This is a genomic window from Pseudomonas sp. CGJS7, from assembly GCF_036961695.1.
Window position 1 is genome coordinate 115344 of the sequence record NZ_JBAMDI010000008.1, and the last position, 45033, is coordinate 160376.

General features: G+C 63.3%; 37 protein-coding genes and 1 pseudogene (1 of these 38 cut by a window edge). 14 read left to right on the forward strand and 24 right to left on the reverse strand.

The genetic code is table 11. The annotated features are described in order from the left end of the window. The 3 genes in view from V7787_RS07715 to cobA are tightly spaced (at most 27 nt apart) and all read left to right on the forward strand, a layout consistent with a single transcriptional unit that may run on beyond the window. Window positions 1–478 carry the end of a nitrate/nitrite transporter gene (locus V7787_RS07715; RefSeq protein WP_012053187.1) on the forward strand. It extends 734 nt beyond the left edge of the window, so 478 of the gene's 1212 nt are visible here — the last part of the coding sequence; its start codon lies beyond the left edge, outside the window; the stop codon is at window positions 476–478. Window positions 479–487: 9 nt separating this feature from the next. Beyond that, window positions 488–2158: a bifunctional protein-serine/threonine kinase/phosphatase gene (locus V7787_RS07720; RefSeq protein ID WP_064491089.1), complete on the forward strand. Its 1671-nt coding sequence runs from the start codon at window positions 488–490 to the stop codon at window positions 2156–2158. Between the two features lie 27 nt (window positions 2159–2185). Then, window positions 2186–2926 (forward strand): uroporphyrinogen-III C-methyltransferase, encoded by a 741-nt coding sequence (gene cobA, locus V7787_RS07725; protein WP_064491088.1) that lies wholly within the window; start codon window positions 2186–2188, stop codon window positions 2924–2926. A gap of 85 nt (window positions 2927–3011) precedes the next feature. Here the strand turns inward: cobA and V7787_RS07730 are convergent, their stop codons facing one another. The 7 genes from V7787_RS07730 to V7787_RS07760 all read right to left on the reverse strand — a co-directional run bounded on the left by V7787_RS07730 (window position 3012) and on the right by V7787_RS07760 (window position 8945). Next, window positions 3012–4046, reverse strand: coding sequence for an OmpA family protein (locus V7787_RS07730; RefSeq protein ID WP_010953090.1), 1035 nt, complete (start codon window positions 4044–4046; stop codon window positions 3012–3014). A 111-nt stretch (window positions 4047–4157) separates the two neighbouring features. After that, a complete protein-coding gene (gene sigX / locus V7787_RS07735; RefSeq protein ID WP_003248665.1) occupies window positions 4158–4724 on the reverse strand; it encodes an RNA polymerase sigma factor SigX in 567 nt (188 codons plus the stop codon). 113 nt (window positions 4725–4837) lie between these two features. Continuing rightward, window positions 4838–5662, reverse strand: a complete 825-nt coding sequence (locus V7787_RS07740; RefSeq protein WP_010953088.1) for a mechanosensitive ion channel family protein — start codon at window positions 5660–5662, stop codon at window positions 4838–4840. A 2-nt stretch (window positions 5663–5664) separates the two neighbouring features. Next, window positions 5665–5937, reverse strand: a complete 273-nt coding sequence (locus tag V7787_RS07745) for a hypothetical protein (protein WP_014591816.1) — start codon at window positions 5935–5937, stop codon at window positions 5665–5667. Window positions 5938–6024: 87 nt separating this feature from the next. Beyond that, window positions 6025–7020, reverse strand: a complete 996-nt coding sequence (locus V7787_RS07750; RefSeq protein WP_003248655.1) for a zinc transporter ZntB — start codon at window positions 7018–7020, stop codon at window positions 6025–6027. A 27-nt stretch (window positions 7021–7047) separates the two neighbouring features. After that, the gene (gene rraA, locus V7787_RS07755) at window positions 7048–7539 is read right to left on the reverse strand and encodes a ribonuclease E activity regulator RraA (protein WP_010953085.1); all 492 of its coding nucleotides are present in this window, start codon (window positions 7537–7539) and stop codon (window positions 7048–7050) included. Window positions 7540–8168: 629 nt separating this feature from the next. Beyond that, window positions 8169–8945, reverse strand: coding sequence for a ferredoxin--NADP reductase (locus tag V7787_RS07760; protein ID WP_014592355.1), 777 nt, complete (start codon window positions 8943–8945; stop codon window positions 8169–8171). 215 nt (window positions 8946–9160) lie between these two features. Between V7787_RS07760 and V7787_RS07765 the strand changes: the two genes are divergently transcribed. Further along, window positions 9161–9868, forward strand: a complete 708-nt coding sequence (locus tag V7787_RS07765; protein WP_064491001.1) for an autoinducer binding domain-containing protein — start codon at window positions 9161–9163, stop codon at window positions 9866–9868. 96 nt (window positions 9869–9964) lie between these two features. After that, window positions 9965–11089, forward strand: coding sequence for a methyltransferase (locus tag V7787_RS07770; RefSeq protein WP_336086970.1), 1125 nt, complete (start codon window positions 9965–9967; stop codon window positions 11087–11089). A 105-nt stretch (window positions 11090–11194) separates the two neighbouring features. Here the strand turns inward: V7787_RS07770 and V7787_RS07775 are convergent, their stop codons facing one another. The 3 genes from V7787_RS07775 to V7787_RS07785 are packed head-to-tail and all read right to left on the reverse strand — an operon-like array spanning window position 11195 to window position 13807. Continuing rightward, window positions 11195–11350 (reverse strand): DUF2474 domain-containing protein, encoded by a 156-nt coding sequence (locus V7787_RS07775; protein ID WP_003251614.1) that lies wholly within the window; start codon window positions 11348–11350, stop codon window positions 11195–11197. Window positions 11351–11359: 9 nt separating this feature from the next. Next, window positions 11360–12367 carry a cytochrome d ubiquinol oxidase subunit II gene (cydB, locus tag V7787_RS07780; RefSeq protein ID WP_010955308.1) on the reverse strand — a complete coding sequence of 336 codons (1008 nt, stop codon included), beginning with the start codon at window positions 12365–12367 and terminating at the stop codon, window positions 11360–11362. A gap of 3 nt (window positions 12368–12370) precedes the next feature. Beyond that, window positions 12371–13807, reverse strand: a complete 1437-nt coding sequence (locus V7787_RS07785) for a cytochrome ubiquinol oxidase subunit I (RefSeq protein ID WP_010955309.1) — start codon at window positions 13805–13807, stop codon at window positions 12371–12373. A 343-nt stretch (window positions 13808–14150) separates the two neighbouring features. On the opposite strand from V7787_RS07785, the gene V7787_RS07790 reads away from it, so the two are divergent. From V7787_RS07790 to trmA, 3 genes are all read left to right on the forward strand, one after another. After that, window positions 14151–15371: an MFS transporter gene (locus V7787_RS07790; protein WP_010955310.1), complete on the forward strand. Its 1221-nt coding sequence runs from the start codon at window positions 14151–14153 to the stop codon at window positions 15369–15371. Window positions 15372–15600: 229 nt separating this feature from the next. Then, window positions 15601–16896, forward strand: a complete 1296-nt coding sequence (locus tag V7787_RS07795) for an NCS2 family permease (RefSeq protein ID WP_010955311.1) — start codon at window positions 15601–15603, stop codon at window positions 16894–16896. Then, window positions 16893–17978 (forward strand): tRNA (uridine(54)-C5)-methyltransferase TrmA, encoded by a 1086-nt coding sequence (gene trmA, locus V7787_RS07800; RefSeq protein WP_004575991.1) that lies wholly within the window; start codon window positions 16893–16895, stop codon window positions 17976–17978. Before V7787_RS07795 ends, trmA begins: the two co-directional genes overlap by 4 nt. 137 nt (window positions 17979–18115) lie before the next feature. Here the strand turns inward: trmA and pcaG are convergent, their stop codons facing one another. Further along, window positions 18116–18721, reverse strand: a complete 606-nt coding sequence (gene pcaG, locus V7787_RS07805) for a protocatechuate 3,4-dioxygenase subunit alpha (protein ID WP_010955312.1) — start codon at window positions 18719–18721, stop codon at window positions 18116–18118. Window positions 18722–18731: 10 nt separating this feature from the next. Then, the gene (gene pcaH / locus V7787_RS07810; protein ID WP_009682255.1) at window positions 18732–19451 is read right to left on the reverse strand and encodes a protocatechuate 3,4-dioxygenase subunit beta; all 720 of its coding nucleotides are present in this window, start codon (window positions 19449–19451) and stop codon (window positions 18732–18734) included. Window positions 19452–19651: 200 nt separating this feature from the next. On the opposite strand from pcaH, the gene ypfJ reads away from it, so the two are divergent. Beyond that, window positions 19652–20536 carry a KPN_02809 family neutral zinc metallopeptidase gene (ypfJ, locus tag V7787_RS07815; RefSeq protein ID WP_020193242.1) on the forward strand — a complete coding sequence of 295 codons (885 nt, stop codon included), beginning with the start codon at window positions 19652–19654 and terminating at the stop codon, window positions 20534–20536. Window positions 20537–20707: 171 nt separating this feature from the next. Continuing rightward, on the forward strand, window positions 20708–22627 hold the full coding sequence (locus V7787_RS07820; protein ID WP_064491004.1) for a methyl-accepting chemotaxis protein: 1920 nt from the start codon (window positions 20708–20710) through the stop codon (window positions 22625–22627). A 121-nt stretch (window positions 22628–22748) separates the two neighbouring features. Here V7787_RS07820 and ggt read toward each other — a convergent pair whose 3' ends face one another. The 3 genes from ggt to V7787_RS07835 form a co-directional block, all read right to left on the reverse strand. Then, complete coding sequence (gene ggt, locus V7787_RS07825) at window positions 22749–24416, reverse strand: gamma-glutamyltransferase (RefSeq protein ID WP_198748358.1); 1668 nt, start codon at window positions 24414–24416, stop codon at window positions 22749–22751. A gap of 117 nt (window positions 24417–24533) precedes the next feature. Continuing rightward, complete coding sequence (locus tag V7787_RS07830) at window positions 24534–25430, reverse strand: LysR family transcriptional regulator (RefSeq protein WP_010955316.1); 897 nt, start codon at window positions 25428–25430, stop codon at window positions 24534–24536. A 183-nt stretch (window positions 25431–25613) separates the two neighbouring features. Continuing rightward, on the reverse strand, window positions 25614–26204 hold the full coding sequence (locus V7787_RS07835) for an NAD(P)H-dependent oxidoreductase (RefSeq protein WP_049587100.1): 591 nt from the start codon (window positions 26202–26204) through the stop codon (window positions 25614–25616). Window positions 26205–26367: 163 nt separating this feature from the next. Here V7787_RS07835 and V7787_RS07840 point away from each other — a divergent pair, with 163 nt between their 5' ends. Next, complete coding sequence (locus V7787_RS07840; protein ID WP_198748357.1) at window positions 26368–26682, forward strand: putative quinol monooxygenase; 315 nt, start codon at window positions 26368–26370, stop codon at window positions 26680–26682. Here V7787_RS07840 and V7787_RS07845 read toward each other — a convergent pair. Further along, the gene (locus V7787_RS07845; RefSeq protein ID WP_104887055.1) at window positions 26672–27436 is read right to left on the reverse strand and encodes a sulfite exporter TauE/SafE family protein; all 765 of its coding nucleotides are present in this window, start codon (window positions 27434–27436) and stop codon (window positions 26672–26674) included. The genes V7787_RS07840 and V7787_RS07845 overlap by 11 nt on opposite strands. A 77-nt stretch (window positions 27437–27513) precedes the next feature. Here V7787_RS07845 and V7787_RS07850 point away from each other — a divergent pair. Both V7787_RS07850 and V7787_RS07855 read left to right on the forward strand, forming a co-directional pair. Beyond that, window positions 27514–28395: pseudogene (locus tag V7787_RS07850) on the forward strand (LysR substrate-binding domain-containing protein). 140 nt (window positions 28396–28535) lie between these two features. After that, on the forward strand, window positions 28536–28880 hold the full coding sequence (locus tag V7787_RS07855) for a cupin domain-containing protein (protein WP_003251579.1): 345 nt from the start codon (window positions 28536–28538) through the stop codon (window positions 28878–28880). Window positions 28881–29072: 192 nt separating this feature from the next. On the opposite strand, the gene mmsB is transcribed toward V7787_RS07855, so the two are convergent. Together mmsB and V7787_RS07865 are read right to left on the reverse strand one after the other, a co-directional pair. Continuing rightward, window positions 29073–29960 (reverse strand): 3-hydroxyisobutyrate dehydrogenase, encoded by an 888-nt coding sequence (mmsB, locus tag V7787_RS07860; RefSeq protein WP_010955321.1) that lies wholly within the window; start codon window positions 29958–29960, stop codon window positions 29073–29075. A 10-nt stretch (window positions 29961–29970) separates the two neighbouring features. Next, complete coding sequence (locus tag V7787_RS07865) at window positions 29971–31497, reverse strand: CoA-acylating methylmalonate-semialdehyde dehydrogenase (protein WP_003251574.1); 1527 nt, start codon at window positions 31495–31497, stop codon at window positions 29971–29973. A 132-nt stretch (window positions 31498–31629) separates the two neighbouring features. On the opposite strand from V7787_RS07865, the gene V7787_RS07870 reads away from it, so the two are divergent. Next, window positions 31630–32580, forward strand: coding sequence for a LysR family transcriptional regulator (locus V7787_RS07870; RefSeq protein ID WP_064491009.1), 951 nt, complete (start codon window positions 31630–31632; stop codon window positions 32578–32580). 664 nt (window positions 32581–33244) lie between these two features. Here V7787_RS07870 and V7787_RS07875 read toward each other — a convergent pair. The 6 genes from V7787_RS07875 to recC all read right to left on the reverse strand — a co-directional run bounded on the left by V7787_RS07875 (window position 33245) and on the right by recC (window position 44901). Beyond that, on the reverse strand, window positions 33245–33736 hold the full coding sequence (locus V7787_RS07875; protein ID WP_049587103.1) for an OmpA family protein: 492 nt from the start codon (window positions 33734–33736) through the stop codon (window positions 33245–33247). A gap of 4 nt (window positions 33737–33740) precedes the next feature. Next, entirely contained in the window at window positions 33741–35012 is a 1272-nt protein-coding gene (locus tag V7787_RS07880; RefSeq protein WP_198748355.1) for a diguanylate cyclase domain-containing protein, read from the reverse strand. Then, window positions 35009–35575, reverse strand: a complete 567-nt coding sequence (locus V7787_RS07885; RefSeq protein WP_064491011.1) for a YfiR family protein — start codon at window positions 35573–35575, stop codon at window positions 35009–35011. The genes V7787_RS07880 and V7787_RS07885 overlap by 4 nt, the downstream gene beginning before the upstream one ends. 100 nt (window positions 35576–35675) lie before the next feature. Continuing rightward, on the reverse strand, window positions 35676–37751 hold the full coding sequence (gene recD / locus V7787_RS07890; RefSeq protein ID WP_336086974.1) for an exodeoxyribonuclease V subunit alpha: 2076 nt from the start codon (window positions 37749–37751) through the stop codon (window positions 35676–35678). Further along, on the reverse strand, window positions 37748–41422 hold the full coding sequence (recB, locus tag V7787_RS07895; protein ID WP_198748444.1) for an exodeoxyribonuclease V subunit beta: 3675 nt from the start codon (window positions 41420–41422) through the stop codon (window positions 37748–37750). The genes recD and recB overlap by 4 nt, the downstream gene beginning before the upstream one ends. Then, window positions 41419–44901 carry an exodeoxyribonuclease V subunit gamma gene (gene recC / locus V7787_RS07900; RefSeq protein WP_198748443.1) on the reverse strand — a complete coding sequence of 1161 codons (3483 nt, stop codon included), beginning with the start codon at window positions 44899–44901 and terminating at the stop codon, window positions 41419–41421. The genes recB and recC overlap by 4 nt, the downstream gene beginning before the upstream one ends. Window positions 44902–45033 lie beyond the last annotated feature (132 nt).

The following is a 45033-nucleotide window of genomic DNA, read 5'->3' on the forward strand; positions in this document are numbered from 1 at the left end:
CACCGCCGGCTACTACACCGCCGCTTGCGTGTTCGCCGGCAGCCTGATGCGCCCGCTCGGCGGCGCCCTGGCTGACCGTTTTGGCGGCATCCGCACCCTGCTGGGCATGTACGGCGTGGCCGCCATCTGCATTGCCGCAGTCGGCTTCAACCTGCCCTCTGCCGCGGCCGCACTGGCGCTGTTCGTCAGCGCCATGCTCGGCCTGGGTGCCGGCAATGGCGCAGTGTTCCAACTGGTGCCACAACGCTTCCGCCAAGAGATCGGGGTAATGACCGGCCTGATCGGCATGGCCGGGGGCATCGGCGGCTTCCTGCTGGCGGCCGGGCTTGGCACCATCAAGCAGCACACTGGCGATTACCAACTGGGGCTGTGGCTGTTCGCCAGCCTGGGCCTGCTGGCCTGGTTCGGCCTGCACGGGGTGAAACAGCGCTGGCGCACCACCTGGGGCTCGGCTGCAGTCACTGCAGCACGGGTCTGAGGCACGCCGATGAGCCTGCAACTGAGCTTTGCCCAGGCCAGCGCCACCGGGCCGCGCGCGGAAAACCAGGACGCCCTGCGCCTGGTCACGCCGGCACCAGAACTGGCCGCCAGCAAAGGCTACCTGTTCGCCCTGGCCGACGGCGTCAGCCAATGTGCCGACGGCGGCCTGGCGGCGCGCGCCAGCCTGCAGGCACTGGCCCTGGATTACTACGCCACGCCGGCCACCTGGAGCGTGGCCCAGGCCCTCGACCGCCTGCTGCTGGCGCAAAACCGCTGGTTGCGCGCCCAGGGCAGTGGCCAGCCGTTGCTGACCACGCTTAGCGCGCTGGTGTTGCGCGGCCGGCGCTTTACCTTGGCCCATGTAGGCGACTGCCGGGTGTACCGCTGGCACGAGGGGAACCTGCAATGCCTGAGCGAAGACCATGTCTGGGACCAACCGGGCATGCAGCATGTACTGAAACGGGCGCTGGGCCTGGACCAGCACCTGCTGGTGGATTACCTGGAAGGCGAGCTGCAACCGGGCGAATGTTTTCTGCTGCTCAGCGACGGGGTCTGGGCCAGCCTGGGCGAACAGCACATCCAGGCCGTGCTGCGCGAGCAAACTGACCTGCAACTGGCCGCCGACACCCTGGTGGCCAGTGCCCACCTCAACGGCAGCAAGGACAACGCCAGCGCCTTGCTCGTGCAAGTCGAACAACTGGGCACGGCCACCCTGGGCGATACCCTGGCGCAACTGCAACAATGGCCAGTGCCCGGCCCGCTGCGCGAAGGCCAGGTGATCGACGGCTGGCAGGTCGAAACACTGCATGCGCACAGCCGCCAGTCCTTGCTGTACAAAGTGCGCGATAGCCAGAACCAGCCTTGGCTGCTCAAGACCCTGCCCACTGCACGCGAACAGGAACCGGGGGCGGCGCAAGGGCTGCTGCTGGAAGAGTGGTTTCTGCGCCGCATCGCCGGCCGGCACTTCCCCGAGCTACACGCCGCCAGTCAGCGCCAGCACCTGTACTACGTGATGCGCGAATATCCCGGCCAGAACCTGGCGGCGTTGCTGGCCGAACAGGGCCCGCTGCCCCTGCCGCAATGGCTGGAAGTCGCCCGGCAACTGCTGCAGGCAGTCGGTGTGCTGCATCGGCGCAACTTGCTGCACCGCGATATCAAGCCAGACAACCTGCACCTGGGCCGCGATGGCCAGCTGCGCCTGCTGGACTTCGGCCTGGCTTATTGCCCGGGCCTGTCCGAAGACCCGCTGCACGAACTGCCCGGCACACCCTCGTACATCGCCCCGGAAGCATTCGACGGCCACCCACCCAGCCCGCGTCAGGACTTGTATGCAGTGGGCGTGACCCTGTACCACCTGCTGACCGGACACTACCCGTACGGCGAGGTAGAGGCCTTCCAGCGCCCGCGCTTCGGCCAGCCGGTCAACGCCGCGCGCTACCGACCCGACCTGCCGGAATGGCTGCAGCACAACCTGCTGCAGGCCGTGGCGAGCGACCCGGCGCAGCGCTTCGAAACCGCCGAACACTGGTTGCTGCTGCTCGAGCGCGGCGACCGCCAGGAACTGCCCAGCCGACCCCGGCCGCTGCTGGAACGCGAGCCGCTGAAGGTGTGGCGCACCCTGGCCCTGTTGTCGTTGCTGATCAATCTGATACTGCTGTTCACCCTGCTCAAGGGCTGAACGCACCTTGCCGATGAGGAAACGTTGATGAATGCAAAAGTATGGCTGGTCGGTGCCGGCCCTGGTGACCCTGAACTGCTCACCCTCAAGGCAGTGCGTGCGTTGCAGCAAGCCGCCGTGGTCATGGTCGACGACCTCGTCAACCCGGCAGTGCTCGAGCATTGCCCGCAGGCCCGGATAATGACCGTGGGCAAGCGCGGCGGCTGCCGCTCTACACCGCAAGCGTTCATTCAGCGCCTGATGCTGCGCCACGCGCGACAGGGCCGTTGCGTGGTGCGGCTCAAGGGCGGCGACCCTTGCATCTTCGGCCGTGGCGGTGAGGAGGCACTGTGGCTGCAGGGCCATGGCATCGAAGTGGAGGTGATCAATGGCATCACCGCCGGCCTGGCCGGGGCCACCCAATGCGGGATTCCCCTGACTTCACGGGGCGTGAGCCGAGGGGTGACGCTGGTGACGGCGCACACCCAGGACGATAGCGAGCTGAACTGGGCGGCCTTGGCTCAGGGCGGGACAACGCTGGTGGTCTACATGGGGGTGGCGCGGCTGGAACAAGTGCGCCAGGGATTGCTGGCGGGGGGCATGGCGCCGGGAATGCCGGTGGCGATGATCGAAAATGCCTCGTTGCCGCAGCAGCGGGAGTGCAGAAGCGATGTGCAGGGAATGGTGGAAGCTGCGCGGGCGTTTGGCCTGCGTAGCCCGGCAATCCTGGTGATTGGGGAGGTGGTTGGGGAGCAGCAGGCTGTGGGGCGGATCGCAATCGCAGGCTGACTGCAGGAGCGGCCTTCGAGGCCGGTTAAACCCAGGCAAAGAAAAACCCGGCCGAGGCCGGGTTTTTCATGAAGCTTCAAACCAATTACTTGGCCTGGGCTTCTACCTGAGCTTCAACGCGACGGTTGACAGCACGGCCTTCTTCGGTGGCGTTGTCAGCAACCGGACGGGTTTCGCCGTAGCCAACCGAGTCAACACGGCTGGATTCTACGCCGTACTGCTGGGTCAGCACTTGCTTGACAGCGTTGGCACGACGCTCGGACAGCTTCTGGTTGTAAGCGTCTGGACCCACGGAGTCAGTGTGACCTTCAACCACGGTGGTGGTTTGTGGGTACTGCTTCATGAAGTCAGCCAGGTTTTTGATGTCGCCGTAGCTGTTAGGCTTGACGACCGACTTGTCGAAGTCGAACTTGACGTCCAGCTCAACGCGAACGACTTCGGCAACAGCCGGGCAGCCGTCGGCGTCAACAGTAACGTTGGCCGGGGTGTCTGGGCACTTGTCGACGTTGTCGCACACGCCGTCGTTGTCGGAGTCGGAGCAGACTTCAGCAACTGGAGCAGGAGCAGCTTCAGCTTGCTTCGGGCTACCGCCGAAGTTCAGGCCAACACCAACGCTCGGGGCCCACTCGGTGTCGCCCTGGTCGATGTTGTACTGAGCTTCTACGCCGGCACGGGCGTAGAACATGTCGGTGATGTACCACTTGGCGCCAGCGCCAACGTTGGCGAAGGTGGAGTGGTCACGACCGCCACGGCCGGTCTGACCCAGCGACTGGTGCGAGAAACCAGCGGAAACGTACGGACGGATGGCGTCGTACGGGTTGTTGAAGTGGTAAACGGCGTCCAGGGCAGTGTTCGAGCCCTTGATGTTCTTGCCGTCTTCGCCACGAGCGTTGTGCACTTCGTCGTAGCCCAGACGCAGCTCAACGTCGTCGGTCAGGAAGTAACCGATCGAGCCGCCGAACAGGTTGCCGTCGTTCTTGAAGTCGCGCTGGCTGTCGAAGAATTCTTTCTTGTAGAAGATTTCAGTCTCGACGGCGCCTTGACCTTGTGCCATAGCGCCAATCGAAGTGGCGGCTACAAGCGAACCAATGGCCAAGCCCAAGGTGTTTTTCAATTTCATCCGTTAAATCCCCATCTGGTGATAGTTAAGCAGTCCCACCACAAACAAGAGGGACAACTCGACGGCGAGTCTAGCAGAACTCGCCGGTTCGTTAGAGATATTTGCACGCCCCTAAGTTTCATCAAGGCCGGCAAATTTCTCCCGAAGCTTGTCTAGCGCGCGCTTGTAACGCATTTTCGTCGCGCTCAGGCCCATGTGCATGATGTCGGCAATTTCCTGAAATTCCAGCTCTGCGACAAAACGCAGCACCAGAATCTCCCGGTCAATCGGGTTCACATGCACCAGCCACTTGTCCAGCCCGCCTTTTTCTTCCGGCTTCGGAGCCTTGTCTTCGGACGCCTCTTCAACAGGGTCCAGACTCAAGGCATCCATCAACCGACGTTTGCGGCGCTCCTTGCGGTACTGGGTAATGCACTCGTTGTAGGTGATGCTGTAGAGCCAGGTCTTGAACTTCGACTTACCCTCGAAGTTTTTCAGCCCGTACAGCACTTTCAGCATCACTTCCTGACAGACATCGTCCGCGTCACGGTCGTTCCCCAGATAACGCGCACAGACGTTGAACAGGGTCCGTTGGTAGCGCCGCATGAGCTCTTCATAGGCGCGGGTAACGTGGTACAGCTCCTCATGCGAACGCGCCACCAACTCTTCGTCTGTGAGCTCGCGGGGGTCATAGCGCATGGGCGGCGAATGAACTTTATTCAAAACGGATCTGGCCGACAGTCAGGTCAATGTCGCCGCGCGACCCCGTGGGTCGAATTTCGCGGCGGCATACATTAACAGCTTTTGTGCGGTTAGCGGCTATTGACGCGCTGTTCAAGCAGCTCGCGGTTAGCCAGTGACACCAGTTCGCCATCATCGGTCAGCAGCGTCGTCTTCACCGTACCGATCTCCTCGATATGCCCTTCGACCTCTCCAATCCGCACCTGCTGGCCGACTTGGTACAGCTCGCGCACGTAGATGCCGGCCAGGATCTGCCCGGCAATTTCGCGACTGCCAAGGCCCATGGCCAAGGCAACGGCCAGACCAACGGTAATCAGCCCGATAACGATGACGTGGTTCAGCAGGTCGGTTTTCACTTCAAGCTGGCTGATGGCCACCGAGATGCTGATGATGATCACCAGGCCTTGGGTAATACGCCCCAGGCCCGCCGAATATTCCAGGCCGATACCTTCGGCAGCGCCACGCACCAGGCCGTTGGCCACCTGTGCCAGCAGTACGCCGGCCAGCAGCACCAGGGCCGCGCCGAACACCTTGGGCAAGTACAGGGCGAGCATGTCGAGGGTTGCCGAAACCCGCTCAAGGCCCAGCGATTCGGCGGCCGAGACCAGGAAGATGAGCAGCACGAACCAATAGACGATCTTGCCGATCAGGGTCGAGATCGGCACCTGGATGCCGCCGCGACCGAGCATTTTGGTGAGGCCGGTGCCGGCCATCAGGCGGTCCAGGCCAAATTTGGCCAACAGTTTGGACAGCAGCGTGTCGAGCAACTTGGCCACCACGAAACCGAGCAGCACCACGACCAGCGCGCCGAACAGGTTGGGGATGAAGTTCGCTACCTTGGTCCAAAGGGCAGTCATCGCGGTGACCAGGCTCTGGGTCCAGAGATCGAGTTCCATATTCAATCGGCCTTATCTGCTTTGCTGCCAGTGGCAGCGTTGCGGGAAGAGTGTCGACGCACCGGCGCAACATGCGCCGAGCCATTGTTCACGGCAATCAGCAGCGCCTGGCTCCAGCGGCCAAGCAGGCTGAACAGATCACCCGCGCCAACCTGGCGGTTGGCGGTTTTCAGCACGCGACCCAGGCAAGCGGCGTCATCCCGGTCATCCCGGTCATTGCCGGAGGGTGACGCCTTGAGCAGGTCGCGCAGGGATTCTTCAAACGGATCGTGCATGGGCACCTCGCGCAGTGTCAGCAAGAGACGAGATGGCCGGGCGACGGGTCACACATCCTGTTGGCACGAAGGTTTCAAATTGCACAGCTATACCCACCGCAACCGCCGGAACAGCCACCACTGCCCCACGGCCAACCCCAGCACGACGATGCAGGCGAACAGGAAGCCCAAAGGGTTTTCCGCCCCGGGGATGCCGCCGACATTGATGCCCAGTAGCCCGGTGACAAAGCTCATGGGCAGGAAGATGCAAGTGATGATGCCAAAGCGGTACATGGTGCGGTTCATCCGCTCGCTGCGCCGCCGGTCCTCGCTTTCCAGCACCAGCGCAGCGCGTTCGCGGGCCAGTTCCAGCTCTTCGAGGTAGCGGATCAGGCTGTTGTTGAGTTCATTCCAGTAATCGGCGTCGGCATTGGCGAACCAGCTCCATTTGCTGCGCGACAACTGCGCATAGATTTCCCGTTGCGGGGCGAGAAAGCGGCGCAAGCCAGCGGCACGGCGGCGGATCTGCTGCAGGCTGCCCTGCTCCGGGGCATACCGCTCGTCGGATTCGACCTTTTCTTCCTCCAGGTCGACGAGCTCGGCCAGGTCGCTGACCAGGCCCTGGACCTTTTCGGTCAGCAACTCACCCATCAACAACAACAGTTCCGAGGCCGATTTCGGCCCCCTGCCCTGTTCCAGCAGCTGGAGAATTTCATCGCTGGCGCGCAACGGCCGCAGGCGCAGCGAGATGACCCGCTGCGCCTCGGCGAAGATGCGTACCGAAACCATGTCTTCGGGCTCGGCACCCGGGTTGAGGTTGACCCCCCGCAGGAACAGCAACAGCTGTTCGTCCGCCATGGGCAGCAGGCGCGGCCGGGTGTTTTCTTCCAGCAGCAGCTCGCAGGCGAACTCGCTCAGGCCGCTGTCGTGCAGCAGCCAGGAACGGGTTTGCGGATGGCTGCGGTCCCAGTGCAACCACAGGCTCTGCTCCGGTTGCAACTGCAGGTCGTCCAGTTCGGTACGGGCAATCGAGCGCGCGCCGCCTTTGCCATCGAGCACCAGGGCATGCACCAGCCCCCACTGCGCGTTGTCTTCCTCGAACATCAAAGCTCCATCAGCGCGTGCGGCGCATTACTCCGGCATTTTCAGCGGTTTCGGCGAGACCAGCACGCCATTGTTGTCGGCATACACATACTCACCCGGGCGGAAGGTTACCCCGGCGAAGGTCACCACCACGTTGAGATCGCCAATACCCCGCTTGTCGGTCTTCATCGGGTGGCTGGCCAGGGCCTGCACACCAACGTCGGTCTGGATCAGCACGTCGACATCACGCACGCAGCCGTAGATCACCAAGCCTTCCCAACCGTTTTTTGCGGCTTTTTCGGCGAGCATGTCGCCGAGCAGCGCACGGCGCAGCGACCCCCCGCCATCGACCACCAGCACTTTGCCCTTGCCGTCGAGTTCGACCTGCTCCTTGACCAGCGAATTGTCCTCGAAACACTTGATGGTAACGATCTGGCCACCGAACGAATCGCGGCCACCAAAATTGCTGAACATCGGCTCCAGCACTTGTACCAGGTCCGGGTAGGCGTCACACAGGTCGGGCGTTACGTAATGCTGCATGGGAAGCTCCTGTCAGTCACAACGAAAGCGGGTATCGGCCAAGGCTACACCTTGGAGGCTGTCGCAGTCATCCGGGACCGGGCAGTCATTTGTATTCATCCTGTCTCGGCCCTTCCACGCGTGACCCGTTCCTGCACAGGAACGCGCCGCTGTGTAGGAGCGGGTTTACCCGCGAATACGGTGGCGGCGCCAACGGTGAACGGCAGGTGGAGATTGGCCAGCAGGGCCGGCCCTTTCGCGGGTAAACCCGCGAATACGGTGGTGGCGGCAACGGTGAACGGCGGGTGGAGATTGGCCAGCAGGCCCGGCCCTTTCGCGGGTAAACCCGCTCCTACACGACGGTGCCTGTGCCCAGCCTCCGATGTGTGTCCACCACCAATCCGGTGTAGGAGCGGGTTCACCCGCGAATACGGTGGCGGCGTCAACGGTGAACGGCGGGTGGAAATTGGCCAGCAGGGCCGGCCTCTTCGCGGGTAAACCCGCTCCTACACGGCGGTCTGTGTAGGATCCGGATTACCCCCGAATACGGTGGCGGCAGCAACGGTGAACGGCGGGTGGAGATTGGCCAGCAGGCCCGGCCCTTTCGCGGGTAAACCCGCGCCTACAGGCCCGCAACGGCCGCAATGGTCTTACCAGTAGTTCTCGACGGCCACCTGCCCGGGCCGCTTGCTCAGGCTCAGTTGCAGGTCTCGCGCCTTGAGGACCTTGCGGGTTTCGTCGATCATTTCCGGGTTACCGCACAGCATCACCCGCGAATGCTCCGGCGACAGCTCAAGCCCCGCCGCCTTCTCCAGTTCGCCATTCTCGATCAACGTCGTAATCCGCTGATTCAACGCCCCAGGGTGTTGTTCACGGGTCACCACGGGAATGAACTGCAACTTGCCCGCGTACTCGGCCAGATAATCGCGCTGTTCCAGCCCGGCAATTTCATCCACATAGGCCAGCTCCTTCGCTTCGCGCACTGAATACACCAGCTTGATGCTGTCGAAGCGCTCCCAGGCCTCAAAGTCCTGGAGGATCGACATGAATGGCGCAATGCCGGTACCGGTAGCCAGCAGCCACAGGTCACGACCACCGACGAAGCGGTCGAGGGTGAGGAAACCGAACGCCTGGCGGTCGATCAGCAACGTATCGCCTGCACCCAAACGGCTCAGCTCACTGGTGAACTCACCACCTGGCACCACGATGGAAAAGAAATCCAGGTGCTCGTCATGGGGGGCGCTGACCATGGAATAGGCGCGCCACACCACACTACCATCGGCCTTGGTCACACCTAGCCGGGCGAATTGGCCGGAACGGAAGCGGAACCCCGCATCGCGCGTAACCCGCAGGCTGAAGAGGTTCGGCGTCAGTGGCTGAACATCAAGCAGTGTCTGGCGAGTGAACTTTTCGGCGCTAGCGGTCATATCGGGCTCCAGGGTTGGCGTGTGCACAGTGTCGCCTAAAGTGGCCAGGATAAAAACCACCGCTTTGTAGGGCCTCATCCAGGTTGAACGTGCCGAACTCGCAGAAAATCCTGTTCGCTATAACAAAAAAATCCCAACAGGATGGTAGGTCTTTTCCTACAATCATCCGGGTACTCAAACGGATTGGATCCTGCGCGCCCCTAGGAGTGTTTCAAATGCTTCACTGGAAACCCGAGTATCTTCATGCGTTCGTCAGCGAACGCAGCCCGCAGAAGCTATTCGACATCGCAGTCCATCTGGCTCAGGACCTGGACATGGATTACCTTGGGCTGAACATCCGCATTCAGATCGCTACGCAAACGCCAAGGCTGTACCTCTACAGCAACTACCCAATTGAGTGGATCGAGCGCTACCAGCGCGACGACTTCTACAAGCAGGACCCGGCAGCGAACCTGAGCCACAGCTCGACGACGCCGGTGCTGTGGACCGATGAACTGTACAAGGAAGCCCCGCAATTTCGCGAAATGGCCTGCCAGCATGGCTTGCGCCACGGCTGGACACAGTCGCTTCACGACCAGCAGCACAACGAAAGCCAGATCAGTGTCGCTCGGCCAAACGGACACATCGATGTGCTCGAGCTGTACGACAAAGCCGGCAGTGTGCAGTGGCTGTGCCACACCCTTCACGCGGTACTGGGCGAGCACCACCTGAACGCGCTGTGCCCACCCCAGCCGAAAATGAGCGAGCGCGAACTGGAAGTGCTGAAATGGTCTGCCGCCGGCAAGACCGCTGCCGATGTTGCCTCCATCCTCTCGCTGTCGCAAAGCACGGTCAATTTCCATATCCGCAGCGTGATCACCAAGACCAACGCTGCCAACAAGGCCGGAGCCATCGCCATTGCCGCCTTGCGTGGCTGGATCTGACCTTCAAACCTGCGACCTTGGGCAAAGCCCTGTAGAATCGCCCGGCAAAGCCCGGCGCGAACCGCAACGGGCAGTTTCGTACCCGAGCCAGACGCCATGCCCCTGTTGACCACCCCCTACGCCGAACTCGACCTGATCCGCCAGCCGGAGCAGGCCAACGACCCGTTGCAGGCCTTCGATGCCGCCGACGAGTACCTGCTTGCGCAGCTACACGATCAGGCACCCGACGCCAATTGCCGGGTACTGGTGCTCAATGACAGCTTCGGTGCCCTGGCCGCCAGCCTGGCGGGCCAGATGCAGGTGGTCAGCAGCGGTGACTCGCACCTGGGGCACCTGGCCCTGGAAAAGAACCTGGCGCGCAATGGCCTGCCGTTCGACAGCGTGCCGTTCGTACCGGCCAGCGAACACTGGCAAGGCCCGTTCGACCGGGTGCTGGTGCGTGTGCCCAAGACCCTGGCCCTGCTGGAAGAACAACTGATCCGCCTGCAAGGCCAGTTGGCACCCGGTGCGCAGGTGATTGCCGGGGCGATGATCAAGCACCTGCCGCGCGCGGCCGGCGACCTGATGGAGAAGTACATCGGCCCCGTACAGGCTTCGCTGGCACTGAAAAAGGCCCGTTTGCTGACAGCAACGGTTGCCGAGCGGCCGCTCGCCAAGTCCCCCTACCCCAGCTGCTACCGCCTCGACACGCCGGCTCTTGACTTGGTCAACCACGCCAACGTGTTCTGCCGTGAAGGCCTGGATATCGGGACGCGGGCGTTCCTCCCGCATCTGCCTCGCGACCTCGGCCGTGCGCGGGTGGCAGACCTGGGCTGCGGCAACGGCGTGCTCGCAATCGCCAGCGCCCTGGCCAACCCGGAGGCCGAGTACACCCTGGTCGACGAGTCGTACATGGCAGTGCAATCGGCGCGGGAGAACTGGCTGGCAGCGTTGGGCGAACGCCCGGCGAACTTCTTTGCGGCCGATGGCCTGGCCGGGCTGGAGAAACAGTCGCTGGACGTGGTGCTGTGCAACCCGCCGTTCCACCAACAGCAGGTAGTAGGCGATTTCCTCGCCTGGCGCATGTTCCAGCAGGCGCGTGAAGCGCTGGTGGTAGGTGGGGCGCTGTACATCGTGGGTAACCGGCACCTGGGCTATCACAGCAAGCTGGCGCGGTTGTTCCGGGGGGTGGAGCAGGTGGCGGCAACGCCCAAGTTCGTCATTCTGAAAGCCCGCAAGTAAGCGCGCCACCGCTCCCGTAGGAGCGGGCTTGCCCGCGAACACCGGCAACGCCGGTGCCATCTAGCGCGTTGCCTGCTTCGCGGGCAAGCCCGCTGCCGCTCTTTATCAGTGTGTGGTCAGGCCCGCCGCCCCCATGAACAGCCGCATCACCCAGGCCGCCACACCCAGCGCTGCGACGCTCATCGCCCAGATCAGCAACAGCCAACCCAGTCGCTGCCACAGCGGTTTCTTGTCTTCCAAACCATGCTTGCCAGCCATCATGCGGCCCTCCTAGTGATAGCCGTCTTCGTGGGTCACCTTGCCGCGGAACACGTAGTAGCTCCAGAAGGTATACATGAGGATAAACGGCAGGATGAACAGGGTACCCACCAGCATGAAGCCCTGGCTTTGCGGTGGCGCTGCGGCATCCCAGATCGAAATCGACGGCGGGATGATGTTAGGCCACAGGCTGATTCCCAAGCCGCTGTAGCCAAGGAAGATCAGTACCAGCGTGAGCAGGAACGGCGTGTAGTGCGCGTTGCGTGCCACCGCTTTGAGCAACCCGTAGAAGGTCACCAGCACCAGCAGCGGCACCGGCATGAACCAGATCAGGTTGGGCATGCTGAACCAGCGGTCGGCAATCTGCGGGTAGGCGATGGGCGTCCACAGGCTGACGATACCGATCACCACCAGCAGCACCAGCGCCAGCGGCCGGGCCATATCGTGCATCTTCTGCTGCAGCGGCCCTTCGGTCTTCATGATCAGCCAGGTGCAACCCAGCAGGGTGTAGGCCACGATCAACCCCAGCCCGCAGAACAGGCTGAACGGCGTCAGCCAGTCCAGGGTGCCACCGGCAAAATGCCGGTCGACCACCTTGAACCCCTCCAGGAACGCGCCCAGCGCCACGCCCTGGAAGAAGGTGGCGATCAGTGAACCCCAGATGAAAGCCTTGTCCCAGATGTGCCGCTTGTCGGCCTTGGCCTTGAAGCGAAACTCGAAGGCCACGCCTCGGAAAATCAGGCCGATCAGCATCAGGATCAGGGGCAGGTACAGGGCCTCGAGGACCACGGCATAGGCCATCGGGAAGGCCCCGAACAGTCCGGCACCGCCCAGGACCAACCAGGTTTCGTTGCCGTCCCATACCGGCGCGACAGTGTTCATCATGACATCACGGTCCTGCTCGCCCTTGACGAAGGGGAAGAGCATGCCGATCCCCAGGTCGAATCCGTCCATCACCACGTACATCATGACGCCGAAGATGATGATCACGGCCCAGATCAGTGGAAGGTCGATACCCATGGTTCAGTTCCCCTCGTTCAGGCTGGCAGAGGTGGCCTCGCGGCCATCATCGGCGGCGGACAAAGGCCGTGCCGGCGTGCGTTTCTGGCCTGGGCCTCCCGGTGTGTGCTCGTCACCCTCGCCGGTCTGCGGCCCTTTGCGCACCAGGCGCATCATGTAGCCAAGGCCGGTGCCAAACAGGGCGAAGTACACCACCACGAACGCCACAAGGGTGAAGCCGAGCTGGGCGTAGCTGTGGTTGGAAACACCGTCCGCCGTGCGCATCAGGCCGTACACCACCCAGGGCTGGCGGCCAATTTCGGTGGTGAACCAGCCGGCCAGCAACGCGACCAGCCCGGATGGGCCCATCCACAGGGCCACATGCAGGAACGGGCGTGAACTGTACAGCGTGCCGCGTTTGCGCAACCACAGGCTCCACAGGCCAACGAAGATCATCAGGAAACCAAGCCCGACCATGATCCGGAACGACCAGAACACAATGGTCGAATTAGGCCGGTCCTCGGGCGGAAACTCCTTCATCGCCGGCACCTGCTTGTCCAGGCTGTGAGTCAGGATCAGGCTGCCGAGCGCCGGGATCTCGATCTTGAACCGGGTAGTCTCGGCCTCCATGTCGGGAATGCCGAACAGGATCAGCGGCGTCGGCTCACCGGGCACGTTCTCCCAGTGGCCTTCGATCGCGGCAATTTTCACCGGCTGGTGCTTGAGGGTATTGAGGCCGTGGAAATCGCCGATCACTGCCTGAATCGGGGCGACGATCAGTGCCATCCACATGGCCATCGACAGCATCTTGCGTACAGCCGGGTTGTCACGCCCGCGCAGCAGGTGCCAGGCCGCCGAGGCACCGACGAAGAACGCGGTGGACACGAACGCGGCAGTGGCCATGTGCATCAGGCGGTAGGGGAAGGAGGGGTTGAACACCACCGCAAACCAGTCCACCGGCACCACCCGACCATCGATGATCTCGTGACCTTGCGGGGTTTGCATCCAGCTGTTGGAGGCGAGAATCCAGAAGGTCGAGACCAGCGTACCGAGCGCTACCATCACCGTGGAGAAGAAGTGCAGACCACGGCCGACGCGGTTCCAGCCAAACAGCATGACGCCCAGGAAACCGGCCTCGAGGAAGAACGCAGTCAGTACTTCGTAGGTGAGTAGCGGGCCGGTAACGGCGCCGGCAAAGTCGGAGAAGCGGCTCCAGTTGGTGCCGAACTGGTAGGCCATGACCAGGCCGGAGACGACGCCCATGCCGAAGTTGACGGCGAAGATCTTCGACCAGAAGTGATAGAGGTCACGGTAGACCTGGTTGTGGGTCCGCAGCCATAGGCCTTCGAGGACTGCCAGGTAGCTGGCCAGGCCAATGGTGATGGCCGGGAACAGGATGTGGAACGACACGGTAAAGGCAAACTGCATTCGGGCGAGCTCTAAGGCCTCTATTCCGAACATGGTGCTTCCTCTTCAGATAATCCGGCGTCCGGGCTTGTGGCCCCAGTCGCCCACTGCCCCCACTGGGTCGAGTACGGCGTGTTGGAATTGTTCTGTTCGATCGCAGGGATTCCGGCCAGACGGCCAATTCATTGATCTGGAACGATTGACCCAGATCAATGAATGCTAGGAAGCATAGTCCCGAATGGCCTGGTGGGCCGTGTGGTGGATTGCCGCGTGACCTGTTGCCTCACCCTCTTTGATTAGCAGTGGAAAAGTGCCGACCTGAGCAAACAGTAACCGTTTGTTACAAACAGATGATACGCTGCGCACCCCTCTACTGCGCCGAGGCCCCTGGTTTCCGATGTCCGATTCCGCACCGCAGTTGTTGCGTCACCATCGTCCTTTTCTGGCCTTCTGGCTGGCTCGCGTGTTCACCGCCAGCGGCTTCCAGATGCTCACCGTGGCCATCGGCTGGCACCTCTACCAATTGACCGGCAACGTACTGGACCTGGGCCTGGTCGGCCTGGTCGAGTTCGCCCCACGGGTGCTGTTCATGCTGCACACCGGCCATGTCGCCGACCGCTATGACAGGCGCAAGGTCGCCGCCCTGTGCCAGAGCCTTCAGGGGCTGATTGCCCTGGCGCTGGCGGTGGGCAGTGCCACCGACAACGTCACCCGCGAACTGATCTTTGCCCTGGCCTTCCTGCTCGGCGCCAGCCGCTCATTCGAAATGCCGGCAACCCAGGCGCTGTTGCCCAATGTGGTACCGGCCGGGCTGTTCCCGCGGGCAGTGGCGGCGTCGGCCTCGGCCACCCAGTCGGCGACCATCGTGGCGCCGGCGGTGGGCGGTTTCCTGTATGCCTTTGGCAGCATGTGGGTGTACGGCCCGACGGTGGCCTTGTACGCCATTGCCTGCGTGCTGACCCTGAGCCTGCAGGCGCGCGGCCAGGTCGCCCAGCGCGGGCGCGCCAGCATCGAATCGCTGCTGGCTGGCATCCGTTTCATTCGCAGCCGGCCCGACATCCTCGGCGCCATCTCGCTGGACCTGTTCGCCGTATTGTTGGGCGGAGCCACCGCGTTGCTGCCGGTATTTGCCAAGGACATCCTGCTGACCGGGCCGATGGGCCTTGGCCTGTTGCGCTCGGCGCCAGCGGTGGGGGCGTTGCTGATGTCGCTCTGGCTGGCGCGCTTCCCGTTCCAGCGCAACGTCGGGCGGACGATGTTCACTGCGGTCGGGGTGTTCGGTGTGGCGACCATCGCCTTCGGCCTGTCGACCTCGTTCTGGTTCTCGCTGGCGGTACTGGTGGTACTGGGTGCGGCAGACATGATCAGCATGGTCATTCGCAGCTCGTTCGTGCAGCTGGAGACACCGGATGAAATGCGTGGGCGGGTGAGCGCAGTGAACGGCCTGTTCATCGGTGCCTCGAACCAGCTCGGTGAGTTCGAATCGGGGGTGACCGCGCACTGGTTTGGTACAGTGCCGGCGGTAGTGCTGGGCGGGGTGGGCACCTTGGTGGTGACCGGGGTGTGGATAAAACTGTTCCCTACCCTGGCCAAGCGGGATCGGTTGCATAACGGGTGATGGGTCACCTGTGCCCGCCGCTTCGCGGGCAAGCCCGCGCCTACAGGGGGCGTACCCCGCGCAGGGCCAGAAAAACCCATTCCCCAACGGCCATAGGCCCCCGCCATGCATGCTGGTATGATGCGCGGCTTTTTTCCTCCCCACACAAAACCACAGCATCCGGTACGGTCTGTGCTTTGCTGATGGGGTCGATACATTCATGGCGCCGGGGGCGCCTTGGGGAGCGGGCATGCTGGAAAGGCTGTTTCAACTAAGAGCACACAACACCAACGTGCGCACCGAGATTCTCGCGGGCGTCACCACCTTCCTGGCCATGGCCTACATCCTGTTCGTCAATCCGAGCATCCTCGGCGAGACCGGCATGGACAAGGGCGCGATCTTCGTCGCCACCTGCCTGGCAGCCGCCATCGGCTCCGCTACCATGGGCCTGATTGCCAACTACCCGATCGCCCTGGCACCGGGCATGGGCCTGAACGCGTTCTTCACCTACACCGTAGTACTGCACATGGGCCACACCTGGCAGGTGGCACTGGGTGCCGTGTTCCTGTCAGCAGTGATGTTCTTCCTGCTGTCGATCTTCCGCATCCGCGAGTGGATCGTGAACAGCATTCCGCTGCCGCTGCGTTCGGCGATTGCCGCCGGCATCGGCCTGTTCCTGGCATTGATCGCCCTGCATAACGCCGGCATCGTCGTCGATAACCCAGCCACTTTGGTGGGCATGGGCGACCTCAAGCAGCCTTCGGTGATTCTCGCCACACTGGGCTTCTTCCTGATCGTCGGCCTTGAGTCGCTGAAAGTTCGCGGCGCGGTGCTGATCGGCATCCTGGCCGTCACCGTCGCATCGATCGCCATGGGCGTCACGCCGTTCGGCGGGATCGTGTCGATGCCACCTTCATTGGCACCCACCTTCCTGCAGCTGGACATCGCCGGTGCCCTCGACGTGGGCCTGATCAGCGTGATCTTCGCGTTCCTGTTCGTCGACCTGTTCGACAACTCCGGTACCCTGATCGCCGTGGCCAAGCGCGCCGGCCTGATGGGCAAGGACGGCCACATGCCGAAGATGGGCCGCGCCCTGATCGCCGACAGCACCGCCGCCATGGCCGGCTCCCTGCTGGGCACCTCGACCACCACCAGCTATATCGAGTCCGCTGCGGGCGTGAGCGCCGGTGGCCGCACCGGCCTGACGGCCATTGTGGTTGCCGTGCTGTTCCTGCTGGCGCTGTTCTTCGCCCCACTGGCCGGTAGCGTGCCCGCCTTCGCCACCGCTCCGGCGCTGCTGTTCGTCGCGGTACTGATGGCCTCGGGCCTGGCGGAAATAAACTGGGACGACGTCACCGAAGCCGCACCGGTGGTGGTAACTGCCTTGGCCATGCCGCTGACGTACTCGATCGCCAATGGTATCGCCTTCGGCTTCATCGCCTGGACCGCCGTCAAGCTGATCTCGGGCCGCCACCGCGAACTGAACTCGGCGCTGGTGATCCTTTCCATCCTGTTCGTCATCAAGCTAGGCTGGTTCAACGCATGAGTGCTGCTTTCGACCCCTCCTCCTACGCCACCCAGCTGGATGCCAAAGTGGCCCGGCTGCGCGAGCTGCTGGCACCGTTCGGCGCGCCGGAACCGGCTGTTTTCGACTCACCGCGCGAGCATTACCGCCTGCGCGCCGAGTTCCGCCTGTGGCGCGAGGATGGCCAGCGCCACTACGCCATGTTCGCCCCGGGCGAGAAGCACAAGGCAATCCTGATCGACGATTTCCCCATTGCCAGCGAACGCATCAACGCGTTGATGCCACGCCTGAAGGCAGCCTGGCAGGCCAGCGAAGAACTGGGCAACCGCCTGTTCCAGGTGGAGTTCCTCACCACCCTGGCTGGCGATGCGATGATCACGATGTGCTATCACCGCCCGCTGGACGAGGCCTGGGAAGTGGAAGCACGGCAACTGGCTGAAGCGCTGGGGGTGAGCGTCATCGGCCGCTCCAAGGGCAAACGCCTGGTTATCGGCCGCGACTACGCAGTGGAAAAACTCGATGTGGCTGGCCGCGTGTTCAGTTACCGCCAGCCGGAGGGTGCGTTCACCCAGCCCAACGGCGCAGTGAACCAGAAGATGCTCAGCTGGGCCTTCGAGGCCATTGGCGAGCGTGAGGATGACCTGCTGGAGCTGTATTGCGGCAACGGTAACTTCACCCTGCCGCTGGCCACGCGCGTACGCCAGGTGCTGGCCACCGAAATCAGCAAGACGTCGGTCAATGCCGCACTGAGCAACCTTGACGAAAACGCTGTGGATAACGTGCGGCTGGTACGTTTGTCGGCAGAGGAGCTGACCCAGGCACTGAATGAAGTGCGGCCGTTCCGGCGCCTGGAAGGCATCGACCTGAAGAGTTATCAGTTCGGTACAGTGTTCGTCGACCCACCGCGTGCGGGGATGGACCCGGATACCTGCGAGCTGACCCGTCGTTTCGAGCGCATTCTGTACATCTCGTGCAACCCGGAAACGCTGGCAGCGAACATTGCCCAGTTGCAGGACACCCACCGCATCGAGCGCTGTGCATTGTTTGACCAGTTCCCGTATACCCACCATATGGAGAGTGGGGTTCTGCTGGTTCGGCGCTGATCGTTGTATCGCCGGGGCTGCTTTGCAGCCCATTCGCGGGCAAGCCCGCTCCCACATTGATCGGCGTCGGTGTACGCAGATCGTTGTAGGAGCGGGCTTGCCCGCGAATGGGCCGCATAGCGGCCCCAAGCTTCACCTCAGAAGTCGAAGAAAACGGTCTCCCCTTCCCCCTGAATACGGATATCAAAGCGGTACGCCGTCTTCCCATCCACTTCACAACGCTTGGCAATCAAGGTTTCACGCCGCTGCGGCTGCTCGATCAGGTTGAGCACCGGGCACTTGGCGTTGGCCTGGGCCTCATCATCGAAATACAGGCGCGTGTGCAGGTGGATGTTGATGCCACGGGCAAACAGGCTGATGTTGATGTGCGGCGCCATCGGCACGCCAGCAGCGTTGTTCACCACACCCGGCTTGACCGTTTGCAGCGTCCACTCACCGGCATCGAAGGTGGTAGCCGTGCGGCCAAAGCTGTTGAAGGCGTTTTCCAGGTTGTAGGCATCCTGGTACTCACCGTTGGCGTCGGCCTGCCACACTTCCAGGAACGAGTCGCGCACCAGGTGGCCGTTTCCGTCGTATACGTGGCCGATCAGCAGAATGTGCTCGCCCGGGGCGTCTGGCTTGGCCAGGCAGTTCCAGATTTCCTGGTCGCGGGTCGGGTTGCCGGCGGCTTCCAGGGCCAGGCCGATGTGCACGTAGGGGCCGGCAGTCTGCGAAGGGGTTTCCGGCAGCAGTTCGATTGGCATGGCGGGGTCCTCAGCAGTTTTCGAAGTGGGTCTTGCGCTGGCCGCGCAGCACGATGTCGAAGCGGTAGGCCAGGCAGTCCATCGGGTTGGCGTTGCTCATGTCGAGCTTGGCGATCAACTGCTGCACGGCTTGCGGGTTGGCGATCGACTTGACGATCGGGCACATCGGGATCAGCGGGTCACCTTCGAAGTACAACTGGGTGATCAGCTTGGTGGCGATCGATGGGCCGCTGATGGCGAAGTGGATATGCGCCGGGCGCCAGTCGTTCGGGCCGTTGCGCCATGGGTACGGGCCCGGCTTGATGGTGCGGAAGCTGTAATAGCCGTCACGGTCGGTCAGGCACCGGCCAACACCACCGAAGTTCGGGTCCAGCGGCGCCAGGTAGCGGTCGTTCTTGTGGCGATAGCGGCCGCCGGCGTTGGCTTGCCACATCTCCACCAGAGTGTTCGGCACAGGCTTGCCGTACTGGTCGACGACACGGCCGGCGACGATGATGCGCTCGCCAATGGGCAGGCCACCGTTATTGAAGTTCAGCAGCAGGTCATGGTCGTGGGCGCCGAAGCCCAGATGGGAAAAGTCCGGACCAGTGGTTTCGCTGATCGACTGCGGAATGCTGACCAGTGCCTGGCGCGGCGAGCGGGCAACGGAGGTCTTGTAGTCAGGCGTAAGGGCTTTAGGGTGCCAGTTGCGATCACGGATCACGAAGCGGCTGTTGTCCTGGGCGGGCATGCCGGTTTCCTCTCTTGGAATTGTGAGAACGCCTGGGCGTGGCAGGCGGACTTGCAGTTTCCGGCAGGTCGCGCGCGATGAATATTGAAATCGACCACCTCATACATAACCAAATGGTTATGGCTTAACACCTTTGCCTGACACCTGCCGCTTTCCTGAACTAATCTTTGACTTCTTGTTTCACGCTCGGGAGAGCATTCATGGAATGGCGAAAAGGCCGACGCAGCGACAACGTGGTCGATGCTCGGGGCGAAGGTGGCGGTGGCGGCATGCGCTTCGGCGGCGGCAAGGGGCTGGGGCTCGGGGCGATTCTGCTGATCGTCGGCATCGGCTGGCTCACCGGGCAGGACCCGCTGCAGATTCTTGGCCAGCTCACCGGCCAGCTGGAGCAACAGCAAACGGCCCCCAGTGGTACAAGCGCCAAGGCCCCCCCGGCCAACGACCAGCAGGCCGAGTTCGTCGCCTCGATTCTGGGCGACACCGAGGACACCTGGAAAGCCCTGTTCGCCCAGGCCGGCAAACAATACCGTGACCCCAAACTGGTCCTGTTCAGTGGCCAGGTCAATTCGGCCTGTGGTTTTGCCTCGGCAGCGGTCGGGCCGTTCTATTGCCCGGCGGACCAGCGGGTGTACCTGGACATGTCGTTCTTCCGCGAAATGGAAACCCGCTTCGCTGCAGCGGGCGACTTCGCCCAGGCCTACGTAATAGCTCACGAAATCGGTCACCATGTGCAGACCCTGCTGGGCGTTTCGGCCAAGATCGATGCCGCACGACGCGCCGGCCAGCGCATGGAGGGCGACAACGGCCTGTTGGTGCGCCAGGAGTTGCAGGCTGACTGCCTGGCCGGGGTATGGGCCTACCAGGCGCAGAAACGCCTGAACTGGCTGGAGCCAGGCGATGTCGAGGAAGCGCTGAATGCGGCCAATGCCATTGGCGACGACCGCCTGCAGCAGCAAGGCCGCGGCCGCGTAGTGCCGGACTCGTTCACCCATGGTACTTCCGCGCAGCGGGTGCGTTGGTTCAAGATCGGGTTTGCCGAAGGTGAAGTGAACCGCTGCGACACCTTCAGCGCACGCACCCTCTGATCCCGGGCCCAACAGGGACCAAGTGAGACCATCTGCTGATATTTTGCTGAAAAAGCGTTTCAGCTTCCCCAATCACGGCCGATAACCCCTGCACGAATCAGCGGGCATCCAGAACAACAACGCCTGGCGATCGAAGATCAAGAGAGCGAAATCAACTTCTGGAGAGCGTGCATGAACAGCTGGTTCGCCAACATCAGCGTCAACCTTAAACTCGGCCTGGGCTTCGGCCTGGTGCTGGTCCTCACTGGCCTGCTGGCCCTCACCGGCTGGACCAGCCTGGGCAGCCTGATCGACCGTAGCAACTGGATGGGCGATATTGGCCAGTTGAACAAGGACCTCACCGATCTGCGCATTGCGCGCCTGCAGTACATGATCGCCAACGGCGACGATACCGCCGCCGCCAACACCCTGGCCAAGCTGGACGCATTCAGCAAGCAGCAAGCCTACCTGGCCACCACCTTCAAAAGCCCGGAGAACGTCAAGCTGCTGGGTGAGCTGGGCGATACCATCAGTGCCTACAAGCTGTCGCTGAACAAGATGCGCCAGGGCTACGACGCCACCCGCGCAGCGCGCGTTTCCATGGACAGCTCGGCCATCCGCGCCGACCAGGCCATGGATGCGCTCAGCCGGGAGGTGATGGCTCGCCCCGAGGCTGACAGCGTGCGCCTGGCCCAGTACCAGCTGATCAGCAAGGCCCGCCAGCAACTGCTGCAGGTACGCATCGATGTGCGTGGCTACATCGCCGACAACAGCAGCGCCAACGAGCAGGCCGCCTTGCGCCAGCTGGATGCAGCACTGGCCGATACCGACAACCTCAAGCGCCAGCTGCCCAGCGAAGATGCGCGCCTGCAACAGTTCGAAAACGCAGTACTGGCCTATCGTGACGCCGTACGCCAGTTCCGCGACGCGGTTGCCAACATCACCACCTCGCGTGCCGAAATGACCGTGCAGGGTGCCGACATCGTCAAGCGCAGCGACGCGTTGTACCAGATCCAGCTGGAGCGCCGTGACATCGAGAGCACCCAGGCCCGCAGCCTGCAGGCCATCGCCACACTGCTGGCGCTGCTGGTCGGCGTGCTGGCGGCGGTGCTGATCACCCGCCAGATCACGCGCCCGTTGCAAGACACCCTGGTGGCCGTGGAAAAAATCGCCAGTGGCGACCTTACCCAGCACATGCGCGTCACCCGCCGTGACGAACTGGGCGTGCTGCAGCAAGGCATCGCGCGCATGGGCACCACCCTGCGCGAGCTGATCAGCGGCATCCGCGATGGTGTCACCCAGATTGCCAGCGCCGCCGAAGAGCTGTCGGCAGTCACCGAACAGACCAGCGCGGGCGCCAACAGCCAGAAAGTCGAGACCGACCAGGTGGCCACCGCCATGCACGAAATGGCCGCTACCGTTCAGGAAGTGGCGCGCAATGCCGAGCAGGCCTCACATGCAGCCACCGGAGCCGATGACGAAGCCCGTGCCGGCGACCGCGTGGTGGGCGAAGCGATCGGCCAGATCGAACGCCTGGCCGAAGACATGCACCGCTCCACCGAGGCCATGAACCTGCTGCAGCAGGAAAGCCAGAAAATTGGCAGCGTGATGGACGTGATCAAGTCGGTGGCCGAACAGACCAACCTGCTGGCGCTCAACGCAGCGATCGAGGCGGCGCGTGCCGGCGAGGCAGGCCGTGGCTTTGCCGTGGTTGCCGACGAAGTGCGCGGCCTGGCCCAACGCACGCAGAAGTCTACCGAAGAGATCGAAGAGCTGATTGCCAGCCTGCAGCACGGTACCCAGCAAGTGGCGAATGCCATGCAGGGCAGCCGTGCCCTGACCGACAGCAGCGTCGAACTGGCGCGAAAGGCCGGGTCATCGCTGGAGAGCATCACCAGTACGGTATCGAGCATCCAGTCGATGAACCAGCAGATTGCTGCGGCGGCAGAGCAACAGAGTGCGGTGGCTGAAGAGATCAGCCGAAGCATCCTGAATGTGCGTGATGTGTCAGAGCAAACCGCAGCAGCCAGTGACGAGACGGCAGCGTCGAGTGTGGAGCTGGCGCGGCTGGGTGGGCAGTTGCAGACACTGGTCAGCCAGTTCCGCGTCTGACCGTTGGCACCTGGGGCCGCTTTGCGGCCCTTTCGCGACTCAAGGCCCCAACGCAGGTCCTCGTGGGAGCGGCCTTGTGTCGCGATAGGAGGGCAAAGCCCTCCCGGCGTGCTAACAGGTACTACTTGACGATCATCCCCACCCCACGCCCACGTGGGTCGGAAGCGGTCTCAAGCTTCGCCCCATCGACGCGGATCGCCTGGATGTCGCCCATCTCCCAGCCCTGGTCCTCCAGCACATAGCCCATCTTCTTCAGCTCATCAGCTACCGGCCCGGTCAATGGCGAATAGCTGTCGAAGTAGATGGTGTCCTTGGGCAGTAACTGATGGTGCACGCGCTGCGCCGCCACCGCCTTGTCCAGCGGCATGCCGTAGTCGTACAGGTTGTTCATCACTTGGAAGATCGAGGTAAAGATCCGTGAACCACCCGGGGTACCGATAACCAGCTCGACCTTGCCATCGCGGGTCATCAGGCTGGGGCTCATCGACGACAGCATGCGCTTGCCCGGTTCGATCGCGTTGGCATCACCGCCGACCACGCCAAAGGCGTTCGCCGCCCCCGGCTTGGCGCTGAAATCATCCATCTCGTCGTTGAGCAAGAAACCGGCGCCCTTCACCACCACACCACTGCCGTAGTCGAGGTTGAGGGTGTAGGTATTGCTGACCGCGTTGCCCTGCTTGTCGACGATCGAGAAATGCGTGGTCTGGTGCGGTTCAAGGCCCGGCTTGACCTTGTCGGTGTCGGAAATGGCCTTCGGGTTGACCTGAGCTGCGCGCTTGGCCAGGTAATCCTTGGCCACCAGCTGGTCCACCGGCACCTTGGTGAAGGCCGGGTCGCCCAGGTAATCGGCGCGGTCGGCGAACACCCGCTTTTCGATCTCGGCCAACAGGTGGATGTATTGCGCCGAGTTATGCGCCACCCCTTTGAAGTCGGCCGCGCGGTCTTCCTTGATGCCCAGCAACTGGGCCAGCGCCACACCGCCCGAGCTCGGCGGTGGCGCGGTATACACCACATTGCCACGCCAGCTCACGGCCATCGGTTCACGCCATACCGCCTTGTAATCCTTCAGGTCTTCTTTGGTAATCAGGCCTTTGTCAGCCTGCATCTGCGCCACCAGCAAATCGGCGGTCTTGCCTTGATAGAACTCGCTCACGCCCTTGTCGGCTATGCGCTCCAGGGTCTGGGCCATTTCCGGCTGCTTGAACAGCTCGCCGACCTTCATGTTGCCGAAGTAATCGTTGAAGTTGGTCGCCGTCTTGAACATGCCTTGGGCATCGTTGCGGTACTGGTACTGCTTTTCCGCCACCTTGAAGCCGTTTTTCGCATAGCCGATGGCCGGGGTCAGCAACTCGCTCCAGGGCAGCTTGCCGAACTTCTGGTGCGCCTCCCACAGGCCCATTACCGTACCGGGTACGCCTGCGGCGCGTGCCCCGACCAGGCTGAGGTTCTCGATGACCTCGCCCTTGTCGTCCAGGTACATGTTGCGCGTGGCGGCCTTGGGCGCGACTTCGCGGTAGTCGAGGAAGTAAGGCTTGCCATCGACGAACAGGGTCATGAAGCCGCCACCGCCGATATTACCGGCCTCTGGGTAAGTCACCGCCAGGGTAAAGGCGGTCGCCACTGCCGCGTCCACCGCGTTGCCGCCCTTTTTCAGAATATCGGCGGCCACCTGTGCGCCATATTGATCGGGGGCGGCCACCGCGCCGCCCTCCAGGGTGGCGGCGTAAACCGAGGAACAGCTCAGGATCGCGGCTGCGAGAGCCAGGTACTGGAACGGGACAATACGCATGACACTTCCTTGGTGTTGTTTTTGTTGATCAGTCAGTAAGGCCGAAGCGCTTCGACTGTGCAATCAACCGTCGGAAGTTTCGCCGCCTGTGGACAGGATTTGTCGCGATCAGGCAACTCAGCAGGCGTACATCGCCAGCTTGCGCTGGATGAAATCCAGGAAGCACTGGATGCGCAGCGCCAACTGGGTGTTGCGGTAATACACCGCGTGGATCGGCTGACGGTAGCCATTGTTGGCCTCGCTCAGCAGCACCTGCAGGCGCCCTGTGCGGATATCTTCGTGGGTCATGAAGTGCGACAGGCTGACGATGCCCTCCCCGGCCAACGCCAGCTGGCGCAGGGTTTCGCCGCTGGAAGCGACCAGCGTCGGGCGGATGCTCCAGCGATCGCCCTGAGCGTGGCGTAGCGGCCAGTGATTGAGCGACTCAGGTTGGCTGAAGCCGAGCAGACAGTGGTTGGCCAGGTCCTCGACCTGCCGTGGCGTGCCGTGCTGCTCCAGGTAGGCCGGACTGGCCAGCACCTGCACCGGACTGCAACCCAGGCTGCGCGCGTGCAGGCTGGAGTCGGCCAGCTCTCCGATGCGTATCGCCACATCAGTGCTCTGCTCCAGCAGGTCGATGATCAGGTCGTCGGTGTTGAGCTCCAGTTCGATGCCTGGGTACTGGCGGCGGAACTCGCCGATCCAGGGCAGGATGGCATGCAGCATGAACGGCGCAGCGGCATTGATGCGCAATCGCCCGGTCGGGGTCTGGCGGTTCATCGACAGACGCTCTTCCATCTCGTCCATCTGCTGCAGGATCAGCCGCGCGCGCTCAAGAAAGTAGCGCCCCTCTTCGGTAAGGTCCATGCGCCGGGTGGTGCGGTTGACCAGCGTGGTGCCCAGCTTGCCCTCCAGACGCGACAAGGTGCGGCTGACGGCAGACGGGGTCTGGCCCATCTGCTCGGCAGCAGCGGAAATCGAGCCGCAGTCGATGACGGCGACGAATACCTGGAGTTCTTCGGATCGGGTTTTCACATCAGGGCCTGTGGTTGGTCTGTGCAAGGATTAGATAACCGCTTGTCGAGGCCAAGTCCAGCAGCGCCTGTACGGGCCTCTTCGCGGGCTTGCCCGCTCCCACAAGTACTGCAAAGTCCTTGAAACCTGCGTAATACCTGTGGGAGCGGGCAAGCCCGCGAAGAGGCCGGTACAGACATAAAATTACTGTGCCTTGCCAAACACCTTGTCCAGATGGGCCTCATAAGCTGCCAACGCCGCCGGCACATCCGGGCGCTTCATCACATCCACAGCCAGGAAGGTCGGCAGGCCGGTCATGCCCAGGAACTGGTTGGCCTTGTGGAACGGGAAATACACGGCATCCACCCCTTTGCCTTCAAAGAAATCGCTCGGGTCATCGAACGCCTGCTGCGGCGCGTTCCAGGTCAGCGACAACATGTATTGCTTGCCGTGCACCAGACCACCGCTGCCGTATTTCTGCGAGTGGTCAGAACGGGTACGACCGTCATTGGCATACAGGCTGCCGTGACCGGCAGTGAACACCTCGTCGATGTACTTCTTCACGGTCCACGGCGCGCCCATCCACCAGCCGGGCATCTGATAGACCACCACATCGGCCCAGAGGAATTTCTCCACCTCTTCCTGGGCATCGTAGCCGCCGTCGATGAACGTCTGGCGCACATCGAAACCGGCGCGGTCCAGGTGAGCGATGGCCGCTTCGTGCAAGGTCGCGTTGAGGCGGCCTTCGGAGTGAGCGAACTGTTTACCACCATTGAGCAGAAGGATCTTTTTCATGCTGGCCTCCACGGCCGAATCAAAAATTGATGCCGGCAGGTTAGAGGCTCGCGGGGGCGGGATACAGCGGTGACGGGGCAAAATACAATTGACCAGAAGTCACGAATGAGCAATGCATTATTGCCGTAGAATCGACTCACCACCCATCACCGAGTAGCGCCCCATGAGTGAGCCGTTCGCCTTTATCCTCAAAGCCAAGACCCGCCCGGAAATGGCTGATGCATTCGAAAACCTGTTCCGTCCCTACGTCGAGCCAAGCCGCCAGGAACCCGGCTGCATCGAGTACCACATGCTGCGCGACCAGCAGGACCCAAGCCTGTTTGTGTTCTTCGAAGTGTGGGCCGACAAGGCCGCGCTGGACGTGCACTCGGCCCTCCCGCACATGGCCGCCTTCTTCGAAAGCCGCATGGATTACCTGGAGCGCGATTTCGATATCCAGAGGGTCGACATGCTCAGCGCTTCGTCCGCTAGCCGTTGATCAGCAGGTGGCCGCCGAGGGCGGCCAGGCCGATGAAAAAGCAACGCTTGAACAGCAGCGCGCTGATCCGCTGACGCAGCCACTGGCCCGCCAGCATGCCGAGCAAGGCCGGCGCCAGCATCAGCAGCGACGCCCCCAGCGCCTGGCCACCCAAGGCATCCTGCCCGGCCAGGCCTAGGGCCAAGGCCAGGGTCGATACCGTGAACGACAGGCCCAGGGCCTGGATCATCTGCTCGCGGCTCAAGCCCAGGCTCTGCAGGTAAGGCACCGCTGGCATCACGAACACTCCGGTCGACGCGGTGACCACACCCGTGACCAGCCCGCAAAGCGGTCCCAGCCAGCGCTCGTGTCCCGGGGCTACCTGCAAGCCCGGGCCGACCAACCCATACAACGCATAGACCAGCAAGGCGCCCCCCAGCGCGTGCGCAGCCCAGGGGCCACTGTTGATTCCCAGCCAGGCGCTGCCCAGCAAGGTGCCGACAAAAATCAATGCCAGCATCGGCCCCAGGCGGACCAACAACCCTCGCAGATGCCCGCCGCTGGCCAGCTGCCACAGGTTGGTGAGTGTCGAGGGCACGATCAACAACGCGGCAGCCTGCGCCGGTGGCATAGCCAGGCCCAACAGGCCCATGGCAATGGTCGGCAGGCCCAGGCCGATGACCCCCTTCACTGCGCCAGCCAGCAGAAAGGTCAGTACAACCAGCAACGAGAGTGCCGGGCCAATGTTCTGATAGAAAGCGAGCAAGGTCGTCATGGGCCGATGATGCCGTGCCCCGGGCGACGCGAGAATCTGCCATATACTCAGCCAGCCTCTTGCCAGGACAGAGCCACATGCATTTCGACCTGATCGACCTAAAGCTGTTCCAGCACACCCTGGAGTGCGGCAACATTACCGCCGGCGCCAGCCGCAGCCATCTGTCGCTGCCGGCAGCCAGTGCGCGCATTCGCGCCATGGAAGCATCGCTGGGCATTCCCTTGCTGGAACGTAACCGCCGTGGCGTACAACCAACGCCGGCTGGCCAGGCACTGTTGCAGCATGCACGGCTGATAACGCAGCAGGTCGAACGCCTGCAGTTCGACTTGGGACTGTACGCGCAAGGGCAGCAAGGCTAGGTGCGCCTGCTGTGCAACACCGCAGCGCTGACCGAATACTTGCCCGAACTGCTGGCCAGCTATCTGGCTGAGAACCCGGGCGTCAGCGTGGATGTGCAAGAGCTGCCGAGTTTGCGCATCGTGCAGGCAATTACCCAAGGCATGGCCGACCTGGGCATCGTGTCCACAGCCGCCCCCAGCGAGCACCTGCAGACCCGGCCGTTTCGAGATGACCCGCTGGTGCTGGTGACGCCACAGGGCCACCCCCTGGCCAGTGCGCTGGCGCCAAGCTTCGTCGACAGCCTGGCCCATGGCTATGTCGGCCTGGGGGCCGGCAGTGCATTGGGGTTGTACCTTGAAGAGCAAGCGCTGCACGAGGGGCAGCGCATGCAGGTCCGGGTGCGTGCGGAGGGGTTTGATGGGGTGATCCGCATGGTCGCGGGCGGGGCCGGAATCGGGGTGGTGCCGCTGGCAGCAGTACAGCGCTGGCAAGGCATGCTGCCGTTGCACTGGGTGGCGCTGCAGGAGCCATGGGCCAACCGCCGGCTGCTGGTGTGCGCACGGGATTTTGCGGCATTGCCGGGCTATGCCGCAGAACTGGTAGCCACCTTTACCGGCTGACGCGTAGGGCGCACACCACTGTCGAGGCAAACCGCCCGCCATAGCGCGGGCAGACACCTGGACGTCGAGCCCAGGCAACTGCGGCGCGGCCGTTGGGCCTATGGTGACCAGTCATTCAGCCAGTCACCAGGAGTTGTGCCATGTCCGATTTCATCACCGTCCTGCGCGAAACCTGCCCGACGCCGGTCGTGGACGCCACCAAGTGGAAGCGCATCGGCGGCGATCCGCACACCGTCAACCTCAATGCCTACCTGTCGGCCGACGGCAGCAAGATCATGGGCACCTGGATCTGCACCCCAGGCAAGTTCGAGGTCAACTACGATAAATGGGAGTTCTGCCACTTCCTCGATGGCTACTGCATCATCACCCCGGAAGGCGAAGAGCCCAAGCACCTGAAAGCGGGTGATGTGTTCGTGATCGAACCGGGCATGAAAGGTACGTGGGAAGTGGTCGAGACTGTACGTAAGTATTTCGTCTTCGCCTGACTTGCAGGCGCGGGTTTACCTGCTAATGCGGCGGTGAGGCTTCTGTCGCATTCGCGGGTGAACCCGCTCCTACTACGGCCGCGCACTACCTGTAAGCGTGGACAAAAAATATCGCGGAGCAGACGCCCTTCCCTCTGGTGCGCAGTTACAGAGGGAAGGCCACCTGGCCCGCGATGAAGTCCACCTCTTGCATCAATCCTTCTTGCGATAACCCTCGACGATGGCCGAGAAGTCCTTGCCACCCTCGCCTCGCAGGCTCATGGCCTGGTACAACTGCTGGGCAACGGCACCGAGAATCACCGGTTGGTGTGCCTGGCGTGCCGCTTCGGTGGCCAGCCCCAGGTCCTTGAGCATGAGTTCGGCGCCAAAGCCACCGGTGTAACCACGCGATGCCGGAGCGGTTTCGATGATGCCCGGCCACGGGTTGTAGGTATCCGAACTCCAGCAACGCCCGGTCGAACTGTTGATGATGCCGGCCAGCACCTTGGTATCGATGCCCAACGCGTTACCCAGGGCCATGGCCTCGGACACGCCGATCATCGAAATGCCTAGCAGCAGGTTGTTGCAGATCTTGGCGATCTGGCCGGTACCGACTTCCCCGCAGTGCACGATGTTGCGGCCCATCTGCTCCAGTACCGGCTTGAGGCTGGCGAACAACTCGGTACTGGCGCCGACCATGAACGTCAGGGTGCCGGCCGCCGCGCCGCCAGTACCACCGGAAACCGGCGCATCCCCCATGTCCACGCCCTTTGCCGCTGCGGCCTTGGACACGTCACGTGCGGTCTGTGGGTCGATGGTGCTGCAGTCAACGGTCGGCGTGCCAGGACGAATACCGGCCAGTACGCCGTCCTCGTTCAAGTACACGCTACGCACATGGGCTGCGGCCGGCAGCATGGTGATCACCAGCTCGCTGTTGGCCGCCGCGTCCTTGGGCGAGGGGCTGATCTGCCCGCCCAGTTCTGCCAGCTCGGCCAGCACGGCCTTGTTCAGGTCGAACAGGTTCAGCTGATGCCCGGCCTTGATCAGGTTGCGGGCCATGGGCGCGCCCATGTTGCCCAGGCCGATGAATGCGATACGCATGACGTACTCCTTAGCGCAGGCTAATGGTGGTGTTCACACCGTCGTTGACGCTGTCGTCATCGAACCAGCGAGCAGTGACGGTCTTGGTCTGAGTGTAGAACTGCACCACTTGCTTGCCGTACGGCCCCAGGTCACCGAGTTTGGAGCCACGCGAACCGGTGAAGCTGAAGAACGGTACGGGTACCGGGATCGGGATGTTGATGCCGACCTGGCCAATATCGATTTCGCTCTGGAACTTGCGTGCTGCCGCGCCGCTCTGGGTGAACAGGCCGGTGCCGTTGCCGAACGGGTTTGCATTGACCAGGGCGATGGCCTCGTCGAGCGTGTCGACTTCCAGGGTCACCAGCACCGGGCCGAAGATTTCCTGGGTATACACCTGCATGTCGGTCTTCACGCCCGAGAACAGGGTCGGGCCGACGAAGTTGCCTTGCTCATAGCCCGGTACCTTGACGTCACGGCCGTCGAGTTCCAGCTTGGCGCCTTCCTTGATACCGCTTTCGATCAGGCCCAGCACACGCTCCTTGGCACGCTTGGAAACCACCGGGCCAACGTCGGTGCCCGGCTCACAGCCAGCATTGACCTTGAGCTTGCTGGCAGCCTCCTTGATATCTGGCAACCATTCGCGGGCCTTGCCCACCAACACCGCCACCGAGGTAGCCATGCAGCGCTGGCCCGCCGCGCCAAAGGCAGCACCCACCAGCGCATTGATGGTTTGTGTGCGGTTGGCATCAGGCAACACCACCGCGTGGTTCTTGGCGCCCATCATTGACTGCACACGCTTGCCATGCTGGCTGCCAAGGTTGTAAACGTGCGTGCCGACTTCAGTAGAGCCCACGAAGGAAATCGCCTTGATGTCCTGGTGGGTGCAAATGGCATCCACCACCTGCTTGCCGCCGTGCACCACGTTCAGCACGCCGGCCGGTACGCCGGCTTCCAGCGCCAGCTCGACCAGAAGCATGGTCGACAGCGGGTCCTGCTCGGACGGTTTGAGCACGAAGGTGTTGCCGCAGACGATGGCCATGGGGAACATCCACAGCGGGATCATTGCCGGGAAGTTGAACGGGGTGATGCCAGCGCATACGCCGATCGGCTGGCGCAGGGTGTAGGTATCGACACCGCCGGCGACGTTCTCGGCGAATTCGCCCATCTGCAGGGTACCAATGGACGCAGCGTGCTCGACCACTTCCAGGCCGCGGAAGATATCGCCTTCAGCGTCGGCCAGGGTCTTGCCCTGCTCGGCGCTGAGCACCTGGGCAATGCGTTTGGTGTGTTCGCGGATCAGCGCCTGCAGCTTGAGCATGATGCGCATGCGCGCGCCGATCGGGGTGTTACGCCATGTCTGGAAAGCGCGGTGAGCAGCGGCCACGGCTGCATCGACTTCCTCGACGGTGGCGAACGGTACGCGCGCCAGCACCTCTTGGGTGGCCGGGTTGACGATGTCACGCCATTCGGTGGTTTTGGACTCGACCCACTGGCCGTCGATCAGCAGCTTGACCTGCTCGACCTTGGTGCTGTTAGGGGATTGCGGTGCGTTCATCTGCGTTCTCCTTGGAATTGTTGTCGGGACGAGATCGCCAGCGCCGGGCAAACGCGGGGTGGCGTCCTGAGGCTTGTTTCGAGTATAGATGTGCAAACATCCAACAAGAACGCACAAAAAAACCGGATCATCATGCAAAAAGACCTCACATCCCTGAGCGCGCTCAACTGGGACGATTTGAAGTTCTTCCTCGAAGTGGCTCGCACCCGCAAGGCCAGCAGTGCAGCCAAAAGGCTGAGCGTGGACTACACCACCGTGTCGCGACGCATCAGCTCGCTGGAGGGCGCGCTGGGCACCTTGCTGTTCGAAAAATCGCGGACCAACGGCTTTGTGCTGACCGCCGAGGGCCAGCGCCTACTGGGCTATGCCGAATCGATCGAGAGCACGCTGCACATGGCTTGCGAGCAGGTGTCCGGGTCGGGGGTGGCGTTGTCGGGCCATGTGCGCATGGGCTGCACGGAGGGCTTTGGCAGCTTTTTCATCACGCCGCAGCTAAGCCACTTCGTCGACGCCTACCCGGCAATTTCGGTGGACATCCTGCCGCTGCCGCACTTCATCAGCCTGTCCAAGCGTGAAGCGGACATCGTCATCGCGCTGGAGCGGCCCGAGCATGGGCCTTATGTGTGCTGCAAGCTGTGCGATTACCGCCTGCGGCTGTATGCCACCCAGGGCTACCTGGACAGCCACGCGCCGATCCGCCAGGTGACGGACCTGGCCAAACACCCCTTCATCAGTTACGTGGATGACCTGGCGTTCAGCTCCGAGCTGCTGTACCTGGCCAACCTGATCCCCAACGCCAGCGCACATTTGCGCAGTACCAGCGTGATCGCGCAGTACACGGCAGCGTTGCAGGGGCGTGGGCTGGCGATATTGCCGTGCTTCCTCGCCGCGCAGGACCCGCGATTGGTCACGGTGTTGCCGGAGGAGATCGAGGTGACGAGGCAGTTCTGGATGTATTGCCGGGAGGATTTGCGCAAGTTGAAGCGCATTACCCTGCTGTGGGATTACATCCGCGGGGTGACCGAGGCGAATGCGCCGTTGTTGATGGGGCAAACCCGCGAGATGCACTTTGCCCAGGACTGATGGGCCTGCGCATTTTCAAGGACAAGCACAGATCCTGTGGGGGCTTGCCCGCGAACACCGGCGAAGCCGTGCCAAGCACCGCGTCGCCTGCTTCGCGGGCACGCCCGCTCCCACAGGGGATATGTGACCGATGGGCCTGCGCATTTTCAAGGACAAGCACAGATCCTGTGGGGGCTTGCCCGCGAACACCGGCGGAGCCGGTGCCAGATACCGCGTCGCCTGCTTCGCGGGCACGCCCGCTTCCACAGGGGATATGTGACCGACGGGCCTGCACATTTCCAAGGACAAGCACAGATCCTGTGGGAGCGGGCTTGCCCGCGAACAGCGGCGAAGCCGGTGCCAGACACCGCGTCGCCTGCTTCGCGGGCACGCCCGCTTCCACAGGGGATATGTGACCGACGGGCCTGCGCATTTCCAAGGACAAGCACAGATCCTGTGGGGGCTTGCCCGCGAACACCGGCGAAGCCGGTGCCAGATACCGCCTTGCCTGCTTCGCGGGCACGCCCGCTCCCACAGGGGATATGTGACCGATGGGCCTGCACATTTCCAAGGACAAGCACAGATCCTGTGGGAGCGGGCTTGCCCGCGAACACCGGCGAAGCCGGTGCCAGGCACCGCGTTGCCCGCACCTACAGGGACTATGTGACAGCCCGAGCGGCAACGATCAGTAGGACGCTACCACGATGGACACCCGACGGTTCTCGGTACGCCCGGCGCTGGTGCGGTTGTCCGCTACCGGCTGGCTGCTGCCCAGGCCGCGGCTCTGAATGTTCTGCGCCTGCATGCCAATCCCCACCAACGCCTTGGTCACACTTTGCGCGCGGCGCTCGGACAGCTGCTGGTTATACGCCGCCTTGCCCGACGAGTCGGCATGCCCGTCCACCCGCACGCCCTGGATACCCACGCCCAGCAGCGCCTTGCCGATGCGCTCGACAATCGCCTGGCTCTGGCCGTTGAGGCTGTCCAGATCGCTGCCGAACAGCACTTTGCCAGACAAGTCGTAGGCCCAACCTTCATCGGTCGGGGTGAAACCTTCGCGCTTTAGCACGGCAATCTGTTCTGGGGTAAGGCCCTTTTGGGGTGCGCTCTGGCACCCCGTCAGCGCCAGCATGGCGAACAACAAGGCCCAAAGCGGAAAACGTAAAGCGTGCATCACGGGTTCAACTCCTGTTCCTGATTTCATTGGCGGACCGTTCCGTCTGCGCCACTTGCCAATGGCCACGGCGTTCGCGCTTGGCCTGGTACATTGCCGCATCGGCGGCATTCAGAAGACTGGCGGGGTCAGCGCCGTCATCCGGGTAATAGGCAATACCGACACTCAGCGAGGTGGAAACACTGCGGCCACTGTCCAGTTGCACCGGCAGCCTCATGCTGGCAACGATCTTCTCGGCAATGTGTTCGGCATCCTTGCGCGTATGCAAAGGCGTCAACAACACGGCAAACTCGTCGCCCCCCAGGCGCGCCACCAGGTCTTGCTCGCGCAACTGGGCGCGCACACGTTCGGCCACGCTGATCAACACCTCGTCACCCACGGCGTGGCCGAGGGTGTCGTTGATCTGCTTGAAGTGGTCGCTGTCGAGGAACAGCACTGCCAGGTGGTCCTGCTGGCGCGCCGCATTTCGCACGCTGCGGCTCAGGCGCCCTTCAAAGAAGGCGCGGTTGGGCAAGCCGGTCAGGCTGTCGTGGCTGGCCTGATGGGCCAGGGTCTGGTTTTCGCTCTGCAGGTGGCTATGCCACACCTCCAGTTCATCCAGCAGGGCATTGAAGTCGTTACCCAGCTCGTTCAGCTCGGCAATCGGCGCTTCTGGCACGCGCCGGTCGAAGCTGCGCTCGCGGCGGGCGGCATGGGCGACACTGGCCAGGCCACGCAGCGGGCGGGTGATATCGTTGAGCAGGCGCCGCGACAGATACTGGGCAGCCAGGGCGCTGAGGACCGTGCAGAACAGGATACCGGCCAAGCCACTGAGCAGGAACAGCAACAGGCTCCTGCCCTGGCCTGCCAGTTCGATATGCCCGACCTGCTGTTGCTGGTGCACGATCGGCAGAATGACCGGCTCATCCAGCAAGGCGCTGGCAACCTGCACCTCCAGCTGCGCAAGCATGCCGGTATTGTCGCGTTGCCAGTGCGCCAGTTGCTCGCCCTCGTTATTGAAGACCTTGGCCTCGGCCACTTCTTCGGTACTGGCAATAAACGCCAGCGATTCGTTGGCGGCGGCGCTGTCATCGAACACCACAGCCGCTTCTACGGTGTAGTTGATCGAGCGGGCGATCAACTGCAGGTTATGGTTGGCATAGACACGCAGGGCGAGCACGCCCAGCAGGGTGAGGGAGATACCCGCCAGGCCAACGGCAAGCAAGGCGACGCTGAGGTGGCCACGGCCCAGCACCGAGCGCAGGGTCGGGCGCACGGTACGCTTGCGGGTCGGCTTCATGGCTGCTCCGCCCGGCGCCGCGACAATTGCAGCACGCTGGGGTGAATGCGCACGCCAGAGCGTGCCACCGAGTCGAGATTGACTTCAAAGGCCACCTGCTGGTCGCTGACCCGCAGGCAGAACAGGCTGCCGACCGTGCAGGGGTCATCCGCCTCGCTGATGCTCAGCACCGGGTGGCCGCCGATACGCTGGAACAGCCGATCGCGCTGGCCCTGGTCAAGCTTGCCAATGTAGAGGGCATCGCAGGCCTGGGCGACCTGGGTGTCTTCTGCCAGCAGGCGCCGCACCTGCAGCGGCCGGCCGGACTCCTGGACATGGCCCTTGATGAGATCGTCGGCGTACTCGGTCGGGCCGACCAGGCACAGGCGTAAAGGAGAAGGTTCGACGGGCCAGCGGGCGTAACTGAAGATACCCAGTACTACCTGGGTGACTGCCTTGGCGCGTTGCTGTGCCTGGGCGGAGGTTGTGCCGGGGTCTGCCCGGGCAGCGCCTGCAGAAAGGAACAGGACGGCCAGCAATAGCGAAAGCGCACAGCTTGTCACTCGCCTTGCGGCCACGTTCATGTAGGAAATCCCTTGAAGCCCCTTCCGATATCGGCGCAACGGTAGCACATGGCCGCTTTATTGTAGGAGCGTGCGGCCACGTGTAATGGGTTTCATGGCCCTAGACCTGCTCGAGCATCAACCCGGAAATACGCCGTACTTTGCGCGCCACCGCTTCTTCGAAAATGCCTTGGCGTGGCTCGACCAGGCTGAAGCAGTGCTTGGCCCGAGTGATGCCGGTGTACACCAATTCCTTGGTCAGCACCGGGTTGAGCGCCTCCGGCAGCACCAGGGCAGTGTGGCTGAACTCCGAGCCCTGGGACTTGTGCACGGTCATGGCGAATACCGTTTCCACTTCGTTGAGCCGGCTCGGCAGAACGAACCGCACACCACCACTGCCGTCGTTGCGCGGGAAGGCCACGCGCAGCAGCGGCTGGCCATGCTCATCCGGCAGGCGCAGGGCAATACCGATGTCACCGTTCATCAGGCCAAGGCCGTAGTCGTTGCGGGTCACCAGCACCGGGCGTCCTTCGTACCAGGGCTGCTGGCTGTCGATCAGACCGGCATTGTGCAGCACTCGCGCCACCCGCTCGTTGAGGCCTTCGACACCCCAGGCGCCCCGGCGCACCGCGCACAGCAACTGGAAATCCTCGAAACTGCGCAACACCTTGCCCGCCCATTGCTCCCAGGCGGGGTCGTCAAAGGCGGTATCAAGTGCCGGCCGGTAACGGCCAAGGGTGCGCAGGTAGCTGCGATAGCCTTGCGGCCCATCGGTACCGCGGTTCAGACCGTCGAGTAACAGGCGGTCGAAAGCACGATCCTGTTCGTGCTTGAGCGACAGGCTGTGCACGTCGGCAGGCGGCGCGGCCAGCAGGTTGCGCGCCGCGTGAGCGTCCTGACGATTGACCAGTCTGGCCAGCTGGCCAATTCCGCTGCCCTCACCGAAACGCCGTGAAAAACGCAGCATCACCACCTGCTGGGCCAGCGGGTGACGCTGCTCATCGCCGGCCTTGAGGCCACTGCCGGCCAGCGACTCGCCACTGACCTGCTGAAGCCACGCTGCAGTCACCGGCGAGTAAAAGCCCTCCTCAGCATCCCGGCACAGGTCACCCAGCACCGCGCCCGCCTCGACCGAGGCCAACTGGTCCTTGTCGCCCAACAGCACCAGACGCGCCCGCGGCGGCAAGGCATCGAGCAGGTTGGCCATCATTTCCAGGTCGATCATCGACGCTTCGTCGACCACCAGCACATCCAACGGCAACGGGTTGCCAGCATGATGGCGGAAGTGCCGCGAGCCTGGGCGGCTGCCGAGCAGGCGATGCACGGTGCTGACTTCAGTAGGGATTTGCCCGCGTACTTCGGCGCTGACTTGCAGGCGCTCGACTTGCTGACCAATGGATTCGGTCAGGCGCGCAGCGGCCTTGCCGGTCGGTGCCGCCAGGCGGATGCGCAGTGGCCTGCCCTGCTCCACTGCCGGCGCCTGCAGCAACGCCAGCAGGCGCACCACGGTAGTCGTCTTGCCGGTGCCGGGGCCGCCAGTGATGATGCTGAAACCGGCCCGGGTGGCCAAGGCGCAGGCGAGCTTCTGCCAGTCCACCTGGCCAGCTGGCGCGCCGCCCTCGAACAGTTGCGCCAGACGCTCTGGCAGGTCCGCAGGCGGTGCTTCGGCCTGACTCAGGCGCTGGCGCAGGGCCTGGTCGATGCGCCGCTCGTAACTCCAGTAACGGCGCAGGTAAAGGCGCTCGCCACTGCGTACCAGTGGCCGCGATTGCTGGCCAGGCGCATCACCTGCGGCCACCAGCGGGCTGGCGCTGATGCGCTGAAGCCAGGCATTCAAGTCAAGGTTGGCCAGCAGTTGCGATGGCAGTAGCAAAGGGCCGATAAGGGCGTCACCTTCCGGCGGCAACGACAGGGCGAAATCAGGCTCGGCCAAGGTTTGTTGCAGGTCGAGGCAGACATGTCCGTGCCCCAGTTGGTGGCTGGCCAGCGCCGCTGCCAGCAATAGCAAGGGATCACTGCCGGGGGCGCGCTCTTCCAGGAACGACACGAACGCGCGGTCCAGGGCTCGTAGCCAGCCCCGCTCAACCCAGCGGTCGAGTAATTGCAGCAGGTCAGCGCTGTTGTGCTGCGGTGCCAGTGCCAGCAGGTGCTCGGCGTGCAACGGGGTGGGCAACAGGTCGACAAGGCTTCGGCTCATGGCGCAACTCCGGCAAACAGGTCCTGCTGTACCGGCGCGTGCTCGCCACGGAACAGCGCATCGAGGCTTTCGATCAGCTCACGCGGTGGCTTGGCGTGGTACACGCCGTGGCCGCTGCTGCTGGCACCGCGCAGGAAGATGAACAGGGCACCGCCAACATGGCGGTCATAATCGTAGTCCGCCAGCCGCGCGCGCAACTGGCGGTGCAGGGCCAGCAGGTACAGCACATACTGCAGGTCGTAGCGGTGCTCAAGAATCGCCTTTTCCATGGCCATGGCATCGTAGGCCTGGATGTCCGCACCCAGCCAGTTGGACTTGTAGTCGGTCACGTAGTAACGCCCGTCCAGCTCGAACGCCAGGTCGATGAACCCTTTGAACATGCCGTTGAGCACGGTCGGCTGCGCAGCTGGGCGCGCCAGACCGGGGTGGGTGTGGCGTGCCACCAGGCGATCGAGTTGTTCTGCGTCGACCCGGTGGCTGGCGAACCAGAACTCCATTTCGATCTGGTAATGACGCAGCTGGCCCAGCGTTACGCTCTGGTCGCTGCCCGGCAGCGGCAACGCCTCGCTCAGCAAACGCTGCATCCAGTGGCTCAGGGTGGGGATCCAGCCGGCCCAGTCACGGCGGTTGCAGCGCTGGCCAACGGTGCGCTCGATCAGTTGAGGGTTAGCGCTGACCTCGCTGAAGCCCTCACGGCCTGCCCACTCCAGCAAACCATGGAGGAAGGTGCCGGGGTTAGGCCCCCGCGGGAAGCGATGGATATCGCCGCTGTCGGCCGGGACCTCGCGCAACACCTGGGCATCGGGCGCCTCGTCATCCAGCAGTTGCTGTGCCTGCGAGCTGTCGGCGCCGAGGGTCTGATCGCCGACACGAAGGGCACTGTAGGAAGCGATCCACCAGTGCTCGGCAGCCGCATGGCGTGGCCTGCGTGCTGGCAGCAGCTCACGTTCGGCGTGTGGCATGCGATACATCTGCTCATCCGCCTGCGGCAGGCCTGGGCAAGTGATGTGCGGGCAACTTGCCGCCAAAGCCTGCAACCAGTCCGTCAGCTGCGCCGAGCCAGCCAAGGCAAGGCCGCCCCCCAGCAGGTAGCCAAACGCCGAGCGGTGCAGCTGCGAGCTCTTCAGATTACCGCGCTTGAGGTCGGCGACACCCAGCCAGCAAGCATGCTGGGCGCGGGTCAGGGCCACGTAGAGCAGGCGCAGGTCTTCGGCCAGGCGCTCGTCGTCAGCGCGCTCGATCTGCTCCTGGTCGGGTGTGAGGGTGAGGTGAGCGTTACCTTCGCTGTCATGCCAGGCCAGCGGCAGACGGCTACCATCCACCGGTTTGCTGGTGCAGATGAATGGCAGGTAGACCAAGGGATATTCCAGGCCCTTGGACTTGTGGATGGTCACCACCTTGACCAACTGTTCGTCGCTCTCCAGGCGCAGGATCTGCTCTTCACCGGCCTGCCCGGAACTGGCCAGATGCTCGGCCAGGTGGCGGATAAGCGCCTGTTCGCCGTCCAGTTCGCCAGCGGCCTGCTGCAGCAGCTCGGCCAGGTGCAGCAGGTTGGTCAGCACCCGCTCGCCATCACTGCGGCGGATCAGCGTGCGCGGTAGCTGGAAGTCATGCAGCAGGTGGCGCAACATCGGCAACACCCCCTGGCGCTGCCAGGTGTCGCGGTACAGGCGAAAACGCATCACCCAGCTTTCCCAGACCCGCTCGTCCTGGTTAAGCCGGTCCAGCGCAGCCAGCGACAGGCCCAGTGTAAGGCTTGCCAGAGCAGCCTTGAGCAGGCGCTCCGAGTCAGGCTCGGCGCATGCCTTGAGCCAGGCCAGCAGGTCGTGGGCTTCCTGGGCGGCAAACACCGAGTCCTTGTCGGACAGGTAGACGCTGCGCACCTCGCGTGCGGCCAGTTCGGCACGGACCATCTGCGCCTCATGGCCATCGCGCACCAGGATGGCAATGTCCGAGGGCAAGCAGGCGCGCAATTCGCCTTCGGCATTCTGGAACCCCGCCGTGCCCTGCTGGCCGCCATTGAGCAAGGCCACAATATGGCTGGCGCAGCTAGCAGCCAGTTGCTGGCGGTAGACGCTGCTGGAGACTGGCTCTTCACTTTCCAGCTGCCAACATTGCAGGGCTGCACTGACTTCACCGTCAATCAGCAGCTGTTCGCCACGCCCCTTGGCGCGCACTTCGATGAATGGCAGCGGGTTGTCATCGGCCTCGCGAAACAGGAATGCACCCCGCCCCGCTTCACGCGCCTCGGCCTGCAGGAACACCTGATTGACCGCCGCCACCATGGCTTTGCTGGAGCGGTAGTTGGTGTCCAGGCTGTGCAGGCGGCCGCTGGTAGCGCGTCGCGCGGCTAGGTAAGTGTAGATGTCGGCACCCCGAAAGGCGTAGATTGCCTGCTTGGGGTCGCCGATCATGAACAGACCGGTTTCTGCGCGATTTTCGCTGATCTGGTAGATGCGCTCGAAAATGCCGTACTGAACCGGGTCGGTGTCCTGGAATTCGTCGATCAGCGCTACCGGGAACTGCTCACGGATCAGGCTGGCCAGGCGCTCGCCGGCCTCGCTGGCGAGCGCGTGCTGCAAGCGCACGAGCATGTCGTCGAAGCCCATTTCTGCACGCCGGCGCTTCTCCACTTCGAAACGCGCCGATACCCAACTGGCGGCGTGCTCGAGCAGCGGGGCATCCGGGCTGTCCAGTGCCTGCAGTTGCTGCTGCAAGTGCTGCATGGCGTTGAGGGCTGGGTGCTCGGGAGGTTCTCCCTTCCAGGCCTCGGCCATGCCCGCCGGGGTCAGCCGGGTAAAGCCGGTGCCCAAGTCGAGCTCTACCAGTTGCTCATCGCTGGCCCAAGCGCAGAGCTTGTCGAACCAGGGCTCGAAGTAACGGGCTTGCATCTTGCGGCCGTCGACCTGTTTGGCGGCCAGCGCATCGCGGCAGATTTGCCGCAGTTCCTCGGCCCACTGTGCCCACGGCGCCTTGATCCGGGCCAACTGTGCACCCCGTTGCTGCAGCGATGCCTGGATCAATGCGGCGGGCTCTGGCCCATTCTGCTGGGCGCGCACACGGCCGAACAGTGGGCGAATGCGCGGCAGCAAGGCGTCGGGGCTCCCCCAGTTGCCGCGCACCCAGGCCAGTGCGTCCCCTTGCATCCCATAGCAGAAGCGCCGCCAGTAATCGCGCATGACCTGGCCCAACAACTCGCTGTGGTCGGTTTCCAGGGTCTGGGTGAACAGGCTGCCGCTGTCGAAGGCATGCTCGCGCAGCATGCGCTGGCACCAGCCATGGATGGTCGATACCGCAGCCTCGTCCATCCACTGCACGGCGATTTCCAACCGGCCGGCGCAACGCGGCCAGTTCTCTTGTGGGTAATCGTCACGTAGCTGGTGCAACAGCGGATCGGCACCATCCAGTTCGCCACGGAAGAACCGTGCGGCTTCAGCCAGGCGGGCGCGGATACGCTCGCGCAGCTCTTTGGTGGCGGCGTCGGTGAAGGTCACCACGAGGATCTGCGGTGGCAGCAGCTCGCGCTCGAAGCCCTGTTCGCCACCGTGACCGAGGATCAGGCGCAGGTACAGCGCCGAAATGGTGAAGGTCTTGCCCGTGCCGGCGCTGGCCTCGATCAGCTGGCTACCGTGCAGGGGGAAACTCAGTGCCAAAGGACGGTCCTGGGTCATGCGCCTTTCTCCGGGTTGCCCAAGGACTGCCAAGGGGCGGTGAACAACGGGCGATACAAGGTTTCGCACCAGCCTTCAAACGTTTCGTCAGCGGTGAGTGCTGCAAAGTCCCGGAACTGGCGGGCCAAGGCAATGCTTTCACTCCGTTCGCCAAAGCTGGTGCGTTCGTCGCCTTCGTAGGCGCGAGCTGCTGCGGCCATGGCTTTATCCGCATCGTCCTGGGCCAACCAGGCGAACGCGGTCTTGGCCGCGACTGGCAACGGCGCGTTCATTGCCGCCTGACGGGCCACCAACAGGTCGCCCAGCAGTTGCGCGGCCTGCGCTTGCGGCAGCGGTGCAAGCAACAGGGTCAGGTCACTGGCTACCAATGCACTGTTATAGGGGTAGCCCGCTGCACAGGCCGCCAGGTGCGTAACCCAGGGCGCGATAAGGCGGTGCCACTTCAGGTTGTTGCGCCCGGCACTGATGGTGTTGGGTACTGTGGTGATGCTGAGAAGGCTCTGATCTTCCGCCTGGAACACCCGGCCCAGCCAGCCCTCAAGTCGGTGCTGACCGTGCTCGAAATGCACTGGCAAAGCGCCCTCGACCAGCTGTGGCCAGCGTTGCAGCAATTGCTGGTGACGTTGCAGCAGGTCCGGCAGCGGTTCGATCAACTCGTTTTGCAGCAGTTCGCCGAAACCGGCTAGCGGCAGCAAACCGCAGGCCTGCAGGCGTCGGGCCTGGGCGCGCAAGGCTTGTTCGGCGTTGTCCGGTTCGGCCAAGGCGGCGCCAAGCAGGCTTTCACTGGCGCCGTAGCGTTGCAGGGTATCGAGGACGAAGGGCTCTTCGTCCGGGGTCGGCGCTTCCAGCGCCTCAAAGTACACCTTCAAGCGCTGGCTGAAGAAGTGGCGTACCGGGTGGCGCAAGAAGTCATTCAGCTGGTGCAGACTCAGGGCTTCAGCGTCCTGATAAGGCGGCAAGCCCGGCTCGCTCTGCGCGTCTGTCTCACCCTGCTGGTGCAGCACCTGCCATTCATGGGCATAGCTGAACAGTGGGCTGCCCTTCTGGAAGTACCGAGGGCTGAACGGCTGCAGCGGGTGCTCCTGGGTCAGTGCGTGCAACAGTTGCTCGCCCGGTTTCGCGGGCTGGCCCTGCTGCGCGTCGGCCAAATGCCAGCCCGCAGCGATGTGATCGCGCAACTGGCCGATCAGCACCGAGGCCGGGCGTTCGCTATTGTCGCGGATACTGCGCCCGACCCAGCTGACATACAGCTGGTCACGTGCTGACAGTAGCGCTTCAAGCAACAGGTAACGGTCGTCTTCGCGGCGTGAGCGGTCACCGGGGCGATAGTCGCTGGCCATCAGGTCGAAGTCCAGCGGTGGCTGCGCACGCGGGTAATCGCCATCGTTCATGCCCAGCAGGCAGACCACCCTGAACGGGATCGCGCGCATGGGCATGAGTGTGCAGAAGTTGACCGAGCCGGCGAGGAAACGTTGCGACAGCTTGCCCTGATCGAGGCCCGACAGCCAGGCTTCACGCACCACGGTAAGCGGTAGCGGGTCGTGCAGGCCGACGGTCTCGCACACCTCAAGCCAGCTATCGCGCAGATCCTGCAACTGCATCAACAGGAATTCATCACCCTCGTCCTCGGCGAGGAAGAACACGTGCAGCAAGGCATGCAGTCGTTCGCCCCACTGGCTGACGGTGGCTGGCTCGGACAGGGCCTGGCAGGCGACTTCGAGCGCATCGAGCAACGCGACCAGCGGGCCGATCAACGCCGCGTCCAGGCCACCGATTTCATCGTAGGGTTCAATGCCATCACAGGCCTCACCCACCCCCACGGCATAACCCAACAGCATGCGGCGCAGGCCGAAACGCCAACTGTTCTGTTCGAGCCCGGCGGGCAAGCCCAGGCTCGCCCGCTGCTCGGCGTCAAGGCCCCAACGGATGCCAGCGCCCTCGATCCAGCGGTGCAGCGTGGGCAGGTCGTTTTCGCGGATGCCGAAGCGGGCGCGGACTGCCGGCACGTCCAGCAGGTCGAGCACTTCGCTGACCGCGAAGCGGCTATCAGGCAGTTTGAGCAAATGCTCAAGCGCGATCAGCAAAGGCTCGCGACCACGCTGGCCCTGGTCTGTCAGGGTGAACGGGATGTAGCGTGGGTCGTTGCGCTGCAACTGGCCGAAGACGGCGCGGATATGCGGCGCGTAAGTGTCGATGTCCGGCAGCATGACGATCACGTCGCGCGGGCGCAAAGTCGGGTCGGCGCTGAAGCGGGCCAACAGCTGGTCGTGGAGGATCTCCACTTCACGTTGCGGGCTGTGCGCGATATGGAAGCGGATCGAGCGGTCTTTTGTGGTGTCGACTGCCGGCCACCGTTCGCGGCTCTCGGCGAGCGGGCGCAATTCCAGGATGTCGTCCTGCAGTTCGTTGAGCAGCGTGGTGGGCGAACCGTCGCTGAACAGGTCGATGCGGCCGTCGCTGAACACGCCCTGGTAGCTGCCCGGGTCATCATAGCTGTCGAGCAGGTTGATGTAGTCGCGGCCTTGTTTACCCCAGGCAGCCAGCAATGGGTGGGCATGCTGGTGCAGCGTCTGGTCGTCCAGTTGCAGGGGCATGCCTTGCTTGCGTTGCTGGCGTTTGTACTGGTGGCGCAACAGGTCCTTGTCGGCAACGATATCGGCCCAGTGGTGGCGGCATGGGTTGTGTACGCACAGCAATACCTGACTGAAACGCGACAGGCCTGCCAGTGCTTCCAGGGCCTGGGCCGGCAGCGAAGAGATACCGAACACGATCACCCTCGGTGGCAGCCCGGCAGGCGCCTGCTCCAGGCTGTTGATGCGCTCGATGAAACGTTGGTGTACCCCGGCGCGGCTTTGCGCCATGCCTTGCTCGCCAACATCCTCCAGCAATGCTCGCCACAACTCGGCTTGCCAGCGGTTGCCTGGCGGCAGAACTTTGCGCTCGCCGCGGGCCGTGTTGATGACGTGCTCACCAGTGGCCCAGTCCTTGAGCCAATCGGCGCGGTAGACCTGGTACTGGTCGAACAGGTCGGCCAAGCGCTCGGCGAGCTGGTAGCGCTTGCGCAAGTCACTGTCATCGGTGAGGAAGCGCCGCAGTGGCTCGAAATGCGGGCGCTCGATGAGTGCTGGCAACAGGCGCATCAGGCGCCAGGTCAGGGGTGCCTTGTCGAGCAGAGACACTTCGGGGATTTCGCTACGGCCAAGCACGCTGCGGTAGAGCTGCCACATAAAGCTACCGGGCAGTTGTACATCGATTGCAGCAGCGATGCCGCAGCCGCCCAGGTCATCGTCTAGCGGATCTTCAGCCAGGGCCAACTTGAGCCATTGGGCAATGCCATTGCTTTGAACCAGGGCAATTTCGTTTTCCAGAGGCGCCAGCGGGTAGCGACGCATCCAGCTCACTACCAGGCTACGCAGGTCGTCGAGGCGGTTGCCGTGGACGATCATGAAGCCAGGGTGGAGATGGGCGGTGTTGAGCATCGGAAGATCTCTGGAGGCACTGATGGCTGAGAGGGGAACGATATCACGCGTACAGGAAACGGCCGAATGCCATCAGGCCGCGAGAGCGGGCGTCCCCGCTCCCGCAGTGATTCGCGCAGGTCGAATTTTTTT

What these genes read in the sequence shown, in the direction of transcription:
- V7787_RS07720 (WP_064491089.1), top strand. Translation starts at nt 488, where the DNA reads ATGAGCCTGCAACTGAGCTTTGCCCAGGCCAGCGCCACCGGGCCGCGC.
- cobA (WP_064491088.1), top strand. Translation starts at nt 2,186, where the DNA reads ATGAATGCAAAAGTATGGCTGGTCGGTGCCGGCCCTGGTGACCCTGAA.
- V7787_RS07730 (WP_010953090.1), bottom strand. Translation starts at nt 4,046, where the DNA reads ATGAAATTGAAAAACACCTTGGGCTTGGCCATTGGTTCGCTTGTAGCC.
- sigX (WP_003248665.1), bottom strand. Translation starts at nt 4,724, where the DNA reads ATGCGCTATGACCCCCGCGAGCTCACAGACGAAGAGTTGGTGGCGCGT.
- V7787_RS07740 (WP_010953088.1), bottom strand. Translation starts at nt 5,662, where the DNA reads ATGGAACTCGATCTCTGGACCCAGAGCCTGGTCACCGCGATGACTGCC.
- V7787_RS07745 (WP_014591816.1), bottom strand. Translation starts at nt 5,937, where the DNA reads ATGCACGATCCGTTTGAAGAATCCCTGCGCGACCTGCTCAAGGCGTCA.
- V7787_RS07750 (WP_003248655.1), bottom strand. Translation starts at nt 7,020, where the DNA reads ATGTTCGAGGAAGACAACGCGCAGTGGGGGCTGGTGCATGCCCTGGTG.
- rraA (WP_010953085.1), bottom strand. Translation starts at nt 7,539, where the DNA reads ATGCAGCATTACGTAACGCCCGACCTGTGTGACGCCTACCCGGACCTG.
- V7787_RS07760 (WP_014592355.1), bottom strand. Translation starts at nt 8,945, where the DNA reads ATGACCGCTAGCGCCGAAAAGTTCACTCGCCAGACACTGCTTGATGTT.
- V7787_RS07765 (WP_064491001.1), top strand. Translation starts at nt 9,161, where the DNA reads ATGCTTCACTGGAAACCCGAGTATCTTCATGCGTTCGTCAGCGAACGC.
- V7787_RS07770 (WP_336086970.1), top strand. Translation starts at nt 9,965, where the DNA reads ATGCCCCTGTTGACCACCCCCTACGCCGAACTCGACCTGATCCGCCAG.
- V7787_RS07775 (WP_003251614.1), bottom strand. Translation starts at nt 11,350, where the DNA reads ATGATGGCTGGCAAGCATGGTTTGGAAGACAAGAAACCGCTGTGGCAG.
- cydB (WP_010955308.1), bottom strand. Translation starts at nt 12,367, where the DNA reads ATGGGTATCGACCTTCCACTGATCTGGGCCGTGATCATCATCTTCGGC.
- V7787_RS07785 (WP_010955309.1), bottom strand. Translation starts at nt 13,807, where the DNA reads ATGTTCGGAATAGAGGCCTTAGAGCTCGCCCGAATGCAGTTTGCCTTT.
- V7787_RS07790 (WP_010955310.1), top strand. Translation starts at nt 14,151, where the DNA reads ATGTCCGATTCCGCACCGCAGTTGTTGCGTCACCATCGTCCTTTTCTG.
- V7787_RS07795 (WP_010955311.1), top strand. Translation starts at nt 15,601, where the DNA reads ATGCTGGAAAGGCTGTTTCAACTAAGAGCACACAACACCAACGTGCGC.
- trmA (WP_004575991.1), top strand. Translation starts at nt 16,893, where the DNA reads ATGAGTGCTGCTTTCGACCCCTCCTCCTACGCCACCCAGCTGGATGCC.
- pcaG (WP_010955312.1), bottom strand. Translation starts at nt 18,721, where the DNA reads ATGCCAATCGAACTGCTGCCGGAAACCCCTTCGCAGACTGCCGGCCCC.
- pcaH (WP_009682255.1), bottom strand. Translation starts at nt 19,451, where the DNA reads ATGCCCGCCCAGGACAACAGCCGCTTCGTGATCCGTGATCGCAACTGG.
- ypfJ (WP_020193242.1), top strand. Translation starts at nt 19,652, where the DNA reads ATGGAATGGCGAAAAGGCCGACGCAGCGACAACGTGGTCGATGCTCGG.
- V7787_RS07820 (WP_064491004.1), top strand. Translation starts at nt 20,708, where the DNA reads ATGAACAGCTGGTTCGCCAACATCAGCGTCAACCTTAAACTCGGCCTG.
- ggt (WP_198748358.1), bottom strand. Translation starts at nt 24,416, where the DNA reads ATGCGTATTGTCCCGTTCCAGTACCTGGCTCTCGCAGCCGCGATCCTG.
- V7787_RS07835 (WP_049587100.1), bottom strand. Translation starts at nt 26,204, where the DNA reads ATGAAAAAGATCCTTCTGCTCAATGGTGGTAAACAGTTCGCTCACTCC.
- V7787_RS07840 (WP_198748357.1), top strand. Translation starts at nt 26,368, where the DNA reads ATGAGTGAGCCGTTCGCCTTTATCCTCAAAGCCAAGACCCGCCCGGAA.
- V7787_RS07845 (WP_104887055.1), bottom strand. Translation starts at nt 27,436, where the DNA reads ATGACGACCTTGCTCGCTTTCTATCAGAACATTGGCCCGGCACTCTCG.
- V7787_RS07855 (WP_003251579.1), top strand. Translation starts at nt 28,536, where the DNA reads ATGTCCGATTTCATCACCGTCCTGCGCGAAACCTGCCCGACGCCGGTC.
- mmsB (WP_010955321.1), bottom strand. Translation starts at nt 29,960, where the DNA reads ATGCGTATCGCATTCATCGGCCTGGGCAACATGGGCGCGCCCATGGCC.
- V7787_RS07865 (WP_003251574.1), bottom strand. Translation starts at nt 31,497, where the DNA reads ATGAACGCACCGCAATCCCCTAACAGCACCAAGGTCGAGCAGGTCAAG.
- V7787_RS07870 (WP_064491009.1), top strand. Translation starts at nt 31,630, where the DNA reads ATGCAAAAAGACCTCACATCCCTGAGCGCGCTCAACTGGGACGATTTG.
- V7787_RS07880 (WP_198748355.1), bottom strand. Translation starts at nt 35,012, where the DNA reads ATGAAGCCGACCCGCAAGCGTACCGTGCGCCCGACCCTGCGCTCGGTG.
- V7787_RS07885 (WP_064491011.1), bottom strand. Translation starts at nt 35,575, where the DNA reads ATGAACGTGGCCGCAAGGCGAGTGACAAGCTGTGCGCTTTCGCTATTG.
- recD (WP_336086974.1), bottom strand. Translation starts at nt 37,751, where the DNA reads ATGAGCCGAAGCCTTGTCGACCTGTTGCCCACCCCGTTGCACGCCGAG.
- recB (WP_198748444.1), bottom strand. Translation starts at nt 41,422, where the DNA reads ATGACCCAGGACCGTCCTTTGGCACTGAGTTTCCCCCTGCACGGTAGC.
- recC (WP_198748443.1), bottom strand. Translation starts at nt 44,901, where the DNA reads ATGCTCAACACCGCCCATCTCCACCCTGGCTTCATGATCGTCCACGGC.